The following is a 57,671-nucleotide window of genomic DNA, read 5'->3' on the forward strand; positions in this document are numbered from 1 at the left end:
CGCCACCAGGCCGTAGGCGATACCACGATGGTTTGCGCACTCGCCCACCGCGTACACGCGCGGATCGAAGCTCTGCAGGCTGTCGTTGACCACGATGCCGCGTGAGCAATGGATGCCGGCTTCTTCGGCAAGGCGCGTATTCGGGCGGATGCCGGCGGCCATCACCACCAGATCGGCGGGGATCTCGCTGCCATCGGCAAACTTCACCCCGATCACCTCGCCCTGCGCGTTGCCCAGCAGTGCGCTGGTGGCGGTGTTCAAACGGAACTGCAGCCCGCGTGCGCGCAAGGCCTGTTGCAACAGATTGCCGGCCACCGGGTCGAGCTGGCGCTCCAGCAACCAACCGGCCAGATGCACCACGGTCACGTCCATGCCGCGTACCTTCAGGCCGTTGGCTGCTTCCAGGCCAAGCAGGCCGCCACCGATCACCACCGCGTGCTGCCTGGTGCGCGCGGTGTCGATCATGGTGCGGGTATCCTGGATATCGCGGTACCCGATCACGCCTTTCAATTCATTGCCGGGAATTGGCAACACGAACGGTACCGAGCCGGTGGCGATCAACAGCCGGTCGTACTCGGCTTCGGTACCATCGGCGGCAATCACGCGGCGACGCACCCGGTCGATGCGCGTGACTTCCTTGTTCAAGTGCAGATGGATGCCGTTGTCGCGGTACCACTGCAACGGGTTGAGCACGATGTCGTCGAACTCCTGCTCGCCGGCCAGCACCGGCGACAGCAGGATGCGGTTGTAGTTGGGATGCGGCTCGGCGCCGAACACGGTGATGTGGTACATGCCCGGCATCAGCTTGAGCAGTTCCTCCACGGTGCGGATGCCGGCCATGCCATTGCCGATGACGACGAGTCTGGGTTGCTTCATTGCCTGGATTCCTGTCGACATGTCAGACGCGCGCCGCGCCGGCGGCGGACCATTCGCTGCGCCACTGGGTCTTGACGCCCGCCAGCAGGCCCCAGCCGCCAAGCGCGAATGCAGCGAACAACCACATGCCCAACGCATAGCTGCCGGTGTGCTGCTTGAGTACGCCCAACCCGGCCGCAAGCGCGAAGCCACCGATGCCGCCGGCCATGCCGATCAAGCCGGTCATCACCCCGATATCCTGGCCGAAGCGCTGCGGCACCAGCTGGAACACCGCACCATTGCCGGCGCCCAGGCACAACAACGTCAACACGAACAACGCCAGCGTGATGGTGGCGCCGCCGGCACCGAACCCGGCAATGCCTACCAGCGTGGCCACCAGCAGATACACTGCCAGCAAGGCACGCGTGCCGCCTACACGGTCGGCAATCACGCCACCCAACGGGCGCATCACCGAGCCAGCCAGCACGCAGGCCGCCGTGGCCCAGCCCGCGGTACGCGCGTCGAAATCGAACTGGTCGTGGAAGTAGCCCGGCAACGCGCTGGCAAAGCCAGAAAAGCCGCCGAAGGTAATCGCGTAAAAGAACATGAAGCGCCACGCGTCGCGGTTACCCACCAGCACGCGGCCGTAGTCGGACCACTGCTTGCGTGCGACCGGTGTCGGTGCCTCCTTGGCGATCGACGCAAACACGATCAGCGTCAGCACCAACGGAATGCACGCCAGCCCGAACACGTTTTGATAGCCGAAAGCGGCGGCCAGCATCGGAGCGAACAACGCCGCCAGCACCGTGCCGGAATTGCCTGCACCGGCGATGCCCATCGCGGTGCCCTGATGCTCGGGTGGATACCAGCGCGACGCCAGCGGCAATGCCACCGCAAATGAAGCGCCGGCGATACCGAGCAGCACGCCCAGCAGCAGCGCCTGCCCCATGCTGTGCACGCCCAGTTGCCAGGCACCGAACAGCGCAGCGATCACTGCGAGCTGCGCGACCACGCCGGCGCGCTTGGCGCCGATGCGATCGGCAAACATGCCCAGCACCAGACGCAACACCGCCCCGCACAGGATCGGCACGGCCACCATCAAGGCGCGCTGCTGCGTGTCCAATCCCAGCGCTTGCGCAATCGGTACCTGCAACGGCCCGAGCAGATACCACACCATGAAGCTCAGATCGAAATACAGGAAGGATGCGAACAAGGTGGGCGTGTGCCCGGATCGCCAGAACGAGCGCTGCATAGAGACCTCTTCGAGTGCGATGGTCAAAAAAAAACGGCGCCCCTCCGGTAAACCGGAAGGACGCCGTTGTCCTGGATGCGTGCGGATCGCCGTTGATCCGCTGCATCGTGTTCGTGTTGTTGCAGGTACGCCGTTGTGCCCGCACGGAATCACTACGCAATCAGCGTGCCAACTTACTCACCTGAGCATCACAACCATACAAGTCATTGAAAAATAGCGTTTTGGATGCAGTGCGTCCGATTTCACGACAGCCTATCGACACGCCGGTGCAACTCACCATTCCCGTCTTTCGTGCAGCCTTGCACCAACAGCGTGCACCCTGTATCGCAGGCTCTGTCACTTGGCATGACTAACAGCACCCAACAAAGCTACCGCACGGCTGTGCTCGGAAGCCTCATCTAGGACGCGTGCATACCGATCAAATATCTAGGTCAAAAGCCGTGTTAGTCGGGCGCGCGGTGCCCTCGCCGCTTGCGGGACACGCCGTGAATCCGTCCGTGGAGGCTCGGTGGCGGCATCCAAGCCGCCACACGGTCCCGCAAGCGGCGAGGACACCGCACCAGGAAGTTTGCAGGCTGTTTTATTGAAAACTCTGCACACCGAGCATTTCGACAGGTCCTTGCCCGCCCACCGTCGCGGGACCTTGCGCGGCATGGATGCCGCGTAAGCGCCTACAGGGACGTACTTGCGGCGTGTCCTGCGATGGTGGGCGGGCAAGGACCCTGCGGCCGAGCCGCAGACCACATGCCTCGCGCCGTTGCCGTTGCCTTGGCTTCTGTCCGCAAGATCCAATGCATCCAATCTCATCCAACGCACCCCAGCCTGACTTGCCGCCTGATGCGCTCGGCACCCGGGCTCAGGGCGTATCGAACAACCGATTGCTGCGGTGGTCGCCCTCGGGGGAAACCACGCCCACGCGCGCGGCAGCGCGCCGATAGTTGTCCAGTCGATGGATGTCGCGCAGCCGCGCGATGTCGTCTTCCTGGATGTCATGCCAACCCCAGCGCTGGAACTGGGTCAGGAACCACTCGCCGTCCGACAGCCACGGCATGTTGACCGCGCCATCGCCATGGAAGGCCAGCGCTGTCACATCCTTCGCATGTGCCTCGACTTCGACATCGGCATCCAGGCAAGCGGCCAGATACGCGGCCGATACCCCGATATGCTGTGGCTCGGCCAGCCACTGCGCACATTGCGCGCGATTTGCCGGGTCCGCATCCAACCAGCGGCAGGCATCCAGTACGCAGGCGGTCAGGCGTTCGGTCAACTCGGGTTGCAGCGCGGCGAATTCGCGCCGGCAGGCCAGCACCTTTTCCGGATGGCCAGCCCACAGCTCGCCACTGCGGATTACCCGGCGACCGCTGCCCTGCGCCTGCGCAACCGCAGCCCACGGCTCGCCGGAGCAATAGCCGTCGACCAGGCCGCTGGCCAGGGCGTCCGGCATCTGCGGCGGCGGGATGCTGAGCACCTCCACGTCGCGCATCGGATCCACGCCGCGCGCGGACAGCCAGTAATAGAGCCACAGCGCATGCGTGCCGGTGGGGAAGGTCTGCGCAAACACGGCGCGGCGGCCCAGGCTGGCCAGCGCCTGCGGCAAGCTCTGCCCCTCTTCCAGGGCCTGCGCAAGCGCAGGCGCCAGCGTGATCGCCTGGCCGTTGTGATTGAGCGTCATCAACAGCGCCATCGCGCATTGCGGCCCGGCAATGCCCAGATCGATGGCATACACCAGGCTGGCCAGCGCATGTGCCGCATCGACCTCGCCCGCCAGCAGACGGTCACGCACGCCGGCCCAGGAGGCCTGCCGTTGCAGGTCCAGTTGCAGGCCGTGCTTACGATCCAGGCCCAGCCGCTGTGCGGCAATCAGCGGCGCGCAATCGATCAGCGGCATGTAGGCCACGCGCAATACGGGAAGTTCGGCTTGGCTCATCTGTTCATCCCAACAACTCGGCCATGGCCACGATGCGTCGCGCCACTTCGGCCAGCTTGACACCCTGCTTCATCGCCTGCTGGCGTAGCGCGGCGTACGCCTCAGCCTCGCTGAGGCCACGTTTTTGCATCAGCAGACCCTTGGCGCGGTCGATCTGCTTGCGGTCCTGCAAGGCCTGCTGCACATCGTCCAGGCGCTTGCGCATGCTGCTCTCGTGCGCAAACCGGGCCAGCGCCACCTGCACGATCGGCGCCAGCCGCGCCGGTGCCAGGCCGTCCACCACGTACGCGGTAACGCCAGCCCCCACCGCAGCATGGATCAAGGCATCGTCGCCATCGCCGGAAAACATCACCACCGGGCGGGGCGCATGGGTATGCAGCATCGATAACTGCTCCAGCGTATCGCGCGAAGGCGAATCCACGTCGATCACCACCACGTCCGGCTGCTGGCTTTGCACCGCATGCAGCAACGCACTCACCGATGCCACATCGTCGAGCACCGTGTAACCGGCAAGCGTCAATGCCTGGCGCAGTTCGCCAATGGGCTTTTCGGTATCGTTGACCAGCAAAACACGCATTGGCGGCGGCGGGGCGTGTGGACGTGGGCCGATGGTGCCATGCAACATGCCGTCGGTGCGAGTCATCTTTCGGAGTGAGCCTGATGCCGTTGTTCCCGTTGTTCGCAAACCTGCAGGGGCGCGCCGTGTTGGTGATCGGCGGTGGCGAGGTTGCCACGCGCAAGGTGCTCGCGCTGCTCAAGGCGGGCGCGCAGATTCGCCTGTATGCGCACGCGCTCTCGCCCGAGCTTGCGGAACTGATGCACGCCGGGCGCTTCGAGCAGCTGGGCGGGGAGTTCGATCCGGCCTGGATCGACACGGTCTGGCTGGTGGTGGCAGCCACCGACGACACCGATTTGAACCAACGCGTTGCGGCAGCGGCGGGCGCGCGTCAGCGGCTGGTCAACGTGGTGGACGATGCCGAGCTGTCGACGTATCAGGTGCCGGCGATCGTGGATCGCGACCCGCTGGTCATCGCCATTTCGTCGGCCGGTGCGGCGCCGATGCTGGCGCGCCGCCTGCGCGAGCGGCTCGAGCGCGAGCTGGATGCGTCGGTCGGCCGCTTCGCCGGTCTGTTCGCGCGCCACCGCGAACGGATCCGCAGCCAGTTCCCCGATATGAACCGGCGCAGGCGCTGGTTCGATCGCGTGATCGATGGGCAGGTGCCATTGCTGCTGCAAGCCGGCGACGATGCCGCAGCCGAAGCGGCCTTCAATGCAGCACTGGACGATGCCGGCACCGTGCCGGCGCGCGGCAGCGTGCAACTGGTCGGTACCGGGCCCGGCGATCCGGGCCTGCTGACCCTGAAGGCGTTGCGTGCGATGAACCTGGCCGATGTGCTGCTCGTTGACGCCGAGGTCCCGGAGGCGATCCTGGAACTGGCACGCCGCGACGCCTCACGGCGCGCATTGCCGCCCGAGCCGCAGGCACAACAGGCGCTGCTGCTGGAACTGGCGCGCGAAGGCTTGCACGTGGTCGCGCTGCGCAGTGGTACCGGCTACTGCGCTGGGGCAATAGCCCCGATCGAAGCCGCACTGCAGGCACACGGATTGGCCTGCGAGCGCGTGCCAGGGATTTGCACCGAACGCTGCAACCAGGTCACGCCGTGACTAAAAACGGCTGACAGAAACGACCACGCAGCCACCAGGCGGTCACGGTGGGTGCTAGGAGTGCGCATGCATGACACATGCACTCGCTGCCTGAGGGTCACCTACCCTCGCCCGACGATTGCGCACTACGTCTCTTGACGCCCTGACGCGCAAACGCACTGCGACCGTATTGGCACTGCACAGATCGCATGATGGGCCTCATGCCTTCCATCGCTGTGCAGCCAGTCATGCGCATTCGGCGGGTGCGCGTCCAACAGCTCGGCTCACTCCTTCGGGAACCGCTTGCGCGCACTGTCGCGCACATCGATATCGAAGGTCACGTGCAACGCCATCTGTTCTGCATGCCCGGCGCCCGCATCGAAGCTGAAGCGCAACCCGTCGCGGCTCGGGAGCTGGCGGGCATGTTCTTCCAGCGCGTCGCGCGGCACCAGCAATTGCCAATGGTCGGTGGCGCAATTGCACGCAGCGTGACCGCCGGTCAGGCTTACGCTATGCCGCACCAGTCGCGCGCCCTGCCCGCTTGGCAGGCGGCTGAGATTGTCGACGCTGTGCCCGGCCAGCAAAGCGGCCAGTTCGGCCTCGTCGATACGGAACCGCACCTGCTGGCCTTCAATCTGGATTTTCATGGATGAGCTGACTCCACTGCTCGGGCGTATTGCAATTGACGAACGCGGCGCGTTCGCTATCGGTGACAGCGATGCGATGGCACTGCAGTGAACGCTGCAAGGCGCGCAGCGAGCGTGACGATGCCTGGCCTACCATCAACGTCGATAAGGCCTCACGCACGGTCGCGTCGATGCACAGACGCATCGGCAACATCTGTTCGTCGAAGGCGACACAGCGCTGCTGTGCGGGCGCCAGCAACCGCGCTATCAACTGGTTAGACAGCAGCGGCATATCCACCGGCACCACCACCAGCGTGGTCAGATCGGCAACCTGGCCGACCACGCTGACCAGCCCGCCGAGCGGGCCCAGATCCGGCTGCGTGTCGGCGATGCCGTCATAGCCCGGGCGCTGGCCACTGAGCAAGACGTCCTGCGCGCCCGCATCGCGCAGCACCGCCTGCATGTGCGCAATCAATGGCCGCCCGCGCCAAAGCAGCATGGCCTTGTCCTGCCCCATGCGCGACGAGCGCCCGCCGGCCAGCACCACGCCGGTCCACGGAGATGCCGCGCTCATGCAGCGCACACGCCGGTGTGGTGCGCGTACCGGCTCATGCGATCAACACCGGAGCTGCCGGTTGCAGGTGGCCCAACCCGAACACCTCTGCCGTCATGCATGGCGCAGCTGCGTCCTGCTGCGGCTCCAGCACCGCCCACACATTGGCCTGCAGTAACGGCGCTACCCGGAACGATTCCTGCTGCGGCAGGATCTGCACGCATAGCGCGCCCAGTGCGTTGCAATACAGGCGCGCACGCAGATGTTGGCGCCAGATCGGCCGTGCCTGCATCGGCGTCTCCAGGGCCACGCGCAGGCCGCGCTCGGCCGGCATCCCCAATAACCCGCGCAAGGCAGGTTCGACAAAAAACCGCAGCCCAGCCGCGCTTGCCATGGGATTGCCCGGCAGGCCCACATACAACACGCCGTCGGCAAACCGCGCCAGCAGCACCGGCTTGCCCGGTCGTACGGCGACCTTGTGAAACAGCAGGCGCGCTGCGTGCCGCGCCAGTGCATCGGGTACAAAGTCATAGCGCCCGCGCGACACCGCACCCGTACTCAAGATCACATCGGCGCCAGCCGCACGCGCCTGTGCGAGTGCGGCATCGAACCCTGCATCGTCGTCGCCCACCTGGCCTTGCCACACCAACACCGCGCCTGCCGCCTGCACCTGGCTGCGCAGATAGCTGCTGGTGCCATCACGGATCTGGCCGGGCTGCAGCGGCTGCGCAGGGTCGCTGATCAACTCGCGGCCCGTCGCGATCAGCGCAACCCGCGGCCGCCGCACCACCTGGACCTGCGCGCAGCCCAAGCCGGCCAGCACCATCAAATGCGCACCACGCAACACCGTCCCCACCTCGATCACCACATCCTGCAGGCGCACGTCTTCCCCGCGGCGGCGGATGTGCTGCCCCGCACGTACATCGGCACGCATGCGGATACGGCTAGGTCGTACGTTGTGATGCGCAAGCACATCCACCTGCTCGATCGGCACCACCGCATCGGCGCCCGCAGGTACCCCGGCGCCGGTCATGATCTCCCATGCCGCGCCCAGCTCGGCTGCTGCCGCATCCGTCCCTGCTGCGATGGTGCCAACCACCGCATGCTCGCTGCCTGCTGCCACACCCAAGCCATGTGTGGCGATGGCAAACCCATCCATGGCGCTGTTATCGAACGGCGGCAGCTCGGCCGGGCTCGACAACGCCTGCGCAAGCACACGGCCTTCGGCTTGAGCGCTATCAACCCATTCGCTGGCCAGCGTGGCGACCTGCTGGTGCACGATGGCAAGTGCTTCGGCGTAGCTGATCATGAGCAATGCACTGCCGACCGATGAATGACCTGGCTAGGATACCGGCCTGCAGCGCAGCCGGTACAGCGCCGCGCGTGGCGTCATCGCAACGCCGTGTGGCCTGGGCGCACAGCCACGGTCTCCCCGTCTACGCGACCTGGCTTGCCCCTGTTCGAAGGCGCTGCCCACAGCGCACGCCGCAACTGCAATGCAGTCCTCCACCATTGTGATGCGTGGGCTTCTTCGACCGTTTGAGCAGCTAGCCAACCCCATCCTGATCGCCCAGATCCACCAGATCCACAAGCAACGAAGGTGCGATGAAACCCACGGCGTGTCGCGCCGGCTGTTCATCCACAAAAGCAGCGCAGCGCTGCCGTGCTCTGGCTATCGGGTTGGCAATGCCATGTCTATCGTCAGCAATCACTGGCTGTGTGCTGCAGCAGATCACATCCAGTGGGCGGGACGCCATGGGCCAAGAAGCGCCTGGCGCCGCATTCAAACATCGAGCGCAAATGCGTATGTCGACTCAAGAATCACCATCCTCGTAGGTCGCAGTCTTGGAGTGCGGCCGTCGCTCTGCGAAACGGCACCATGCCCAGTGGTTGACATGCGGGACACGACACCTCGCCAACCATGTCTGCTGACGTGCTTGCGCGATGCTGTTATTTGCTTATCTCGCAGCTTTTTTCTTGATCGTGACTACATCGCATTATTCCCGAAGTTACTGCGCAAATCAGTTTCTCGCTGCTACGTTTTCCCACCCTTCCTTGGGCTTTGGGTGGCCACTTGCTTGCCAGCCTTCGCAGGCTTGGCGACTGGTGCAACTGCCGCATCTTTTTTCTTCCCAGCAGGCCTTGAAGTGGCTGTCGCCGCCTTCTTGGCGACTGTCTTGCGGGCAGGTGCCTTCTTCGTCGCCCCCCGTTTGCGCACCGGCGATGCAGCGCCATGATCTTCGATCGTCTCCACCTCGGTGTCCGGTACACGCACGTTGATCCAGGTGGGCGCGTGATCGCTGGCCTTTTCCAAAGCTCGCACCCACTTGTCCACGCCCGCGTCCTGCAAGCCGGGCGCCAGTGCGCGATTGAGTAGTAAATGGTCGATCCGCAGGCCGCGGTCGCGTGCGAAATGCTGGCGAAAATAATCCCAGAACGTATAGATCGGCGCATCGCCATGCAGGGCCAGCAGGCTATCGGTCCACCCCTGCTCCATCAGTGTCTGAAACGCCTGTCGGCTTTCCGGTTGTAGCAAGGCATCCTTGCGCCACCCCTTGGGATCGTAGATGTCCGCATCGGTCGGCACCACATTGAAATCGCCGATCAAGGCCACCGGATGCGGCAAGTCCACCAGTGTCTTGGCATGTCGGATCAGACGCTGAAACCAGGCGAGCTTGTAATCGAATTTCGGACCCGGCTGCGGATTGCCATTGGGTAGATACAGACACCCCACCACCACCCCGTGGATCGCTGCCTCAAGATAGCGGCTCTGTGTGTCGCTCGGGTCCCACGGCAGGCCACGACGAATCTCGACAGGGTCGGCGCCGCGTGCCAGCAAGGCCACGCCATTCCATGCGCGCTGCCCCTGCCAGATCACCCCATAGCCGGCATCACGAATCGCCTGCTCCGGAAACGCCTCTTGCGTGGCCTTCAGCTCCTGCAAACCCACAATATCCGGCTGCTCGCGCCCGAGCCACTCCAACAAATGCGGCAATCGGCTGCCGATTCCGTTGATGTTGAACGTGGCGATCTTGCGTGTGACGCTTGCCATGGGATAACAGCTCGCTACGCAATTGGTGAAGCCGCAGCATGGCGGCCGCTGCATGAAGCCGATGCTCAAGACATGTGAAGCCGCAGCATAGACAGGTGCGCACCTGTGCGTCGATGACGGCGTTCGCTCACGGCAGGTACGCTGGCGAATCGCGGGATTGCACTGCTCCGCCAGCTAACCCAGGTGGCAGGCCGCCTTTCGGCGCTGCAGGTGCACGCGCAACACGGCCAGCGCCCGACATCCCGCCATCATGCCGAACCGGAAGACGCACATCGCGCACAGAAAGCCGGATGAAGATGCAGCCATGGACGCTGCTGCTGTTGGTTGATCGACAACAGCACCTGCGACATCATGCCCCGGGATCTGCCGGCCCCAGCTGATTGGCGACCAGGATTTCATCGATCCGCTTGACGATTTGCGCCGCCTCTTCCGGCGACTGCGCAGCGGCAGTGATTTTTTCGGTACGGGCATGGAACACGTCCCAGAAATCATCCGGATGCTGGCTGCGGATCTCAGGTAATTGTTCTGCCAATTGTTTCAGTTGCGCATCGATGTCGTGGGTCATCAAGATTTCCTTCTTTGATCGAAAGCGGCTGTCACGCATCGCGAGGATGGTCAGACAAGCCCGGACGGCGTCAACGTCGATGCGATGACGCATCTCTCCAGCTAGCGGTTGCACCGCCTGACGCATCCCAACCGCAGTGCCACGCCTCCACGCTACCGCTGCCTCGGTGAGCCTGATGACAAATGCTCCTTGCCAGGTCGCACGCAAACGAAACCAAGGGTGCAAGGACGTTGCGGCAAGGCGATCTGCCGCCTGACATCGCTCCAGCCAGGACGGCGCTCAGTTGTTGATCGAAACTCACCGCTGTTTGGTCGCCCCGGAAAGATCGCCGCTTTCTTGTTGGGCTCGCCATTGAGTGCGGCATCCAGCCACTGCGTGAGTCTGGATGACCTGCTCGACACCAGCACCGGGCGTCGAAGCTCCCCTCCCCCTTGTCTGCGCATCAATTGCGAGCCACACGTGCCTAGGCCATGCGGCGGTCACACCCCGAGCTAGCGTCGCAGGATGCGCTTGGTCGCAGCACGTCAAGGGTCGGAGGATCGGCTTGCGCGCGTCCAATTCCGCAGCAGGCCATTACGCATCAAAACAGCGCTGTTTGCGCGACAATAGCGTCATGAGCAGCCATGACATCTCCCCCGCCGATGCGCGTGCACGCGCCGTGCAAGGCGCACTGCTGATCGATATCCGGCAACTGCACGAGCGCGCCGGTGGCCAGGCCGAGGGCGCGTTGGCGATTGCCCAATACGATCTGGAAACCGCGCCCACGCAGCATCTGCCCGACCACGCACGCGAAATCCTGTTGATCTGCCAGAGCGGCAGACGCTCCACGCATACAGCCGAAACATTGCGTGCGCAGGGATACAGCCAGGTTGCATCGGTGGTGGGCGGCACCACCGCATGGATGAGCGACGGCCTGCCGCTGGTGCGCCCCAGCCTGCCGGCGGACGAGCAGGATTTCTTGGAGCGCTATTCGCGGCATTTGCGCTTGCCCCAGGTCGGTGTGCAAGGCCAGCAGCGGCTGGCAGCTGCGCGCGTGCTGCTGGTCGGCGCCGGCGGGCTGGGCTCGCCAGCCGCATTCTATCTGGCTGCCGCAGGCGTCGGCCACCTGCGTCTGGCCGACGACGATGTCGTCGACCGCAGCAACCTGCAGCGTCAGATCCTGCATACCGAAGACAGCCTAGGCACCGCCAAGGTCGACTCAGCGGCGCAGCGCATCGGCGCGCTCAATCCGCGCGTGCACGTCGAGGCGGTACAGACACGCGTCAGCGCCGACAACGTGGAAGCGTTGCTGCAAGATGTGGATGTCGTGGTCGATGGCGCCGATAACTTTGCCGCGCGCTACCTGCTCAACGATGCCTGCGTCAAACTCGGCAAGCCGCTAGTGTACGGGGCGGTGCAACAGTTCGAAGGTCAGGTGAGCGTATTCGATGCCGGTCGCAACCGCGGGCATGCGCCCTGCTACCGCTGCCTGTTCCCCGAACCGCCGCCGCCGGAATTTGCACCCAGCTGCGCGGACGCCGGCGTGCTCGGCGTGCTGCCCGGGGTGATCGGGCTATTGCAGGCCACCGAAGCGCTCAAGTTGCTGCTTGGCATCGGCGACAGCCTGAGCGGCCGCCTGCTCAGCTTCGATGCGCTATCGATGCGATTCCGCGAGATCCGCCTGCCGCCCGATCCGCATTGCCCGTTGTGCGCGCCGGGTGTCGCATTCCCCGGATATGCGGACTACGCGTCCTTTTGCGGCAGCGCAATCGGTTGAGCGCATCTGCCGAGGTGGCGTTGCAGATGCGCAATGCGTGATCGGCGCACACATCGTGTCGGTGACGCATGTGCGAGCACGGCTCACCCTGCCCGAGCAAGCCGGAAAGCTGGCCGATGGAGCGGATCCGTCAGCCGCGCTGCCGCACCACACCAGGCTCGTTAGCGCCTGAAGCCGAGTCGCTAGGCCTTCGCAGCGCCGCTCGCAGCACCGCAATCCGCGGGGCTTGGCATCCCGGGCTAGACCCGTTTCGCCTCGCTGCAGGGCTACAACGCGTACGGAATCACTTGCACGATCTCGCCTGCCTCGAAGCGACGCGCCTGTTCCGGCAGGACGATCAGCGCATTGCTGTCGGCCGCCCCACGCAGCAGATGCGACGCGTCGCCTCGATGCGGCTGCGCGCTCAAGCGTCCGTCAACGCCGCACTCAAGCCGGCCGCGCAAAAATTCCAGGCGCTCGTGGCGCTTTTCCCAGGCACTTGCCAGCGCCGCGTGCCACACCGGACGCGGCTCGCTGCGCCCCTGTAGCCCGTCCAGCAACGGCACACCGTAGGCGATCAACGTCGCCAGGACAGACACCGGGTTGCCCGGCAGGCCCAATACCAGGCAGCGCCCGATCTGCCCCAACACCGCCGGCATGCCCGGGCGCATGCGCACACGCCAGAAATGGATCCGCCCCAGTTCCTGGATCAGGCGCGGCAGGTAATCCTTTTCACCAGCCGATACGCCGCCGCAGGTGATCACCACATCGAAGGCCGCCGCCGCATCTTCCAGCATGGTGCGGATACGCTGCGGATCGTCCGGCAAGGTCGGCCATGCGGTCGGCGCATAGCCCAGCGCCCGCAGCTGCGCCATCAGCATGTCGCGGTTGCTGTTGTAGATCTGGCCGGGGCCGAGCGGCATGCCAGGCTCCACCAATTCATCGCCGGTCGCCAGCACCGCGATGGTCGGCCGCGGCGCGACCGCCAGCCGCGAGACGCCCAGCGCCGCCGCCAGCCCGATGCGGGCCGGGGTCAGCACCTGCCCGGTCTGGATCACCAGATCGCCGGCACGCACGTCGCTACCGGCCAGCCGCACCGCAGTGCCCGATGCAGGCGTCGTGCGGAAGCGCACCACGCCATCGCGCTCGTCGGCATCTTCCTTCGGAATGACAGTATCGGCGCCATCCGGCAGCGGCGCGCCGGTGGTGATGCGCAGGCATTGCCCCGCGCTCAGCGTGCCGGCCCAACGCTCGCCGGCGAATTGTTCGCCGACCAGTTGCAACGACGCATCGCCGCCAGCGATATCGACATGCCGCAACGCAAAGCCGTCCATCGCGCTGTTGGCGAATGGCGGCAGGGCGAGCGGCGCGATCAGGTCGGCAGCGCAAATCCGCCCATCGGCACGCGCGGTGGCGATGTTCTCATCGGGCGGGCGGCTGTTGGCTGCAACGGCCTGCAGAATCTGCAGCGCCTGCGCATACGCAATACGGGAGGGATAGTCGGTCATGTCGCGCAGGATACCAGTGCGACACGACGACTTAGAGCGGCTGGCAAAACGACCATGCAGTCGTCCGAAGCACGTGACTTTCGCGTGCGCAGCTGTTGAAACATTCGATCAGGGCGGGCCCAACGCGCACCAACACTGTATCCACCTGGCGAAAGCTGGCCAGGCGTGATCAGACCCCGCCTACTTGCCCTTGACGTGCTTCATCAACCGCCGTTTGCGCGCCACCTGCCGTTCGGTGAGCGTGTTCTTCTTGCCCTCGTACGGATTGGCGCCTTCGCGGAAGATGAAGCGTACCGGCGTGCCGACCAGCTTGAAGCGCTTGCGGAAGAAATTCTCCAGATAGCGCTTGTACGACTCCGGCAGCACCTTCAGGCGCGTGCCATGCACGATGAAGGTCGGCGGATTTGCGCCACCCGGATGCACGTAACGCAGCTTGGAAACGTGGCCACGGATGCTCGGCGGCGGATTGGTCTCGTAGGCGATTTCCAGCGCCTGGTTGACTTCGCTGGTGCTGAACTCGTGCGTGGCCGACGCGTGGGCGCGATGGATCGCCTGGAACAACTCGCGCATGCCCGAGCCGTGCAACGCAGAAATCCGCACCGCCTCGGCCCAGCTGACAAAGCCCAGCTTGCGCGACAGCAGGTCTTCGGCCTGCGCACGCTGGTAGTCGCTCTGCCCATCCCACTTGTTGATCGCCACCACCAGGGCGCGGCCGGCATCCAGAATCGCGCCGAGAATCGTCGCGTCCTGATCGGTCACACCTTCGGTCGCGTCCAGCATCAGCACCGCGACTTGGCATTGCTCGATCGCCTGCAGCGTCTTGAACGCACTGAATTTCTCGACGGCCTCTTCCACCTTGCCGCGGCGGCGCAGGCCGGCGGTGTCGATCAGGCGGTACTGACGATTATCGCGCTCCAGGTCCACCGCGATCGAATCGCGGGTGGTGCCCGGCACTTCGGAAGCGATCATGCGCTCCTCGCCGAGCAGGCGATTGACCAGCGTCGACTTGCCCACGTTCGGGCGGCCCACGAAGGCGATCCGCACACGCGCCGGGTCGTTGTCCAGCAACTCGCCGGACCCTTCCTCCGGGAGCCGTGCACCGACTTCCTCAAGCAGTTCGTCGATACCCTGCCGATGCGCAGCAGACAGCGCCACCACATCGGAGAAGCCGTAGCGCGCAAATTCCGAGCGCACGGTCTCTTCGTCGGTGCCGTCGATCTTGTTGATGACCAGCACGGTCGGCCGCGCCAGCTTGCGCAACCAGGCCAGGATCTCGTCATCCAGCGAAGACGCGCCTTCGCGGCCATCGACCACGAACAACACCAGATCCGCTTCGCCAGCGGCTGCACGCGCCTGACGCGCGGTGGCGCCGGCCAGGCCTTCCTCGTCGCCGGCGATACCACCGGTATCGACAACGATGAAGGGTTGCTGCTCGTCCAGACGGCAGACGCCGTAGTTACGGTCGCGGGTGACGCCGGGCTGGTCGTGGACCAGCGCGTCACGGGTGCGCGTCAGCGCATTGAAGATGGTGGACTTGCCGACATTGGGCCGTCCAACCAGGGCGACCAGGGGCAGCATCGCAAGGTCCTTATTGTGCCAACCGGAAGGCGGTGAGATCGCCGTCGGTGTTTTGTACCAGCAGAATGCCATCGACGACCACCGGCTGCGCCAGCAGCGTGTCGCGTCCAGCGCGAGCGCGCGCGGCCAGTGCACCGTCGCTGAGTTTCAGCCAGTGCAGGTAGCCTTTGTAATCGCCAACCACGGCGTAATCGCCCTGGATGGCCACACCGGTCAGCGAGCGACGCGCCAAGGCAGCCTGCGACCACATCGCCGCGCCGCTGCTCTTGTCCAGGCCCCACACCGAACCGGCGTTGTCGGACACCACCACCACGGCCGACGACACACCAACGCCGCCGGCGCCGCCATGATCGCGCGTCCACAGCGGACGGCCGCTCGGGCCTTCCAGCGCGAGGGTTTCGTTCTTGAAGCTGGTGGCGTACAGGGTGGTGCCATCCAGTACGGGCGCGCCGTCCACGTCGGACATGCGCTCCAGCTCGGTGCGACCTTCCGGCACGCCGATCGCCTGTTCCCACAACGGGCGGCCATCCTGCAGCGCCAGCGCACTCAAGGTGCCGCTGTCGTTACCGACAAACACCACGCCCGGGCCGGTCACGATCGGCGCATTGCCGCGCACCGACAGGGTCGGGCCTTCTTCGGCATGGAACCAGCGACGCTCGCCGGTCGCCGCATCGAAGGCACTGACGCGGCCGTCGTTGCTACGCACCAGCACCAGGTTCTGTGCAATGGCGGGCGCGGCGATCACTTCGTTGGGCACCTTGGCGCGCCACTTCTCGGTGCCGTCGGCCTGGTTCAACGCAATCACGTCGCCAGACAAGGTCCCGATCACCACCAGGCCTTCGCCGACGCCGGGACCACCGGACAGGCGCTGCTTGAACTTGCGGTCGTTACGCTCTTCTTTCTTGGGCTTGTATTCCCACACGCGCTTGCCGGTCTGCAGATCCAGCGCCTGCACGCCGCCGGTGATCGCTGCGGCATAAACCTTGCCATCGGCGACGGCCGGCCGCTGACGCACGCCGATGTGTCCTTCACCCTTGCCGATGCCGGTGGACCAGATCTTGTCGACCTTGACCGATGGCTCGAACTTGACCAGCTCGGCAGGTTCCTGCGCCTTCTTGGCAGCAGCATCCTTACCGGCAAACCAGCCCTTGACCGTGCTGCAACCGGCCAACGACATGCCCATCAGGGCGATCAACGCAATGCGCTTGTACATGGTGTCCTGCTTCATCAAATCTGCTCCGCCGGATCGGGCACTTTGCCGCCCACATCCATCAGCTTGGTTTCCAGCAACCGGCGCTGCGGCGAGGCCACATCGACCGTGGTCAATGCCTTGGCGTACAACGCACGCGCTTCATCGGTCTTGCCCTGAACAACCAGCGCATCGGCGCGGATCTCCAGGCTGGCGTGATCCTGCGCGTCGGCCAGCAGCTTGATCGCCTCATCCGGCTTGCCGCTCTCGGTCAGCACGCGCGCCAGACGCTGTTGCACGATGTGCTTGAGCTCGCCTTCTGCAGGCACGTCGCGCAGCGTCTTGATCGCTTCGGCGTGCTTGCCGGCATCGACCTGCGACTTGGCAAGACGTAACGCAGCCAGCTCGGCATAGATGCCGCCTTTGCCGTCGTCGAGCGCCACGATGTCCTTGGCCGCCTTGTCCAGGTCCTTGGCCTGGATCGACTTCACCACCGCTTCGTACCGCGCGTTGGCTTGGACCAATTCGGTATTGGTGCGCTTCTGCCACCACTGCCAGCCCAGGATCAGGGCCAGTCCGAGCAGGACGCCGCCCACCAGTCCCGCGCCATTCTTTCTCAACCAGGAACGAACGCGTTCGCCTTGTTCGTGTTCGTCCAGCAGATCGTCGATCGCCATGCGTACTCTCGCTCCGTCATCCCGGAGGCGCGGAACATCAAAAGGGGAAAATGAAAAACCGCAGTCCGCTTCACTCGGAAGCAGGTACCACGGAGCCGTCGGAGGATACCGCAAAACGGGCCACGTTAGCGCGCTGGAACGGTTTCACATCGACGATACTGCCGCCTTGCTGAACCTCTACCGCCGACGCATTGCCCAGTACGATGCGGCCCACCTGCCCCGGCGAATAGCTGCGATGCTCGCCGGCGCGGATCAGTGCTTTTTCCACTGCACTGCCATCCGGTGCCAGGATCTGCACCCAGCTGTCGCCGCTGAAACTCAGCGACAGGTGTTTGCCGGCGTCCGCCACTGCCGGTGCCGCCTCGGCCTCAGGCGTCGCACGCGGCACAGGCGTCATCGATGCGATGTACGGTGCCGGCTGCTCGCGCGGCGCGGCCGGCGGCGCTGCAGGGTTGGCGGGAGCACTGGTCTTCGCTGCGACCGGCATGCTGTCCAGCGACACCGTACTCGGCCCCTTGCCATCCAGATGCGAGCGTGTCGCATACCAGACCGGCACAGCGAACACGCCGGTGATGACGACATACATCGCCTTGCGTGCGGTGCTTTCGAGAATGCGGCGCGCACGCGGGGTATGGGTGTGGCTGACCAGCTTCACCGGTTCGATCGGCGCGATGCTGGCCTGTTGCAGCGACGGCTCCAGATCCACCTGCAACAGCCGCGCATAACTGCGCAACTGACCGCGAACGAAGACCGGCGCGCCCAGGCGCTGCCAGTCTTCCTGCTCAAGCGATCGCACCACGTGCGCCGGCATGCGTAGCTTGCCAGCGACATCGTCCACACTCAGACCTGCTGCTTCGCGCGCCTCGCGCAACTGCGGCCCGCAGCCCTTTTCCTGCTCGAAAGGGTTCGGATTGGAATCACTGATCACAATGCATTGGCCCCGGGGTTAGCGGTCGCTGCGTCAGGAAATTCCTTGACCAACCGCTGTTGGTAACGGCTGGCAGCTACCTTGTCGCCTAGCCCTTGCTCAATCTGAATGGCGAGTTGTAACACGGAAGCCGTTACCGGTGCAGCCGCAAGCCGGCGTTCGATAAAGGCACGTGCTTCGAAATAATTGCGACGCCCGGCCTCCAGCCGCGCCATCGACTCCAACGCATAAGGATTGCCCGGATCCATGTCGAGCGCCTTGCGCAAATCGCTTGCCGCTCGCTCGGGCTGCCCCGCCTTGAGTGCGCAACCGCCTGCATTGCCGAGCGCGGACGCAGGCGATGCGTAGGTTCGGTCGGCCAGTGCGCGATCGAACCAGATCAGCGACTCGGCAGGCGACCCATTGGCGCACACCCACGCGCCATAATTGTTCAACACGTCGCCGCGCTGCGGCGCCAGTTCGGCGGCACGGCGATAGGATGCGCCGGAGCCGGCAACATCGCCGCGCCCACCCTGGATCAGGGCCAACATGCCGATCGCATCCACCGACTGCGGATCTTTCTTCAACGCGGCGCGGATCTGCTCTTCGGCGCCGACATAGTCGCCGGTCTGCATCCGGTTGCTGGCCAGGCCGAGCTTTTCCCGCACCGCCAAGCGATCCTTGGTGGCCTTGTTGTCGCGGAACGAATAGACCGGCGCCACTTCTTCCACGCGCTTGGCCGAGCCGGCCTTGGCATTGCGACCACCGCAGCCGGCCGCGCACAGCGCGATCGCCACGGCGGCCATTAACGCGAGTTCACGCTGCCGCATCTCGATCGGCCTGCCCTTCCAATGTGCGGCGGAATTCCGCCTGGCGACGGGTACGGTCCATGACCTGCCCCTTGAGCTGCCCGCATGCCGCATCGATGTCGTCGCCACGCGTACGGCGAACCATCGTCAGCACCTGCGCGTCGAGCAGAATCTTCTGGAATGCGCGGATCTCCGTCTCTCCGGAACGCTCGTAACGCGTGCCGGGGAAGGGATTGAACGGAATCAGGTTGACCTTGCCGGCATCCTTGGACTGCACCGCATTGTCGAACTGACGCATCAATCTGGCCAGCTGGCGTGCGTGCTCCGGCTGGTCGTTGATGCCCTTCATCAAGGTGTATTCGAAGGTCACCGAGTCGCGCTTTTTGCTGCCACGCAGATAGCGCGCGCAGGATTCCATCAACTCGGCGATCGGGTACTTCTTGTTCAGCGGCACCAGGCTCTCGCGCAGCGCGTCGTTGGCGGCGTGCAACGAGACCGCCAGCGAGACATCGCTTTCGGTGGAAAGCCGGTCGATCATCGGGACCAGACCGGAGGTCGACAGCGTCACCCGCTTGCTGGCGAGGCCATAGCCCAGATCGTCGCGCATCACACTCATCGCGCGCACGACGTTGTCGAAATTCATCAACGGCTCGCCCATGCCCATCATCACCACATTGGTGAGGCGGCGTTGCTGGTGCGGCACGTTGCCCAGATGGCGCGCAGCAACCCATACCTGCCCGATGATTTCGGCGGTGGTGAGGTTGCGATTGAAGCCCTGGGTGGCGGTCGAACAGAACGTGCAGTTCAACCCGCAGCCGACCTGGGACGACACGCACAGCGTGCCGCGGCCCTTGTCGGGGATGTAGACCGTTTCGATGGCGTTCTTGCCGTCGGTCCCCATAGCCAGCAGCCATTTGTGGGTCCCGTCGGTGGACGGCTTGTCGAACACCACATTGGGAACCAGCACCTCGGCATGCTGGTGCAACTTCGCACGCAATGCCTTACCGAGGTCGGTCATCTGGTCGAAATCGGTGACGTAGCGGTGGTGAATCCACTTCATCACCTGATGGGCACGGTAGCGCGCTTCGCCGAGCGTGTCGGCGAAGAAGCGCTCCAGTCCCTCGCGGTCGAGGTCGAGCAGGTTCTGCTTGCGCAGTTCCGGGGTACGGACTGGGACGTCCTGCAACACGGAGGGGATCACGACCTCATTCACGATTCGACTCTCTCGGCCTCAGCGCGAGACCACTTCTGTTGCGGCGAAGAAATAGGCGACTTCATTGGCAGCGTTCTCGACCGAATCCGAGCCGTGGGCGGCATTGGCATCGATCGAGTCGGCGAAATCGGCGCGGATGGTGCCCGGCGCAGCGTCCTTGGGATTGGTCGCGCCCAGCAGGTCGCGATGCGCGGCAACGGCATTCTCGCCTTCCAGCGCCTGGATCATCACTGGGCCGGAAATCATGAATTCGACCAGCGCATTGAAGAACGGACGCTCGCGGTGAACGGCATAGAAGCCTTCGGCTTCCCGGCGCGACAACTGCTTGTATTTGGCGGCCACCACTTTCAGGCCAGCCTTCTCGAAGCGGCTGTAGATTTCGCCAATGACGTTCTTGGCGACGGCATCAGGCTTGATGATGGACAGGGTGCGCTCCAGCGCCATTGGGAATTCTCCGTTGGGCGGGCCACTGAAGGCCCGAGGTTATCATGAAAAAAACCCGCGTCAAAACGCGGGCTTAGGCTTCTTTGCGATGGTCAATTCTATCTCGTCGCCCGCATGTTTGCACACCGCCCCCTGAATCGTGCTGCATTGCCGCATGACCTGCCCGCAACCAAGCCCGTAGACTCAAACAATCGTTTGATTGAGTCCGGCCCCAGCGCATGCCCAAGCCCGCCCACTTCTCCACCAAGGACCGCATTCTCGGTGCCGCCGAGGAGCTGTTCGCCCAGCATGGGTTTGCCGGCACCTCGCTGCGGCAGCTGACCACCCAGGCCGACGTCAACATCGCCGCGGTCAACTACCACTTCGGCTCCAAGGAAAACCTGGTCAACGAGGTGTTCCGCCGTCGCATGGACGAAATGACAGCCGCGCGACTGCAACAGCTGGAGGCGGCGAAAAAATCCCAGCCCGGCGAGCTCACCGCGGTGCTGGCCGCATTCGTCGAGCCGGCCCTGGCGATGGCGCAGGACCGCCAGAACGGCGGCGCCTTCGTACGTGTGATCGCCCGGGCCTATGCGGAAAAGAACGACAACCTGCGCAAGTTCCTGTCCGACCATTACGGTCATGTCCTGCGCGAATTCGGCAAGGCCATTGCCGGTTGCGTGCCGGGCCTGAGCAAGGAGGAGCTGTACTGGCGGCTGGACTTTCTGGCCGGGGCGCTTACCTACGCGATGGCCGATTTCGGGCTGATCAAGCGCCCGGCAGGGGTCAGCGAGGCCGACCACCGTGCGCGGGCCGCGCGCGAACTCATTCGTTTCGCGGAACCCGGTTTCCGCGCTCATTCCACACCGTAAACGTTCCACCAAGAGGCTAATTGCTATGTCCAATCCGTTGCTAGTTCGTCGCGCCGCCGTGCTCGGTGCCGGCGTCATGGGCGCGCAGATCGCCGCGCACCTCACCAATGCCGGCGTCGACACCGTGCTGTTCGACCTGCCCGCCAAGGAAGGTCCCGCCGACGGCATCGTGCTCAAGGCCATCGCCAATCTCGGCAAACTCAGCCCCGCCCCGCTCGCCAGCAAGGCGCTGGCCGAGGCGATCACACCGGCCAACTACGAGAGCGGCCTGGAACAGCTGCGCGACTGCGACCTGATCATCGAGGCGATCGCCGAGCGCATGGACTGGAAGCAGGACCTGTACAAGAAGATCGCCCCGTTCGTGTCCGAGCATGCGGTGCTGGCGTCCAACACCTCGGGCCTGGGCATCAACAAGCTCTCCGACGTGCTGCCGGAGCAGTTGCGCCATCGCTTCTGCGGCGTGCATTTCTTCAACCCGCCGCGCTACATGCACCTGGCCGAGCTGATCCCGGCCAGGGGCACCGACAAGGCCGTGCTCGAAGGACTGGAGAGTTTCCTGGTCACCACGCTGGGCAAGGGCGTGGTGTATGCGAAGGACACCCCGAACTTCATCGGCAACCGCATCGGCGTGTTCTCGATCCTGTCCACCATCCATCACACCCAGCAATTCGGCCTGGGTTTCGATGAAGTGGATGGCCTGACCGGCCCGCTGGTCGGCCGCCCGAAGTCGGCGACCTACCGCACCTCCGACGTGGTCGGCCTGGACACCATGGCGCACGTGATCAAGACCATGGGCGACACTCTGCCCGACGATCCGTGGCACGAGTATTTCAAGTCGCCGAAGTGGCTGGATGCGCTGATCGCCAAGGGTGCGCTGGGACAGAAGGTCGGCGCCGGCATCTTCCGCAAGGTGGGCAAGGACATCGTGGTGCTGGACCTGGAAAAGCAGGATTACCGCGCCGCCGATCGCACTGCCGCACCCGAGGTGGTGGAGATCCTCAAGATCAAGAACCCGGCCGAAAAGTTCGCCAAGCTGCGCGAAAGCCAGCACCCGCAGGCGCAGTTCCTGTGGGCCACGTTCCGCGACCTGTTCCACTACAGCGCTTATCACCTGGCCGATATCGCCGAGACCGCGCGCGATGTGGACCTGGCGATCCGCTGGGGCTACGGCTGGTCGCTGGGCCCGTTCGAGACCTGGCAGGCCGCCGGCTGGAAGCAGGTGGCGCAGTGGATTGCCGAAGACATCTCCAACGGCAAGAGCATGAGCAGCGCACCGTTGCCGAACTGGGTCTTCGACGGTCGCGACGGCGTGCATGGTGCCGAAGGCTCCTACAGCCCTGCGCGCGACGCCAAGCTGCCGCGCTCGGCGCTGCCGGTGTACAAGCGCCAGCGCTTCCCCGATCCGCTGCTGGGCGAGCAGTTTTCGCCGGGCGAGACCGTTTTCGAAAACGACGGCGTGCGCATGTGGCATGACGGCGACGACATCGCCGTGGTCAGCTTCAAGACCAAGATGAACACCGTGTCCGACCATGTTCTCAATGGTCTGCAGGACGTGGTGGGTCGTGCGGAGAAGGACTTCGCCGGCCTGGTGATCTGGCAGCAGAAGGAGCCCTTCTCCGCCGGTGCCGATCTGGCCGGTGCGCTGGGTCTGCTGCAGGCCGGCAAGGTGGACGCGTTCGAAGCGCTGGTCGCCAACTTCCAGGCCACCAGCCAGCGCATCAAGTATGCGCAGGTGCCGGTGATTTCGGCGGTGCGCGGGCTGGCGCTGGGTGGCGGTTGCGAGTTCCAGATGCATAGCGCCAAGACCGTGGCCTCGCTGGAAAGCTATATCGGCCTGGTCGAAGCCGGCGTCGGCCTGCTGCCGGCCGGTGGTGGCCTGAAGGAGATCGCGGCGCGTGCCTCGGTGGCGGCAGGTCCGGGCGGCGATGTGTTCGCCGAGCTGAAGAAGACCTTCGAAACCGTCGCGATGGCCAAGGTCTCCAACTCGGCGGTCAACGCCCAGGAGCTGGGCCTGCTGCGCACCACCGACAAGATCGTCTTCAACAGCTACGAGGCACTGCACATCGCCAAGGCCGAAGCGCGCGCACTGGCCGAAGGCGGCTACCGCGCGCCGTTGCCGGCACGCCGCATCCAGGTCGCCGGCGACGTGGGCATCGCCACCTTCAAGATGCTGCTGGTCAACATGCTGGAAGGCCGCTTCATCAGCGAATACGACTACGAGATCGCCACCCGCATCGCCACGGTCGTGTGCGGCGGCGAGGTCGATCGCGGCGCGCTGGTGGACGAAGAATGGCTGCTCAAGCTAGAGCGCAAGCACTTCGTCGAACTGGCCCAGCAGGAAAAGACCCAGGCGCGGATTGGGCACATGCTCAAGACGGGTAAGCCTCTCAGGAACTGAGATTCGGGAGTCGGGATTGGGGATTCGTAACAGCGGGTCCCCTGCCCTCCACCATTCTCGCTTCCACCAAATTCATCCGCCGGGCAGGAACATTCAGGAATCAGGATCCGCAGTTGCGAATCCCCAATCCCGAATCCCCAATCCCGGCTATCGGAGATAGCCATGAGCAAGCAGATTCAAGAAGCCTACATCGTTGCCGCCACCCGTACCCCGGTCGGCAAGGCGCCGAAGGGCGTGTTCCGCAACACCCGTCCCGACGACATGCTGGCGCACGTGCTGCGCGCGGTGGTCGCGCAGGCGCCGGGCATCGATCTGTCGCGCATCGACGACGCCATCATCGGCTGCGCGATGCCGGAGGGCGAGCAAGGCATGAACGTGGCGCGCATCGGCGTGCTGCTCGCCGGCCTGCCCAACACCGTCGCCGGCCAGACCATCAATCGCTTCTGCTCGTCCGGTATCCAGGCGGTGGCGATGGCGGCCGACCAGATCCGTCTGGGCAATGCCGACCTGATGCTGGCAGGCGGTACCGAGTCGATGTCGATGGTGCCGATGATGGGCAACAAGGTCGCCATGTCGCCGAACGTCTTTGCCGACGACCACGTCGCCATCGCCTATGGCATGGGCATTACCGCCGAGAAAGTCGCCGAGGAATGGAAGGTCTCGCGCGAGGACCAGGATGCGTTTGCGCTGGCATCGCATCAGAAGGCCATCGCCGCCATTGCCGCAGGCGAATTCCGCGACGAGATCACTCCGTACGAAATCCTGTCGCACCAGCCCGACCTGGCCGGCAATGTCATCGCGCTGCGCAAGCGCCTGGTCGACACCGACGAAGGCCCGCGCCCGGACAGCTCGCTCGAAGGCCTGGCCAAGCTGCGCCCGGTGTTCCGCAACGGCCAGTTCGGCGGCAGCGTCACCGCCGGCAATTCCTCGCAGATGAGCGACGGCGCCGGTGCGGTGCTGCTGGCCTCCGAGCAGGCGATCAAGGATTACGGCCTGACCCCGCTGGCGCGTTTCGTCAGCTTCTCGGTGGCCGGCGTGCGCCCGGAAGTCATGGGCATCGGCCCGATCGCAGCCATTCCCAAGGCACTCAAGCAGGCCGGCCTGACCAAGGACCAACTCGACTGGATCGAGCTCAACGAAGCCTTCGCCGCGCAGGCCTTGGCGGTGATCCGCGACAGCGAGCTGGATCCGTCCAAGGTCAATCCGCTGGGCGGCGCGATCGCCCTCGGCCATCCGCTGGGCGCGACCGGCGCGATCCGTGCCGCCACCCTGGTGCACGGCCTGCGTCGCCGTCAGCAGAAGTACGGCATGGTCACCATGTGCATCGGCACCGGCATGGGCGCGGCAGGCATCATCGAAGCGTTGTAAGCACGGGTTCGACGAGATCGGCCAAGGTGCCGATCTCGCGAACGCGATCAGCAGTGACCGAAGGCGTGCGCAAGCACGCCTTCTTTATGGCCAACCGCAACCCGTCGTCGGCCGGAGCTGCGCTGCGAGCGGAATCACTTGCACCAGTCGACATCTCCGGTGGGTGCGCCGATCGCACCTTGTTGCGCTCTGTTTTAGCGACCGCAGCGCTCGGCTGCATCGTGGGAACCGCCGCGCCCGCAGTGCCGCACACCCCGAGATAACCGCCGCATGCAATGCCGCCGGGAAGCCTTCGCCAGCAAACTTCAGCACCTACAACAAGGCCGATGCCTAGCGCGTCACCAGCCACTGGCCTGTCCGCGCACCCGCAAACACCAGCAACAGCCCGGCCACCAGCGTCATTGCCAGATACACGCCGATCATCGTGGACCGATCGGTACGCGCAAACACCAGGCATTCCATCATCAGCGATGAAAACGTGGTCAGCCCGCCGATCACGCCGACGATCAACAGGGCCCGCAGCGGCCAGCTCGATGGTCCGCGCGCATCCAGCCAGACCAGCAGTACGCCGGCGACGAACGAGCCGAGCAGATTCACCGCCAGCGTTCCCCACGGAAAACCGGTACCGAAGCGCTGCAACAACGACGCGCCAATGGCAAAACGCAAACCGGAACCCAGTGCACCGCCGGTCATCGCCAGCAACAGCTGTTGCCACCACACCGGTGCATTCATGCGTGCACCCCGCTATCGGGGAGAGTATTCGGAGAAATAGCGTGCGACATCGGCGTCATCCATCCTGAGTCAAGAAGCGATGCCGGGGCACAGGCCTGCCGCCCCGGCGGGGGTGGCAGGCATCATCAGCACGCAGAGTGCGCGCGGTTCAAGGAGGAATGCCATCTCCTGTACGGGCGATTATGCCGTGGGTTTGCCGGCCTTGTCAGCCCGCGCCTGCGCACGTGCCTCGCGCAGCCGATCCAGCTTTTCTTTCAGCTTGATCTCCAGCCCGCGCGGCACCGGGTTGTAGTACACCCGCTCGCCCATCGCATCCGGAAACCCGGTCTGGTCCAGCGCGATGCCGCCTTCGGCATCGTGGTCGTATTGATAATCCTGCCCATAGCCGAGCGTCTTCATCAGTTTGGTCGGTGCATTGCGCAGATGCAGCGGCACCTCTTGCGTGCCGGTCGCGCGCACCTCGGCCTTGGCCTGATTGAAGGCCGCGTAGCCGGCATTGGATTTTGCGGTGCTGGCCAGGTACAGCACCAGTTGTGCGAACGCCAGCTCGCCTTCCGGACTGCCGAGGCGCTCGTAAATATCCCAGGCCTCCAGCGCCATGCTCTGCGCGCGCGGGTCGGCCAGACCGATGTCCTCGATCGCCATGCGGGTCAGACGCCGCGCCAGATACGCCGGGTCGCAACCGCCGTCGAGCATGCGGGTGAGCCAGTACAGCGCCGCATCCGGATTGGAGCTGCGTACCGATTTATGCAGCGCCGAGATCTGGTCGTAGAACTGCTCGCCGTTCTTGTCGAAACGGCGGGTGCGGTCGGCCAGCACCTGCAGCAGCGTCTGCGGCGTGATTTCCCCGCCCTCGCCGCCCGCCAGTTCGGCGGCGATCTCCAGCAGGGTCAATGCGCGCCGTACATCACCGTCGGCCGCACTGGCGATTTCCAGCAACGACGCGTCGCTGACCTGGATCGTCTCCTGCCCCAACCCGCGCTCGGGGTCGTGCAAGGCCCGCTGCAGCGCTTCGACGATGTCCTGCGGCGACACCGATTCCAGCACGTGCACGCGGCAGCGCGACAGCAAGGCCGAGTTCAATTCGAACGACGGGTTTTCCGTGGTCGCACCGACGAACAGGATGGTGCCGCGTTCGATATGCGGCAAAAACGCATCCTGCTGCGCCTTGTTGAAGCGATGCACCTCGTCGACGAACAATACGGTGCGACGGCCGCTGGCGAACCGCTGCGCGGCCTCGGCCAGCACCTGGCGCACATCGGGCAGCCCCGACAACACTGCGGAAATCGCCTTGAATTCGGCATCCGCGTAGTGCGCCAGCAGCAACGCGAGCGTGGTCTTGCCGCATCCCGGCGGACCCCACAGGATCATCGAATGCACGCGACCGGATTCCACCGCGCGACGCAGCGCACTGTCGGGCGTCAACAGGCGTTTCTGGCCGACCATTTCGTCCAGCGTCCGCGGACGCATGCGCTCTGCGAGCGGGCGCAGATGGTCCGCGTCCACGCTAAGCAGATCGGCGGTGCTGTCGATGGTGGATCTGGTTCGTGCCACAGCTCATTCTATCGCGGCGGGGCGTTATCGCATTGCAGCCATGTGGTGTTGCGCGGACGCGACAGGACTCGCACGGTCGCACAGGCGTTCGCGGCACTGATGCACGTTGGCGACCGCATCCGGAGCACGACAGGCGCCGTGCAGACGCCTTCGCGCAGAAAGGCGCGATATCCGCGGGCAAAGCGCAAGGGGCTCGGAGCGCAGCCTGACGATGCAGAGTCAGTGCCCCGCAACTACAGGGTTACTGCGCGTCGCCCACCACATCCACGCCCTTGGCCGGGGCGTAACGGAAAGTGTCGGCCGCGAACGCGGGGTTGCGCTTCCAGCCACTGAAACTGATCGCAGTGCGTTGACCTACCGCATCGACCACTTCCATTTTGGCCAAGCCATCCTTGCCGAAGCCCAGCGACGCCATCTGGAAGCTGGCCTCGGTGTCGACCTTCGGCGTCAGCGACAGCCACTGCAGGCCATCACGCGGGGCCGCTTCTTCGCTAACATCGTATTGCTTGTCCAGCCGCGCGGGGTCGATCAATGCCACCAGCGGGCTGTTCTGCTCTTCGTTGCCCTGTGCACGCACCGTGACCTGCTCCAGGTCGGGATCGAAGACCCACACTTTCTTGCCGTCGGCCACGATCAGTTGCTTGTAAGGCTTGGCGTATTCCCAGCGGAACTGGCGCGGCTGCGACAGTGCCACCCGCCCGCTCGAACGCTCCTTGACCCGTCCGTTGGCATCGGTGACCTGCTGGTTGAACTGCCCATCCAGGCCCTTCAGGCCACGGGTGAACGTGTCCAGCTCCTGGCGCGCACCGGCAAACGCGGTGCCGGCGAACAGGGCGGTGGCGAGGACGGCATAACGGAGCTGACGATGCATCGCGGTCTTCCAGGAAGGAGTACGCCAATTCTGAAGCTTCATAGATGAATGGGCGAGCGCTATCGGACGGCGGCGTTCATGCAGCGGCAGCGGCCTGGCTCAGTGCGCAGTCTGCACCTTGGACAGATCGCCGTAGACGATCTGCCCGCGGAAGCCGCGTCGCACCTGCTGATACAACTCGCGAAACGCACGGTAATCCTGTGGCTGGCACAAGGCCTGCGGCCCGTGCACCGCCGCACGTTGCAGACGATGGACCGCAGTGACCGTCTGTCCCTGGCGCGACCAGTCCACCGCGTACTCGCCGGCGGCATTGCGAAAGGTGCTGCTGCGCGGGATGGCGATGATCGGCACCGTGTCGGGGAAGGTCACCACGTAGGTTTCCTCGCGCACGCTGTCGTTGCAGTAGAACGGGGTCAGGTTGTCTTCGGCCGAGGTGGTGGTGTAAATCCCGCGCGTCGACTCGGCACCCGGCATGTCCGGCAAGGTCATACCGCCGACCACCGAAAAATCCACCGCATCGTTGGCCAGGAAGCTGTAGCGATAGTTGAACGGCGCCTCCAGATCCAGCGGATCGCCCTGAATCAGCAGATCCCCGGTGCCAACGAAACCGGACTGGGCAATGATCGATTCCTCGATGCGGTTGCGGTTCTGCGCATTGAGTTGCACGAACATCGCGCGCAACCCCACTTCGCCGGTCTGGCCGCTGTCCAGCGTCGTCATGCCCTGCAAGCCGCCCTGCGGCGTGAAGCGGTATTCGGTACGGGCAACGTAGCGGTTGACCTTGCGATCGTTGGGCGGGGTCTGGGTGACCTTACCGTCGCGTGTATGCACGACCGGCGCGCCGAGATCGCTGGCCGGCAGCTGGCCGAAGCGCGCGTACGGGTTGGTCGAATCGACGTAGAGATCGAAGGCCGGGATATAGGTGATGGCGTGATTGAAGCGCCCCAGCACCGGGATTGCCGGCAGCGTCGGACCGCCTTCCGCGCCGATCAGCACCGGTGTGCTGGCGATGCCCTTGGCCGCCAGCAAGGCTTCCAGGATCACGGTGTGGTCCTTGCAGTCGCCGTAGTGGTTGGCCAGGATGCTGTCGGCACTGTTGGGCTCCAGACCGCCGTTGCCCAGGTACACCGCCACGTAGCGGATATTGCGCGCCACCCACGCATACAACGCAGCGGCCTGCGCGCGCGGCTCATCGATACCGCGGGTCACCTCGTCGGCCAACGACCGGATCGCCGGCGTCACCGCGGCGGCGCGTCCGCCCTTGACGTGATAGGCCAGGCCCATCTGCGACCAGCTGTCGAAGGTGCTGGCCATCAGCGTGGGGCTGAACTCCCAGGTCGCCGCACTCCAGTTCTGGTTCTTCATCGGCGTGGAGCGCTGGTAGCGCCATTCCCAGCGCGCCTGATCGCCACGCACCACCGGCTTGGTGCTGCCCTGCAGACCACGCGCGGACAGATGCATCGGCAGCGACTTGGGCGCGACCAATGTCACCACCGCATCGTCGTACTGCGCGAATACGCTGAAGGTTTCCCACAGGCTGAAGTAACCGGGGAAGTACGGCGTGTTCTGCGCACGTCGCACCCGATAGACGATGCGCGCACCCGGCGCCAGGTTCGGGAACACCACGACCTTGACCTTGCGGTCGGCATACATCGCTGCCGAGGCGCTGGAATAGCTTTCCTGGGTGTAGATCTTGTCGGCCGCCACGTCCTGACGCAGCCCCTCGGCGGTGACGGTATACGCCTCCAGCACCTCCAGCGTCTCCATCTTTTCGCTATAGCTCAGCCGCACCTGGCTGAACTGCTCCACTGCCGACTTGGTCTTGAGCAGTATCTCGTATTCGTCGGTTTCCACGCTGCTGGCATCGGCGCGCACTTCGTAGTCGGCGCGATAGCGCACGAAGCTGTAGTTGGTATCGGCCTGGGTGCGCGCCGCCGCGGCAGGCGCGGGGCGCTGCTGCGCCTGGGCAAGCAGCGGAGCGCAGATCAACAGCACGAGCAGCAACAAGGGACGACGCAGCATGGGTCTCGATCACGACGGGCCGGAGCGGCACTTGTCCGCTAGGGTAGCCGGTGTGCCCGGCAATGACAGGTATCGGCTTCCAACAATGCGGCATCGGTGCGTACGGCAGCGCTGGTTGCGGCGATTTGAACAATGCAGATGCGGCATGCGGCGTCCCGCACCGGCAGGCCTGGCGGGTCAAGCACGATCAAGCGGGCGCCCTGCGCAAGTGGAGCCCCTGCCCGCCGAGTTCCCAATGCGCCGCGTTCCAACGCAGCGCGCCGCACCGCGCAGCGACGTCGCCACTACGCTTACTTCGGCGGTGGCGGCGCCAACACGGTGCGATCGCCGTTGTGCTCGGGCTGGCTGACCACCCCGGCCGCTTCCATTGCCTCGATCAGGCGCGCGGCGCGGTTGTAGCCGATCTTCAGGCGACGCTGCACACCGGAGATCGATGCGCGCCGGGTTTCGGTGACGATGCGCAGCGCCTCGTCGTACAGCGGGTCGGACTCGTCCCCGCCGCCACCACTGCTCTCGGGCAAGCCGGTTGCGCCCACCACGGTGCCATCGCCCATGGTCTGCACTTCGTCCAGCACGCCTTCCACGTACGACACCGGCCCGCTGGCCTTCAGATGCTCGACCACCCGGTGCACTTCCTCGTCGCTGACGAAGGCGCCGTGCACACGGTCCGGCAGCGCGGTGCCCGGCGGCAGGTACAGCATGTCGCCATTGCCCAGCAGGGCCTCGGCGCCGGACTGGTCCAGGATGGTGCGCGAGTCGATCTTGGAGCTGACCTGGAAGGCCACGCGGGTCGGGATATTGGCCTTGATCAGGCCGGTGATCACGTCCACCGACGGGCGCTGCGTGGCCAGGATCAAGTGGATGCCGGCCGCACGCGCCTTCTGCGCCAGACGCGCAATCAGCTCTTCGACCTTCTTGCCGACGATCATCATCATGTCGGCGAATTCGTCGATGAAGATCACGATGAACGGCAGCGTCTCCAGCGGCCGCGGCGCCTCGCCCAGTTCGGGATTGGGCTTGAACAGCGGGTCCATCATCGGCTGGCCGGCGTCGATGGCGTCCTTGACCTTCTTGTTGAAGCCGGCCAGGTTGCGCACCCCCACCGCGCTCATCAGCTTGTAGCGGCGTTCCATTTCGGCCACGCACCAGCGCAGGCCGTTGGCGGCCTCCTTCATGTCGGTGACCACCGGCGCCAGCAGATGCGGGATGCCCTGGTAGACGCTCAGTTCGAGCATCTTCGGGTCGATCATCAGCATCCGCAGCTCCTTGTGCGAAGCCTTGAACAGCAGGCTCAGCACCATCGCATTGACCGCCACCGACTTGCCCGAGCCGGTGGTACCGGCCACCAGCAGATGCGGCATGCGCGCCAGATCGGCCACGGTCGGACGTCCGGCGATATCCTTGCCCAATGCCAGCGTCAGCGGGCTGGCCGACTTGTCGTATTCCTTGGAACGCAGCAGCTCGGACAGGAAGATCATCTCGCGGGTGACGTTGGGGATTTCCAAGCCGACCACCGACTTGCCCGGAATCACGTCGACCACGCGCACTGACTTGACCGACAGCCCGCGCGCAATGTCCTTGTCCAGCGAGCTGATCTGGCTGACCTTGATGCCCGGCGCCGGCTCGATCTCGAAGCGGGTGATCACCGGGCCCGGATAGGCCCCGACCACCTGCGCCTCGATGCGGAAATCCTTGAGCTTGAACTCGATCTGCCGCGACAGCGTCTCCAGCGTCTCTTCCGAATACCCCTTGGCCTGCGGCTTGGGGTCGTCCAGCAGGGCCAGCGGCGGCAGGTCCGAACCATCGGTGCTCACGCCCTGGAACATCGGAATCTGCGTATCGCGCTTGGCGCGCTCGCTCTTTTCCACCACCGGTGCCGGCGGCGGTTCGATCTTGACCGGCTCACGCTTGGCCTGCTTGACCGCATCGACCTTGCGCACTTCCTCGCGCTCTTCGCGCATCACGCGGGTCTGCTGCCACTCGGTCGCCTGGTGGGTCTTGCGCTGCATCAACGGGCCCAGCGCCAGCACCCACTTGCCGATGCGCTCCATCACCGCAAACCACGACAACCCGGTCGCCAGCGTGATCGAAACCAGCAACAGCACCACCACGAACAGATTGGCGCCCAACGCCCCAAAGCCCGAGCTGAGCGAGCCGCTGACCAGCTTGCCGAGAATGCCGCCAGCCTCCGCCACCTCGCCCTGGAACAGGCGCAGGTGCAAAAAGCCGGTCGAAGAGATCAAGAAGCCCACCATGCCGACCAGCCGCAATGCCGGCCCGAGATCGCTCTGGCTCTGCTCCTCGCGCTCGCCGATCAGTGCGATCCAGGCCACTGCGCCCAGGATCACCGGCAGCAGGAAGGCCACGTAACCGAACAGCTGCAGCAACACATCCGCTGCCATCGCGCCGAATCTGCCGCCCATGTTGTGGATCGGCGCGACCAGATTGCCGGTGCGCGACCAGCCAGGATCGGTCGCCGAGTAGGTGAACAGGCTGGCCAGCAGATACAGCAGCAACGGCGCCACCGCGATCAATGCCAGGTCGCGCCAGAGCTTTTGCCGACGCGGATTGTCCGCCACCGCCGTCTTGCGCGACGACGATTTGCCCTCTGCGGGCTTGCTGCGTTCGGGAACCTGCTTTGCCACCTGTAGCCAGACCTTAGAAAAATGCTGTTAGTGGTTGATAATAAACGACTGAGGCCACGGTTTCAGCAGTTGAATGAGCGCCGGTTGCCAGCATGCCCGGCGGCCAACGAAAAACGCCGCACAAGGCGGCGTCGAACATGCGTTGCGGGCGGACCATGCCATCTGCGGTTCAAGCAGTTCCATCGCGCCGCCTTGATTCACCGGGTGGGGACCGCCACTCTATGCCGCCACGGGGGCGCTGTTATCAGTGCCGTCCCTACCAATTCCTAGATCGCGAGTATACATGAGCGCCTCATCTGCCAGTCCCGCCAAGCATTCCCGCCTGCTGATCCTGGGCTCCGGCCCGGCCGGCTGGACCGCCGCGGTCTACGCCGCCCGCGCCAACCTCAAGCCGGTGGTGATCACCGGCCTGCAGCAAGGCGGCCAGCTGATGACCACCACCGAGGTGGACAATTGGCCGGGCGATCCCCATGGCCTGATGGGCCCGGACCTGATGAATCGCATGCAGGCGCACGCCGAGCGCTTCGAGACCGAGGTCATCTTCGACCACATCCATACCGCCGATCTGTCGCAGCGCCCGTTCCGGCTGACCGGCGATAGCGCCGAGTACACCTGCGACGCGCTGATCATCGCCACTGGCGCCACCGCCAAGTACCTGGGCATTCCCAGCGAGGAAGCCTTCAAGGGCCGCGGTGTGTCTGCCTGCGCCACCTGCGACGGGTTCTTCTACAAGGATCAGGACGTGGTGGTGGTCGGTGGCGGCAACACCGCGGTCGAAGAGGCGCTGTACCTGTCCAACATCGCCCGCAAGGTCTACCTGGTGCACCGCCGCGACACCCTGCGCGCCGAAAAGATCATGCAGGACAAGCTGTTCGCCAAGGTCGCCGCTGGCAAGATCGAGACCGTCTGGCACCACGCCATCGACGAAGTGCTGGGCAACGATGCCGGCGTGACCGGCGTGCGGGTCAAGTCCACCATCGACGGCAGCACCCGCGACATCGACGCGCACGGCTTCTTCGTCGCCATCGGCCACCACCCCAATACGCAGCTGTTCGACGGCCAGCTGGCCATGAACAACGGCTACCTGGAAATCCGCTCCGGCCTGAACGGCGCAGCGACCGAGACCTCGGTGGCCGGCGTATTCGCGGCCGGCGACGTCGCCGACCAGCACTACCGCCAGGCCATCACCTCGGCCGGCTTCGGCTGCATGGCCGCGCTGGATGCCGAGCGTTACCTCGACAAGAGCGCCTGAGGTGGCTGCTGACCGCCGGCCGCGCCGCGCGGACAGCGCCGATACCAGCGGGCCGTACGCATGAGCGTCACCGCCCGCTGGTGCCGCCGGCTGGACGAGCTTCCGACCGGTGCCTGGGACGCGCTGCACGACGGCGCGCACCCATTCATTTCTTACGCGTTCCTGGAAGGCCTGGAGCAGGAGGGCTGCCTGCGCCCGGACTGGGGCTGGAACCCGCTGCACCTGACGCTATGGGATGGCGACACGCTGGTCGCCGCCGCGCCGGGATACCTGAAGAACAACTCGCACGGCGAGTTCGTGTTCGACCATGCATGGGCACACGCGTACGCGCGTTACGGGCAGGAGTATTTCCCCAAGTGGCTGTGCGGGGTGCCCTACTCGCCGGTGACCGGCCCGCGCCTGCTCGGCGCGCCCAGATGGCGCGGACACCTGTTGGCCGCGATGCGCGAGCTGGTGGACCGCAGCAGCCTGTCCTCGGCGCATGTGAATTTTCATCTGGCCGATGAAGATGCCGCATTCGATGCCGATTGGCTGGAACGCAACGACCTGCAATACCACTGGCACAACACCAGCGGCTGGAGCGATTTCGAGAGTTTTCTGGCGGCGATGGACCACAAGCGCCGCAAGAACATCCGCCAGGAACGCGGCAAGGTGCAGCGCGCCGGCGTGCAGCTGCGCGTGGTGCATGGCGATGAGGCCAGCGAGGCGGACCTGGACGCCATGTACGGCTTCTATCTCAAGACCTTCAACGAGTACGGCAATTCGCCAGCCCTGACTCCGCAATTCCTGCGCCACCTGGCGCAGCATCTGCCCCGTCAGCTGGTGATGTTCCTGGCCGACCTTGATGGGCAGGCGATTGCCGGCGCACTGTGCCTGCGTGGCCGCGACACGCTCTACGGCCGTTACTGGGGCGGCGCAGCCCTGCCCGGGCTGCACTTCGAAACCTGCTATTACCAGGGCATCGAATACTGCCTGCGCGAGGGCCTGACCCGCTTCGAGCCCGGCGCGCAGGGCGAGCACAAGATCGCGCGCGGCTTTCTGCCGGCACTTGTCCGCAGCCGCCACTGGATCGCCGACCCGGGTTTCCGTGAACCGCTGGCGCAGTGGTGCGCCGACGAGCGCGAGGCCGTGGCCAGGCATGCGATCGAACTGGCAGACCACAGCCCGTTTCGCGACTGACCCGATGCGCGCCACGCGCGCGCGGCACCGCTAGACTCAGCCCATGTCGCGCGCCCTGCCCCACCTGCTGTCACCTGACCCTGCCAGTCCGTTTCCTCCGGTCGAACGGGCCTTGCGCGAGCCCGATGGCCTGCTAGCCATCGGCGGTGACCTGCAGCCGCAACGCCTGCTCACCGCGTATGCGCACGGCATCTTCCCCTGGTTTTCGGACGGACAACCTATCCTGTGGTGGAGCCCGGACCCGCGCATGGTCTTTCGCACTGATGGCGTGCGCCTGTCGTCGCGCTTCAGGCGACAGTTGCGCAATTGCCGCTGGACACTGCGTGCCGATACTGCATTTGCACAGGTCATTGCCGCCTGTGCGTCCAGTCCGCGTCCCGGACAGGACGGCACCTGGATTACCGAGCAGATGCAGGCTGCATATGTCGATCTGCACCATCGCGGCCACGCGCATTCACTGGAAGTGTTCGATGGCACGCGCCTGGTCGGCGGCATCTACGGCGTGGCGGTCGGCCGAATGTTCTTCGGGGAAAGCATGTTCAGCGCAGAAAGCGGCGGCTCGAAAGTCGCACTCGCCGCCCTGGCCGGCGACCTGCATGCGCGCGGATGGCCGCTGATCGATGCGCAGGTGGAAAACCCGCACCTGCTCAGCCTGGGTGCGCACCACATGCCACGCCCGGAGTTTCTGCAGCACGTGCGGCGCCAGGTTGGCCTGGCGGAACCGGCCGGCAGCTGGTCCGAACGCTACGGCGAACGGCCCGTCACGGCGCTGGGTGAAGCCCGCTTAACATAAAATTTGCACCACGGGGAGATGGGGCGTAAAATGCCGTCCCTTACGGCCCTTCCGGGCCAGCTTTGATTGCACAGGATTACATGTCGAAAGACGACTCCATTGAATTCGAAGGCAGCGTCAGCGAGACGCTTCCCAACACCACGTTCCGGGTCAAGCTGGAAAACGGGCATGAAATCATCGCCCATATCTCCGGCCGTATGCGCAAGAACTACATCCGCATCCTGACTGGCGACCGGGTCAAAGTTGAGATGACTCCCTACGACCTGACCAAGGGTCGTATTACCTACCGCATGAAGTAAGCGGTTCTGGTGTGAGACGCAAGGCGGCCATTGGCCGCTTTTTGTCGTGCCCGCGATTTGGTGAGGGGCGTGTGTCTTAGCCAAGCGTGGGCAGGTGCGCTGCATACTCGTTGGTCGAATGCGATCGGTGAGTGCTGACGGATGTCCGATCGCGGGCCGACCTCAAACCGCGCACTCGGGCACCGCCCTTCAAACGCATCGCTTGAGCAGATGGCAGTGCCTGCTTGTCCCGCGCCCCGGCTATCCTGCGTCGCCAGATCTGGTTGCAGAACCCGGGTGTTGCACTGAGCGAGTTCGGGCAATCAGGCGGTCACTCGCCGTTGGCACGACATCGCACCGTCCGGGCATAAAAAAGCCGCTCATCCGAGCGGCTTTTCTGGAACTCATCGACCTGCTACGGCGATCAGTCGACAGTTGCCGGCAACAAGCGCTCCGGTTCCGGATGCGCTTCCACCACCAGCTCGCCGTCCTTGACGTCGATGTTGACCCGGCCGCCTTCCACCAGCTTGCCGAACAGCAGCTCGTCGGCCAGCGGACGCTTGATCTTCTCCTGGATCACCCGCGACATCGGGCGCGCGCCCATCAGCGGGTCGAAGCCGTGCTGGGCCAGCCAATCGCGCGCGGTCGGGGTCGCCGACAGCGAGACGTGCTTTTCCTGCAGCAGCATTTCCAGCTCGATGATGAACTTGTCCACCACGCGCAGGATGTGGTCGAAGCCCAACGGCTGGAACTGCACGATCGCGTCCAGACGGTTGCGGAACTCCGGCGTGAACCCGCGGCGGATCGACTCCATCGCGTCGGTGGAATGATCCTGCTTGGTAAAGCCGATCGACCGCCGCGACGCCTGCGTGGCACCGGCGTTGGTGGTCATCACCAGGATCACGTTCTTGAAGTTGGCTTCGCGCCCGTTGGTGTCGGTGAGGATGCCGCGGTCCATGACCTGCAACAGGATGTTGAAGATGTCCGGGTGCGCCTTTTCAACCTCGTCCAGCAACAGCACGCAGTGTGGCGTCTTGACGATCTTCTCGGTCAGCAAGCCGCCCTGGTCGAAGCCGACGTAGCCCGGAGGCGCGCCGATCAGGCGACTGATCGAATGCGCTTCCATGTACTCGGACATGTCGAAACGCACCAGCTCGATGCCCAGCTGCAGCGCGAGCTGCTTGGTCACCTCGGTCTTGCCGACACCGGTGGGACCGGCAAACAGGAAGTTGCCGATCGGCTTTTCCGGATTGGCCAGGCCAGAACGCGCCAGCTTGATCGAACCGGCCAGGGTTTCGATGGCCGGGTTCTGGCCGAAGATCACCATCTTGAGGTTGCGCTCCAGATGCTGCAGCACGTCCTTGTCGGTCGCACTGACCTGCTTGGCCGGAATGCGCGCCATCTTGGCCACGATGGTTTCGATCTCCTCGATGTCGATCAGCTCCTTGCGCACGCCATCGGGCAGCAGACGCTGACGCGCGCCGGCCTCGTCCATCACATCGATGGCCTTGTCCGGCAACAGGCGGTCGCCGATATGCTTGACCGACAGGTCCACCGCCGCCTGCAACGCGTCGTCGGCATAGGTCACGCCATGGTGCGCTTCGTACTTGGGCTTGAGGCCCTGCAGAATCTCGAAGGTTTCGCCGACGGTCGGCTCGACGATGTCGATCTTCTGGAAGCGACGCGCCAATGCACGGTCTTTTTCGAAAATGCCGCGGTATTCCTGGAACGTGGTCGAGCCGATGCAGCGCAGCTCGCCGGATGCCAGTGCCGGCTTGATCAGGTTGGAAGCGTCCATGGTGCCGCCCGAGGCCGAGCCGGCGCCGATGATGGTGTGGATCTCATCGATGAACAGCACCGCGTTGGGCACCTTCTTCAACGCAGTCAGCACGCCCTTGAGGCGCTTTTCGAAGTCGCCGCGGTACTTGGTGCCGGCGACCAGCGCGCCCAGGTCCAGCGAGAAGATCACCGCATCGGCGAGCACTTCCGGCACGTCGTTGTCGACGATGCGCTTGGCCAGGCCCTCGGCGATCGCGGTCTTGCCCACGCCGGCCTCGCCCACGTACAGCGGGTTGTTCTTGCGGCGACGGCACAGGACCTGGATGGTCCGCTCGATCTCATCGGCGCGGCCGACCAGCGGGTCGATCTTGCCGTTGCGCGCCTGCTCGTTGAGGTTGGTGGCGTACTCGGCCAGCGCGTCGCCCTTGGCCTCGCCCTCCCCGCCCTCGCTCTTGGGCTCGCCGTCGGACGCGGACGGCTGCTCACCGTCTTCGCCCAGCTTGGCGATGCCGTGCGACAGGTAATTGACGATGTCCAGGCGGGTGATGTCCTGCTGATTCAGGAAATACACCGCGTGCGAGTCTTTTTCGCCAAAGATCGCGACCAGCACGTTGGCACCGGTGACTTCCTTCTTGCCCGAGGACTGCACGTGGTAGACCGCACGCTGCAGCACACGCTGGAACCCCAGGGTGGGCTGGGTGTCGCGGCCATCGTCCTCGGCCAGGCGTGAGACCGAGGCCTCGATCGCCTGTTCCAGGTCGTTGTGCAGCCGTAACTGGTCCGCCCCGCAGGCCTTGAGCACGGCTTGCGCAGAAGGGTTGTCCAGCAGCGAGAGCAGCAGGTGCTCGACGGTCATGAACTCATGACGCGCCTCGCGTGCTCGCTTGTAGCACTGGCCGATTGTTTGCTCTAGGTCTTTGCTGAACATTGGTAACTCCGAACGGCTGTTGCCAACAATATGCGGCTTTTGTCGGGATTTTCCACAACCCTATCGGATAGGCATGTTCAGACGGCGTTAGCACGTGATCGCAGCCACACTGTTGCGCTGCTGGAACGACCTCCGGCTCGCTCAGGCCTGTTCCATCGTGCACAGCAGCGGGTGCTGGTTCATGCGCGAAAATTCGTTGACCTGCGCCACCTTGGACTCGGCCACTTCGCGGCTGTAGACCCCGCAGACCCCGCGCCCGCGGGTATGGACATGCAGCATGACCTGGGTGGCCCGCTCCAGATCGAGGTTGAAAAACTGCTGCAGCACGGTCACCACGAAGTCCATCGGGGTGTAGTCGTCGTTCAGCAGCAGCACCTGGTAACGCGGCGGTGGCGCCACTTCAGGCTTGCTGGCTTCGACCGTGAGGCCATGATCGTGTTCGTGAGAGGTCTTCCGAGGCATCCGGCCATTATACGGTTCATCGCCGCACGCATTGGACGATTTGCGCCGCGGCCCGCACAATTTGTCTCCGATATCCCCGGCTGGCCCTTGATGACCGATACCCCGACCGCGCTGCGACTGGCGCCGTCTTCCGCAGCATCCCGGCATGCCTGCGCGCCCCTGCCCGCACCACGCGGCCGTGCGGGTCGCCTCGGCACCGATGCGGTGACCGGCGCAATGGCCGGCCCCGCGCCCGCCCAGGAGCACGACCGATGAGCACTTCCGAACAGCGCTGGCACCCGGATGTCACCGTGGCCACCGTGGTGGTGCGCGACGGCCGCTTGCTGCAGGTTGAAGAGACCATCGCAGGCAGGCTGTTGCTGAACCAGCCTGCCGGCCACCTGGAGCCGAACGAAAGCCTGCTGGACGCGGCGGTGCGCGAGACCCTGGAAGAGACCGGCTGGGACGTGCGGCTGACCCACTTCATCGGCACCTACCAATGGGTGGCGCCAAGCGGCCAGTGCTTCCTGCGCTTCGCGTTCGTTGGCGAGGCGGTGACCCATCACCCGGAGCGCAGCCTGGATACCGGCGTGGTGCGTGCGCTGTGGATGACCCCGGATGAGTTGCGCGAGGCGACCGATCGGCTGCGCAGTCCATTGGTGTGGGAAGTGGTGGCCGACTTCCTGGCCGGGCAGCGTTACCCGCTGGCCTTGGTGCGGCACGTCGCATGAGTACGCCGCGCATCGTGGTGGGCGTCTCGGGCGGCGTGGATTCGTCGGTGGCGGCGTGGAAACTGGCGCAGCAAGGCGAGCCGATCGCCGGGTTGTTCATGCAGAACTGGGCCGACGATGGCAGTGGCGATTGCCGCGCCGAAGACGACCGGCGCGATGCGGTGGCGGTCTGCGGGGTGCTGGGTATCCCGTTCCACTTTCGCGATTTTTCCGGAGAATACTGGAGCGGCGTGTTCGAGCACTTCCTGGCCGAATATGCGGCCGGGCGCACGCCCAACCCAGACGTGCTGTGCAACCGCGAGGTCAAGTTCAAGCATTTTCTGGATGCGGCCCAGGCGCTGGGCGCAGAGCGCATCGCCACCGGCCACTACGCGCGGGTGGCGCACAGCGGCGGGCGCTGGCGCCTGCTGCGCGGCGCCGACCGCGGTAAAGACCAGAGCTATTTCCTGCATCAACTGGGGCAGACCCAGCTGGCTGCCACCTTGTTCCCGATCGGTGATCTGGAAAAGAGCACGTTGCGCCGCATCGCCCAGGACGCTGGCCTGCCAACCCACGCCAAGAAGGATTCCACCGGGATCTGCTTTATCGGCGAGCGCGACTTCCGCGAATTTCTGGGGCGCTACCTGCCCGCCCGCAGCGGCGAGATCCGCGACCCGCAGGGGCAACGCATCGCCGACCATCCGGGGGTGTTCTATTTCACCCTGGGTCAGCGCGAAGGCCTGAACATCGGCGGCGTGCGTGGCCGGGCGGCAGCGCCCTGGTACGTGGTCGGCAAGGATGTGGCCAGCAACGTGCTGTACGTGGACCAGGACCGCGACAGCCCTTTGCTGCAATCGCGCTGGCTGCAATCCGAGCAGGCTCACTGGGTGACCGGTGCCCCGCCTGCGCGCCGCTTCAGCTGCACTGCGCAGACCCGCTATCGGCAGCCGGACGAGCCGTGCACGGTGGATGTGCAGGACGACGGCAGCGTGCAGGTACGCTTCGAGCGGCCGCAGCGGGCGGTGACGCCCGGGCAGTCGCTGGTGTTGTACGACGGCGAGGAATGCCTGGGCGGTGCGGTCATTGCCGCCACCGATGCGCCGCTGGAGCGCCAGCTGGCGGGATCTTCTTTTCCTCTTGAGGGTGTGGCTTGATGAGTTCTTCCATGGATCACCGTGTGCTGGCGCTTGCCGGCGTCGCACAGGCCTTGCAGCAGGTGCGGCGGATTGCCGAGACCGGCCATTCGGAAGCGGCGACGGTGCGCACCGCCATGGACAGCGTGTTCCGGGTGGATGCGGCATCGCCGGAGGCCGTGTACGGCTCGGCAGCGGCGGTAGCGCCCGGTCTGCGCCTGTTGCACAACTACTTCCGCAACCAGGCGCAGGACGATGTGCTGCCGCGCCTGGCGCTGGCAGTGCTGCAACTGGAGCGCCGTTTCGTACGCGACACCACGACCGTCTCCACGGTGTCCGGCGGCATCGCGTCCGCCGCCCGCCAGGCGCAGAACCTGAACGATAGCGCTCATCCGGATGTGCTCAGTGCGCTGGGCGGGCTGTACGCCCAGACCATCAGCCACCTGCGCCCCAAGGTCATGGTGCAGGGCAACCCGCATTACCTCGGCCAGGCGGGGGTGGTCGCTGAAATCCGTGCATTGTTGCTGGCAGCGGTACGCTCGGCGGTGCTGTGGCGGCAGATGGGCGGCAGCCTGTGGGATTTCCTGTTTGCCAAACGCGCGATGAGCGAAGCGGTGGACCGCGCGCTGCGCTGAGCGGCAAACCAGGCGGTTTCAGGCGCCCCCAACAGGCGGTAGCGCTCGCCGATCGCAAGCGCATGGGCAGGACGATATGGCGATCGTCGCTAAAGACCACGGGGGTAGTGCCGATACAGCAACCGTGACTCTGCCGAGAACGCCCATGTATTCACGTCCACTCATCCGTCTAGCCGCTCCTTTGGCTCTGACCTTGCTGTTTCCCTTCGCTGTCGGATTCGACTGGCCCGCCTCGGTGCGCTGGGCAATCCTGGCGACCATGACCCTTAGTTGGTTGGTTTTCGCTGCCTGGGTGACGTATTCCCAGTTCCGGCGCAACCCGGACCAGACCCGCATCCTGCGCGAGCAGGACCAGCTGCTCAACGAACTGCGTACGTTCGTCAGCAACGAAGTCGACGGTTCGCGCTCGGAAGTCGAGCGTGCCCGCGAACTGATCCGCCAGGCCGTGTCCGGTCTTGGTGGCAGCTTCGAAGCGATGAACCGCAAGTCGCGCCAGCAGAGCCAGGCACTGGCCCGCATCGTCGACCGCGCAGGCGACGATGGCAGTGCCGGCGTCGACGTCGCCCGCTTCGCCCAGCACGCCAGCTCCCGCATGGAGCAATTGGTGGAAGCGCTGGAACAGGTGAGCGGCCAGAGCACCAACACCGTCCATCACATCGATGAGATGGCCCAGCACCTGGATGGCATCTTCGCGTTGCTGGAAGACGTCAAGTCGATCGCCGACCAGACCAACCTGCTGGCGTTGAACGCCGCCATCGAAGCAGCACGTGCCGGCGAAGCCGGTCGCGGCTTCGCGGTGGTGGCCGACGAGGTGCGCAACCTGTCCGAACGTTCCACCACCTTCAACGAACAGATCCGCAAGCTGGCCCACAGCTCCAAGGAATCGATCGCCAAGGTGCGTGAAACGGTCTCGCAGCTGGCATCGCGTCACATGGACCGCTCCCGCGAGGCGCGCCATGAATCGGCCGCCATGCTGGAGAACGTCGCCCAGATCAACGCCTCGTTGGGCGATGGCATGCGCGAAATCTCCGAGTGCGCTCGGTCCATCGACGGCAGCGTGGCCGAAGCGGTCCGCGCCCTGCAGTTCGAAGACATTGCCACGCAGACCTTGAGCGGGATCCACACCCACCTCGATCGCCTCACCGCCATCAACCGTGAAGCGGTGGCACTGCAGGAACTGCTGCATCGCAATGGCGGCGTCTACGACAGCGACCTGGTTGCGTCGCTGGCCAAGGTGTCCAGCCGTCTGCGCGACATGCGTGTGGAGTGGGAACGCCCGCCACACAAGCCGGTCGCACAGCAGGGCATGGGTGCCGGCACGGTCGAGTTGTTCTAAGACCGATGTCTCCCTGCAGCTTCTGATCCCGACATTCCCCGGCCTTCCGGGGATTTGTCGTTCCGTAACAACCCGGTGTTCCGCTTATGACGCTTCTTGCCCCCACCACCGATGCCGACCCCACTGCCGCACTGCAGGCAGCAGCCTTGGCCACCGCCCATGCCCAGCGCATCGCACAGAGCGAAGCGGCCAGACCGGTGCTGCGGCGGGTACGGTTGCCGGCCGCACTGGAACGGCTGGAACTAGCCGCACGCGAGGAAGTCAAGGCGCTGATCAACCCGCGCCGCGATTGCAGCGAAGACGAGCTGCTGTTTGCGACCGTGGCCTGGGACCTCGGCCTGGACGGCGCCGCCGTCGGTGCGTCGGCCCGCTGACCCCGTCAACGGCGGGGCGTGCCTCGGCAGGCGCCCCGCCGTGTTGTTGGACTGCCCGATCTCAGCTGCCTGAGCCGTCCGCTTCCTTCGCTCCTCCCGGCATCGCTGATGCCGTGCGTGGCGCTCCTTGTCCCCTGCCCGGCCGAGACTCGCTCACACCGGCTGTGGTTTGTCAGGCCTGGCCAAGGCCTCTACCATCCATCTCACTTCCCGAGCCCGTCACCAAGTCGGGCGATCAGCATGCTGTCTTCTTCGGATTGAGCACTGGATGCCATGAAAGCCGGTCGCCTGGCGTTGTTCGCGGCAGCACTTTCTCACTCGGCCAATGCGGCAGATGACAAGGTGTATCTTGAATTTCTCTGGGATGCGCGGCCACCTCATTCGATTGCCCGCCAGCAAACCATCCAGTTTTTGACCGATGGTCAGCACACTCACCAGGTGTGTGTCGCGACCAATCTCGCCGACACCGATGTAGGTGGGTTGGTAGTGAAGGCGTTCGATGCCTCCGGGCAGGAAGTGTCGAGCCACCATTACCCCGACTACCGGGGCGTCAAGCGCTGCTACGGTGCCGATCTGGGCCAGGGAGGCAAGCCTGGCCTGTGGACGTTTCGCGCAAGCACGGGAGATGGGCGCACCGGGGAAGAGACGTTGCAGGTCCATGCCAGGCTGGCAGACTCGCCACTGTCGAACGATCCGGGAACACCGTATGTCGTTGGCCGCCCGAACTATGACACAGCGATCCCGCCTGCCGAGTGGCATGGCCGCCTTGTCTGGGAAATGCAGGTCAATCCACAAGGCACGGTGACCGCGGTGACCGTGGTGACAGCAGAAGGCGTTGGCTTGAAACTTCACAGCCGTGCGATCGCAGCCGGCTATCTGTCCCTTTTCTTCCCTGATGAACGGCGAGAGCGCACACCGCTGCTCTGGAGGCGCGAGCTGTCGTTCGAACCGGAGTAAGGCCGGCACGACGCCGGTCGATCACGCTACATCGGTCGATGCGTATCGCGTGACACGGGTACGCTGGCAGTCATGCATGCACTGAACAACAGCCCTCGTTGTTCGTGGCGCTATCGAGCCATGCTGGATCCGTTCGGAGGATGTTCCAACCGCTTCCGGGGAGATCCATAACATCTTGCAGTGACCCATCAGGCGACGCGTCTGGACCGGGTTGTGTCCCTGTCCAGCAACGACAACATCGAGGTGTCCTACACGATGCCAGTGTCGCCTGTGACGAGCAAGCGCGATCCGCGCCGCTTGCGCTGCACGTGCTGCACATCAGGTCGGGTTCTGCGCCAGATCGCCGGCAACAGGCAGGCAGCAAACCGGTCACCTGTCGTCGCACCGCAGCGCAGCGGCACGGAGCCAATCGGATAACTAGGTGATAGTGCGCGGCGCCACGTATGCGGTGCCAGCATCGCCAGCGGCTTAGCTGGCAACTACCAAGCGTGCGCCCAGCCGCATGCCGGCTTCGGCCTCGCGCAGCCACTGCGCCATGTCGCGTGGCGACAACGGGCGCGAGTAGAAGTAGCCCTGGATCTCGTCGCAGCCCTGCTGGCGTAGCAAGGCATCTTCCTGCACGGTCTCCACGCCTTCGGCGACGACCTGCATGCCCAACGCATGGCCCAGATGCACGATGGCCTGGGTGACCTCGGCGGTGTTGGCATCGTCGAGCATGCCTTGCACGAAGCTGCGGTCGATCTTCAGGCGCTGCACCGGGAAGCGGTTGAGGTAATGCAGGTTCGAAAAGCCGGTACCGAAGTCGTCCACCGCCAGCAGCACACCATTCTGCTCGAACAATTCGAAGCAACGGCGCAGCGAATCCGAATCGCGAATCAGCGCGGATTCGGTCAATTCCAGCTCCAGCCGCGATGGCGGCCAGCTGTTGTCGCGGCAGATTTCCAGCACGCGCTCGGCAAAGCCGCGTTCGCGCAACTGCACGGCCGAGACGTTGACGGCGATGCGGCTGAAATTGAGGCCGGCGCGGTCCCAGACCACCGCCTGGCGGCAGGCTTCGCCGATCACCCACTCGCCCAGACGCACGATCTCGCCGCACTCTTCGGCGATCGGGATGAATTCGACCGGGCTGCAGGGACCATGGCCAGGACGATTCCAGCGCATCAGCGCTTCGATCGCCGGCGACGCATCGCCCACGGTATTGACCAGCGGCTGGTAGACCAGCGTGAACTCTTCACGCTCGAGCGCGCCCTGCAGCGCATGCTCGAGCTCAAGCCGGCGCTGCGCACGCAGCAGCACGTCCTGACTGTAGTAATGGAAGGTGTTGCGACCGGATTCCTTGGCCGCATACATCGCCGCATCGGCGGCGCGCAACAGGCTGTCGAAATCCGACAGGCCCTCTCCCTGCAGCGCAATGCCGATGCTGGCGCCGAGCTTGAGGGTGACGTGGTCCTTGCGGAGCGGCTCGCCCAGCGCGCTGATCAACTTGCGCGCGACGTGGCCGGCGTCCTCCGGCTCGGAGAGATCGCGCAGCAGTACGATGAATTCGTCGTCGCTGAAGCGGCCGAACAGATCGCTGTTGCGCAGATGCTGATGCAGGCGCGCCGACGCGAGCTTGAGCAGATTGTCGCCGGTGGCATGGCCGAACGAGTCGTTGATGCTCTTGAAACCGTCCAGATCGATCAGCAGCATGGCCAGCACCTGGCCGCGCTCGTGCGCCTCGCGAATGGCGTTCTCTGCCTGCTCGCGCAGCAGGAAGCGGTTCGGCAGTCCGGTCAGGCGGTCGTAGTGCGCCAGCAGCTCGATGCGTTCGTTGGCTTCGCGCTCGCGGGTGACATCGCGGAACAAGGCGACGAATCGTGGCGGCAAGCCTTCACGACGGTCCAGTTCGATCAGCACCTGCACCCAGATGCGTTGACCGGAGTTGCGGTAGAAGCACAGCTCCAGTTGCTCGGGCAGGCCGCCATCGGAGATGCGCAGCAGCGCCGCTTCGAAAGCATCGCGCGAATCCTGGGTGTACAGCGCAAGCGCCTGCTCCAGGGTGATGTTTTCCTTGCGCAGGCCGTGGATGCGGTAGCACTCCTCGGTCCACTGCATGCGGCGGGTGTCGACCTCGATTTCGCAGCCGCCGATCTTGCCCAACGCGGAAACGCGATTGAGCAACTCGGTGCGCCAGCGGATCAGCGCATCGGTCTGCCGCTGCTCGGTGACGTTCTGCAACTGGCCCAGCACACGCACCATGCTGCCATCGCCATCGAACACCGGCTGCGCCCAGACCCGCAGATGATGCGGATTGACGTCGAGCAGGCCATTGACCTCCAGCTCGAAATGCACCGGCAGGCCTTCGTGCTTGATCTTGCGCCAGGCACCGCGCAGTTGCGCGACCGAGGGCCGGGCGAGCAGGCGCAGCAGATCGCGAATCCCACTCAAACGCAGTTGGGTCATGCCGAGCTGCTGCAGGAAATCCTGAGAGATCCACAGGTTGTCCTTCAGCGAATCCCAGCTCCAGCTACCCATGCTGGCGATGCGCTGGGCCTCTTCGAGCTGGGCCTGCTGCTCGCGCAGCTGCTGCTCGAGTAATTTGTGGTGATGCACGTCGGTATGGGTGCCGACCATGCGCAGCGGGCGGCCATCGGCGGTGCGCGAGACCACGCGGCCGCGATCGAGGATCCAGCGCCATTGGCCGTCGTGCTGGCGCAGCCGGAACTCGGCAACGTAGGTATCGGTACGCCCGTCCAGATGCGCCTGGACCGCGGCGCTGACCTGCGCGTGGTCGTCGGGATGAATCAGCCCGGACAACGCGGTGAGATTGTTCGGCAGGGGCTGCTCGGAATAGCCGAGCATGCGGGTCCAACGTTCGGAGCGGTACACCACGTCGGCCGGGATATCCCAGTCCCACAACCCATGGTCGGCGCTGTCCAGGCCCATTTCCCAGCGGCTGGTGCCATCGGCGCCCACCGGCTCGGGAATGCTCAGGGTGAAGGCCATGATCTGGCCATGTTCGTCGCAGACCGCACGCAGCCAGCCTTCCAGCCGTCCGCCCCCGGCTCCAGGCAACACGCAGGCCGCCATGCCGCCGTTTTCGGCCACCTGGACGCGGCTGCTCTCCAGCACTTCGGCATACGCACCAAGGGTTGCCGGCAGCCCCAGGGACTGCGCAACGCGATTGGCCGCCAGGGGCTGGCCATGCGCATCCAACAACACCACCGCTGAGGTCAGCGGGTGCTGCAGCATGCTTGCAATGACGCCTGAGTCCACTCTGGAACACTCCGAAGGATCGCCCCCTGCCTCGGGGTCGCAATGGATAACGGCCGCCCGGCGGATTAGTTGAGGCGGGTGTTTGGGGCGCGACCGAACCGGGATCAGTTACGGCTAATATGTCCGCATCGCCAGCTCCAGAGGTCGTCCGCGGACCCATGCACCAACCTGTCGCAGCGCCCGCGTTCTCGTCGCCTCCGGTTTCCCGACTTCGCCTGGCCGAACGCCTGCAGCAAGGCCTGTGGACGCTGACCGGGCTGTACCTGTTGATCGGCGTGGTGTGGCTGCTGCTGGGCAACCGATTGCTGAACCTGGCTGGCGCGACGGTACCGGAGCGCTGGTCCGACGCCAGCTTCCTGCTGGTGTCGAGCATCGTGATCCACCTGGTGCTGCGGCGCTTCATGACCTTGATCGTGGAAGAGCATGCGCAATTGGCGCAGTCCGAGGCCCTGCTGCAGGCCAAGTTCCTGGCCCTGCCCAGCCCGGCCTTCATTTACGACCTGGCCACCTTGCGCATCCTCGACGCCAATCCGGCGGCGCTGGAATTCTTCGGCTGGGAGCGCGACGAATTCCTGCAGCAGACGCTGCAGGCGATCTGGCCCAACGCCGATGGTGCGCGGCTGGAAGACATCATTGCGCAGATCCGCGGCAAGGGCGATGCCACCTGCGTGTTGAACGAAGATCTGCTGACCCGCGGCGGGCTGCGGCATGTCGAGGTGCGCAGCAACCAGCTGCATCTGGCCAGCGGCCCTGCCCGCCTGGTGGTGACGGTGGACCGCAGCGAAGAGCGACAGGCGCAGCATCTGCGCGACGAAGCGCTGGAGCGGCTGGAAGAAGCGCAAGGCATCGCGCGGTTGGGCTCATGGCAGCTTGATCGCACCACCGGCCTCGGCCGTTATTCGTCGGCGGTCTACCGCATCCTGGGGCGCGGCGTGCCGATGCATCGCCGCGAACATCGGCTGGAAGAGCTGCTGACCGCGTCCGACACCGCCACCCAGACGCGCATCGAACGCATGATCGAAGACATGTGCACCGGCGGCGAAGTACAGATCGATGTGCTGCTGCCGCTCACCGGCGGCGATTCGCAACCGCGCACCGTGCATCTGCGCGCGGAGAGCGTGACCCTGCCCAGCGGCGCGCGACATGTGCACGGCACCTTGCAGGATGTCAGCGAACGCGAACAGTCGCGGCGTCTGCTGCGCGAACGCGAAGAACAATTCCGCGAGTTGGTGCGGGTGCTGCCGGACGGCGTGTTGATCCTCGCCGACGAGCACGTGATGTACGCCAATGCCGCCGGCTCGATCCAGTTCGGCTTCCAGGGCGAAACCATCCTGGGCGAGCCGCTGCAGACGCTGGTCGGCGATTCCGACCTGTCGGTGGTGCGCGAGTATCTGCGCGCCGGCAGCGATCGCAATGAGCCGGTGTCCAGTGCGCGGGCGATGCGCCGTCGCGATGGCAGCACGTTCTATGCAGGCTTGTCGGCCGGTGATATCCGCTATGGCGGGCGCAGCTGCAAGCTGCTGGTGGTGCGCGACCTGAGCGAGCCCGAGCGCATACGCGACGCGCTGGCCGAGAGCAATGCGGAGCTGCAGGCCATGGCCAAGCGCCTGTTCTCGCTGCAGGAAGACGAACGCCGCGCGATCTCGCGCGATCTGCACGACGATATCGGCCAGGCGATCACGGCAATGAAGCTGTCCGCGCACGCCGCGCTGGACGAACCGGATCCCGACGCGCGCCGCGAAGACCTGCTGGAAGTGGTGTCGCTGGCCGACAGCACCGTGACCAAGCTGCGCAACCTGTCGATGCTGCTGCGTCCGCCGCAACTGGACGCGCTGGGGCTGGAAGCGGCGTTGCGCTGGCAGGCGTCGATGCTGTTCCGCGCCTCGCACGTGCGCCTGGAACTGGACATCCAGGCGCTCGACGTCCGCCCGGGCAACGAGATCGAGCAGGCGTGTTTCCGGATTGCGCAGGAAAGCCTGACCAACGCCTTGCGGCATGCATGCGCGGGCGAGGTGCGCATGAGCCTGCAATCGATCGACAGCGAGAGTTTCCGCCTGGAAGTCAGCGACGACGGCGATGGCTTCGAGCCGGAAGGCCCGCGCGGGCTTGGACTGATCGTGATGCGTGAGCGCGCGCAAACCGTCGGCGGCGTGCTCGCGATAGACTCTGCACCCGGAGCAGGCACGCGCGTCACGTTGCGCCTGCCCTATCACCCGGCCGGCGAGTCCGTCCACGAAGATGGTGGACGTTGAGTCATGTGGAGCCCCGTAATCCCGCCCGGATTGGAAATCGTCAAACCGACACGCCTGGGCGCGGGCAATCCCGAATTGCTGCATCTGGTCGACGCGGCCGCGTCCGGCGGCCAGCCGTTGATGATCTTCCATGTCGATATCGACCACTTTGCCTCGATCAACGAGAACATGAGTGGCGAGGTCGGCGATCAGGCGCTGACGCTGGCCGCGCGCCGATTGCAGGAATTTCTTGGCACGCGCGGCAAGCTGTGGCGGCACGGCAGCGACGAGATGATCATCGTGGCGGTGCGCCGCGACGACACCCCGTTGCCGGAGGATTTTGCCGAAGAGATTCGCCAGCAGCTGGAATTGCCGCTGTCGGTGCTGCCGTACACCTTGTTCATGACCGGCAAGGTCGGCATCAGCCTGTGTCCGGAACACTCGACCTCGCTCTCGATCCTGCTCGACTACGCCGAGGAAGCCAGCTACCAGGCCGCGCGCGAAGGCGGCAACACGGTGCGCCTGTACACGCGCAATTCTGCGACCAACGCGCATAGCGAAAGCATCATTGCGCGGCAGATCGTCGATGCGATCCCGCATGGCGAGCTGCGCCTGCGCTATCAACCGCTTGTCAGCGCGCGCGACGGCCGCATCGTCGGCATGGAGGCGCTGCTGCGTTGGCAATCGCCCACCCTGGGCATGCTGGTGCCGGAGCGCTTCATGCGCACCGCCGAGCGCCTGGGCGTGATCGTGCAGATCGGCGAATGGGTGCTGCAGAACGCAGTGCGTCAGGCGCGTCTATGGCGCGACCAGGGCTTCGACGACTTCAGCATCGCGGTCAATGTCTCCACGCTGCAGCTGTTGCGGCCGGGCTTCTTCAACGAAGTGATGGCGATGCTGCAGACCGCCGGCGTGCCGGCGCAGTTCGTGACCCTGGAGATCAACGAAAGCGCGTTGACCAACAACGTCAACTTCGTCCACGAGACGATGGCCAACCTGCGCAATGAAGGCATCAGCCTGAGCCTGGACAACTTCGGCACCGGCGATTCCAGCCTGAGCGCCCTGGTGCGTTACCCGGTGGACCGGCTGAAGATCGACCGCAGCTTCATCAAGAGCGCGCCGGCCGGCAGCCGCGAGGCGGCGATCGCGCGCGCCATCATCGCGATGGGCCATCAGCTGGGCATGACGGTCATTGCCAATGGCGTGGAATCGCAGGCGCAGCTGGGGTTTTTGCGCCGCAACGATTGCGACATCTTCCAGGGCTACCTGTTCGGCGAACCGATGTCGGCCGAGTCCGCCGGCATGGCCTTGCGCCGGCGTTATCTGCGCCCGGAATCGTTTGCCGAAAGCCGCCCCGACCGCACCCTGCTGCTGCTGGACGACGAAGAGAACGTGCTGCGCTCGCTGGTGCGCTTGTTCCGCCGCGACGGCTACCGCATCCTGGCCGCCGGCAACGTGCGCGATGCCTTCGACCTGCTCGCCACCAACGACGTGCAGGTGATCCTGTCGGACCAGCGCATGAGCGACATGAGCGGCACCGAGTTCCTGGGCCGGGTCAAGATGCTTTATCCCGACACCGTGCGCCTGGTGCTGTCCGGCTATACGGATCTGGCCACGGTGACCGAGGCGATCAACCGCGGCGCGATCTACCGCTTCCTGACCAAGCCCTGGAACGACGACGAACTGCGCGAGCATATTCGCCAGGCGTTCCGTACCCATGACGAATTGCGGAATGGCCGGGAATAGGGATTGGGGAGTCGGGATTGGTTAGAAGCGGGCTCTGCGCTGTTGTGTCAGATGGCCCATTGACGATCAGCAACAGCAAGAGCCGCTTTTGCGAATCCCCAATCCCGATTCCCCAATCCCAGCGCGCCAGCGCTACTTCGGCTGCCGGATCGGCAGCACGATGCGGAAGCTGGCGCCCTGCCCTGGCACGCTTTCCACGTCGATGCGGCCGTGGTGCTTGTTGATGATGCCGTAGGAGATCGACAGGCCCAGGCCGGTGCCGCTGCCGACCGGCTTGGTGGTGAAGAATGGATCGAAGATACGCTGAAGCAGATCCGGAGCGATACCGGCGCCGCTGTCCTGGAACTGGATCCAGACGTTTTCGGCCTCGTCGCGCCCGGTGGTGACGGTGATCGTGCCGCGCTCGACGATCGCCTGGCCGGCGTTGAGCAGCATGTTCATGTAGACCTGGTTGAGCTCGGACGGCAGGCATTCCACCAGCGGCAGCTCGGCGTAATTGCGCTCCAGGGTCACCTTGTACTTGAGCTCGTTCCAGATGATGTTGATCGTGGATTCCAGGCCTGCGTGCAGGTCGACCATCTTCCAAGACTCGGAACGGTCCGAGTACGAGAAGTCCTTGAGGTCGCGCACGATACGGGTCACCCGCTCGATGCCTTCGCGCGATTCGGCCATCAACTGCGGCAGATCGCGGCTGATGAAGTCGATGTCGGCGCGGTTGCGGATTTCGTCGATTTCCGGAATCAAGGCCTTCGGGTCCGGCGCCTGCAGCGCGCGCTCGTAGGCTTCGATCAGCGTGAACAGGCTGCGCAGGTATTCCTGCAGGCTGCCCAGATTGGAGTGGACGTAACCGATCGGGTTGTTGATCTCGTGCGCCACGCCGGCGGCCAGCTGGCCGATGGAGGCCATCTTTTCCGACTGCAGCAGCTTGTCCTGCGCCCCGTTCAAGCGCATATAGGCCTGGCGCAGTTCGGCATGGCGCTGTTGCAGCTCGCGCTCGTAATCCTGCTGCCCTTCGATGTTGTGGAACAACGCGAGGAAGTGGCCGACGCCCTGCTCTTCGTTGTAATACAGGTGCGCGATGACCACGCGGTCGGCCACCGGCAGACTGCCGGTCCAACTGCCCTTGCTGCGTGCCTGATTCAGTGCATCCGATGGCAAGACCTGCGAGATCCGCTCGCCCAGGTTGCGATCGTCGGCGGGGTCTTCCTTGCACAGGCTTTGACGCGCGACGGCGTTGGCCAGGATCAGCTGCCCATCGGCGCGGAACAGCAACACGCCTTCAAGCATCTGGTCGCCGAATGCGCGCAGGATGGTCGAAGACGGCAACAACGATTGGTTGAGAAAAAACTTGGCGGTCACGGGACAGGGCGGCAGCAAGGACGCCTCAATATACGCCCAACCCTGGGGCGGCCGTATCGCCGCTTGGTCTTAGGGCCGTCGCTGAAACGACTTCATGCACGACCGGAGGGCGCGGCCGGTGATCTGCAGTGGCGCGCGTGCGTGATCTCACGGCGGTCACTCCACGCCGTTCTTCTCTGTCGGTACTGCAACGTCGGCCAGCCCGCCTTGTCGGCGGCAGCAACGCCGCATCGCCTTCTGCCACCGCATCGATCTGCGTGCAGCACCCACGGTGCGTACGCCCGACGCAGGATGGCTGGCTCAGGCCACTGCCAGCGAACGTCCGCCGCGCAGCACGTTGGATTGGCCCTTGGCATCGTACGAAGGCGCGCTTTCGGTACGCCCCAGGTGCCGCAATGCCCAGTTCACCTCGCGGCGGCGGCGTGCCAGCAGCGCGCCATTGGCACGGTTGGCTTCGGCCAGCTCACGCAGGCGGTCTTCTTCGCCTTCGGGCATTGCCGCTTCAAGCGCGCGCAGCGCCGACAGTTTGTCCTGCGTGTGCCGCATCAACCCATCGATGTCGTTCTCGAGTAATGCCTGGCGCTCGCCGGCCAGCGCATCGCTGAGACGTTGCAGGAACTCGTTCACGTTCATCCTTTAAGTCGGGAATCAACCCGCCAGTTGCTGATTCAGATCCATCATGCGGCTGGCGATGGCATCCGGATTGATGGAGTAGCTGCCGTTCTGCAACGCATCCTTCACCGCCTGGACGCGACCGGTGTCGATCGCCGAGGACTGCGAAAGCTCGCGCTGCAGGTTCTGCAGGTTGGTCGCCTCGCCGGTCAGCTTGACGCTGTCGGTGGGCGGGGTTGCGGCAACCGGGGACGCGCGATCTTCGCCGGCCGAAGCGATCTTGCTGCTCGTGGCCGCGGTACGAAGGGTGGCAGCGGTCGGTAGATTGCCTTCGATTTTCTGGGTCATGTCAGGAACTCCTCTACAGGTCGTAGGGGATAACGGCACCCAGAAAAAAAACTTTATAGAAAATTTTTACCTGGAGACCACAACGGTTCCGCTCGCTTCAACAATCCCCTGCACCACCCGGCGCGACGAGGAATTTTCGACGGAAACGCGCTCGTTTTCGCCGGCATCGGAGAGTGCGCGACCGCTCATGCGCACCTCCAGACCGCCATTTCGCGAGACCAGCGGGACGGTGTCGCCGCGCCGGACCAGCCGCTGCGTCACCAGATCGTTGGCCGAGAGCAGTGAGCCGGCCGGCAGGATGCGGCGAGCGGACTTGCCCACTGCGGCCACCGGATCGGCAAGTACCGCGCCGACGATGCGGGCGGCGTCACGCTTCTCGATACTGATATCGGCCAGCGAGATGGTTTCTCCAGCGCTGATGCCGCGGCGCAGCACCAGCACATCCTGATTGCGGCGCACCTTCAACGGCACGAACAGGCGCCAACCGGCCGGCTGCGGGCAGGCAACCTCCACCGTATTGGTACCGGTGGGCTGAGCCTGCAATGCGATCGGACAGGCCGGCATGCGCAGCCCCGGATCGAGCGTGGCCTCGGCTTCGGCGTCCGGGCCGACGGTGGCCAGCGCCGCAGCGCGGATGGAATCGACAGACTGATAGCTCTGGGCCCAGGCCGGAGCGGCAGCCAACAAGATGACAAGCAGGAGCAGGCGCATGGGACCAGATCCGGAGGAAGACGGAACAGACACTGCAAGCGGCGTGCCTGTTTTTGCCGGGATTGGGGAGTCGGGATTGGGGATTGGCAAGAGCGGCTTCGCGGGTGATTCATTTACCTGCTGCCAAGGCCATTTTACCTACCGGATCTATCCGACGACTTCTGGAGGTCTCAAGGATGCAGAAGCAGCAGCGGCCTGAGCAACCAGCTAATGCGCGCCCCTGTAGCGAATCCCTAATCCCTAATCCCAAATCACCTAATCCCGGCGCTCGAGCGAATCCCCACTCCCGAATGCCGAATCCCGACAGCGCCCCCGACCAGCCACAAAGCCCTCAAGTTTCCAGGCGGCGCTGTCGATATCTGCCCCATGACCCACGATCTGCTCAACCGCATCGACCAGCGCACCCGACTGGCTGGCCACAACCGACTGGCGCTGCTGCTGTTCCGGCTGGGCGGACGCCAGCTTTTTGGCGTCAACGTCTTCAAGGTCCAGGAAGTGCTGCGCCGGCCCGAGCTGTTCCAGGTGCCCGGCCTGCCCACCGAGTTCGCCGGCGTTGCCGACGTACGCGGGCGGTCGGTGCCGGTACTGGATCTGGGCCTGGCCATCGGCCACCCGGAGCGCGACTCGCACTCCGAGAACGGACCGGGCTACCTGGTGGTGGCCGAGTTCAACCGCTCGGTCCAGGGGTTCCTGGTCAGCGGCGTGGAGCGCATCGTCAATATTGCGGTGGAAGATATCCACCCGCCGCCGGAACTTGGCGCCGAAGCCACTTATTTGACGGCGGTGACGCGGTTCCAGGGCGAGCTGATCCAGGTGATCGACGTGGAAAGCGTGCTGGCCGACATCGCCAAGGTCAGCAAGGACGTGCAGCTGGACCCGTCGCTGCAGCTGGTGGCCTACGACCGCCAGTTCCAGGTATTGGTGGTGGACGACTCGCGGGTGGCGCGTCAGCAGATCCGCAGCGTGCTCGACCAGCTGGGCGTGTCGGCAACCTTGTTGTCCGATGGCCGCCAGGCGCTGGATCACCTGCTGCAGGTGGCCGCGTCGGGCGAGAACCCGGCCGACCGCTATGCGATGGTGATCTCCGATATCGAAATGCCGGCAATGGACGGCTACACGCTGACGACGGAAATCCGGCGCACGCCGGGCCTGCAAGGCCTGTACGTCCTGCTGCACACCTCCCTGTCGGGCGTGTTCAACAACGCCATGGTCGAACAGGTCGGCGCCAATGCCTTCGTGGCCAAGTACAGCGCCCACGAATTGGCCGATTACGTGCTGGCCCGCCTGAAAGTTGTCGCCGAAGCGGCCTGAGCAGGTTGCTCGGCCGCCGGATCAGCGCCGATCGCAGGACAGCGCGCTGCGCCTGGCTGCAAGCACACCGCGGCGGATAAACTGGGTCGGTGCGTCGACGCGCCCTCGAGGCGGTACCTGCGACGCCAGACCGCGCCTCCGGGAAGTCCGAACCTTCCGGCTTGCCGCGCTTGATTGAAGCAAACTTCGTGGACAGGGCTCCATCGCATCTTCCGGACGGCAAGTTGCCGTTCGTCGGCAGCGCCGATCGTTCTCCGCGTTCTGCGGCCCGCGCCACCTCGATTGGCACAAACATTGCTTCCTCCCTGGCAACACTTCGCGGGAGAGCACCGTGTCCAATCCCTTCTCGTCCTTCCTCGGCGTCCATGGCGACGCGTTGACGCTGCGCGAGCAGCGCATGAAGCTCATTGCCAGCAATCTGAGCAATGTGGACACCCCCGGGTACAAGGCCAAGGATCTCAACTTCGAAGCGGCGCTGAAATCGGCCCAGGGCGTGCAGGACGGCGGCCTGATGCAGGCCACCGACGCCAAGCACTACGAAGTGGGCGGCAGCGCCGGGCTCAACCCGTTCCAGATCACCCGCGAATCCGATCAGCCGAGCCTGGACGGCAATACCGTCGATCCGGATGCAGAACGCGCCGCCTACGGCCGCGCCGCGCTGGAATACCGCGCGTCGCTGAGCTTCCTCGAATCCAAGGTGCGCTCGATGCTCACCGCGATCACGGGCCAATAAGTCATGAGCAATCTTCCCATTTTCGATGTGGCCGGCTCGGCGCTGCATGCGCAGTCGGTCCGCCTGAGCACCATTGCCTCCAACCTGGCCAATGCCGACTCGGTGGCCGGTTCTGCAGAAGCGACCTACAAGCCGATCGAGCCGATTTTCCAGGCCCAGCAGAGCCGCCAGGACCCCAGCCTGACCTCGGTGAACGTCAAGGAAATCACCACCACCAACGCGCCGCCGATCCGTCGCTACGAGCCAGGCCATCCGCTGGCCGATGCCGACGGCTACGTGTTCTCGCCCGACGTGGACCCGGTCTCGCAGATGGTCAACATGATTTCTGCCTCGCGTAATTACCAGGCCGGCGTGGAAATGCTCAATACCGCCAAGGAACTGGCGCTCGCGACTCTCACGATGGGTCGCTGACCCTTCCTAGCTGACCTTTACCAACGGACCATTCCAGATGAGCACGATCGGCAGTGACCTCTACGCCAGCCTCGGGCTGAGCACCAGCAGCGCCGCCTCCACAAAAAAGAAGGAGGAGTCCCTGGGCCAGGCCGACTTCCTCAAGTTGATGACCGAGCAGTTGCAACACCAGGACCCGCTCAAA

Annotated in this window: 51 protein-coding genes and 1 riboswitch (2 of these 52 cut by a window edge); of the genes, 22 read left to right on the plus strand and 29 right to left on the minus strand. The window is 64.9% G+C overall.

What is annotated here, in order from left to right:
* The 4 genes from nirB to FHY18_RS01000 form a co-directional block, all read right to left on the minus strand.
* Positions 1-840 carry the 5' end (the start) of a nitrite reductase large subunit NirB gene (nirB, locus tag FHY18_RS00985; RefSeq protein WP_259152446.1) on the minus strand. 1,578 nt of this gene lie to the left of the window's left edge, so 840 of the gene's 2,418 nt are visible here — the first part of the coding sequence; the start codon lies at positions 838-840; its stop codon lies off the left edge, out of view.
* A gap of 58 nt (positions 841-898) precedes the next feature.
* Complete coding sequence (locus tag FHY18_RS00990) at positions 899-2,068, minus strand: nitrate/nitrite transporter (protein WP_259152447.1); 1,170 nt, start codon at positions 2,066-2,068, stop codon at positions 899-901.
* An 895-nt stretch (positions 2,069-2,963) separates the two neighbouring features.
* A complete protein-coding gene (locus FHY18_RS00995; protein WP_259149439.1) occupies positions 2,964-4,034 on the minus strand; it encodes a CmpA/NrtA family ABC transporter substrate-binding protein in 1,071 nt (356 codons plus the stop codon).
* Positions 4,035-4,038: 4 nt separating this feature from the next.
* Positions 4,039-4,611, minus strand: coding sequence for an ANTAR domain-containing protein (locus FHY18_RS01000; protein ID WP_259149440.1), 573 nt, complete (start codon positions 4,609-4,611; stop codon positions 4,039-4,041).
* A gap of 83 nt (positions 4,612-4,694) precedes the next feature.
* On the opposite strand from FHY18_RS01000, the gene FHY18_RS01005 reads away from it, so the two are divergent.
* The gene (locus FHY18_RS01005; protein WP_259149441.1) at positions 4,695-5,699 is read left to right on the plus strand and encodes an NAD(P)-dependent oxidoreductase; all 1,005 of its coding nucleotides are present in this window, start codon (positions 4,695-4,697) and stop codon (positions 5,697-5,699) included.
* A 263-nt stretch (positions 5,700-5,962) separates the two neighbouring features.
* On the opposite strand, the gene FHY18_RS01010 is transcribed toward FHY18_RS01005, so the two are convergent.
* The 5 genes from FHY18_RS01010 to FHY18_RS01030 all read right to left on the minus strand — a co-directional run bounded on the left by FHY18_RS01010 (position 5,963) and on the right by FHY18_RS01030 (position 10,474).
* On the minus strand, positions 5,963-6,325 hold the full coding sequence (locus FHY18_RS01010) for a hypothetical protein (RefSeq protein ID WP_259149442.1): 363 nt from the start codon (positions 6,323-6,325) through the stop codon (positions 5,963-5,965).
* Positions 6,309-6,878, minus strand: a complete 570-nt coding sequence (locus FHY18_RS01015; protein ID WP_259149443.1) for a molybdenum cofactor guanylyltransferase — start codon at positions 6,876-6,878, stop codon at positions 6,309-6,311. The genes FHY18_RS01010 and FHY18_RS01015 overlap by 17 nt, the downstream gene beginning before the upstream one ends.
* A 34-nt stretch (positions 6,879-6,912) precedes the next feature.
* Positions 6,913-8,166 (minus strand): molybdopterin molybdotransferase MoeA, encoded by a 1,254-nt coding sequence (locus tag FHY18_RS01020; protein ID WP_259149444.1) that lies wholly within the window; start codon positions 8,164-8,166, stop codon positions 6,913-6,915.
* Positions 8,167-8,892: 726 nt separating this feature from the next.
* Positions 8,893-9,909, minus strand: coding sequence for an exodeoxyribonuclease III (gene xth, locus FHY18_RS01025; RefSeq protein WP_259149445.1), 1,017 nt, complete (start codon positions 9,907-9,909; stop codon positions 8,893-8,895).
* 349 nt (positions 9,910-10,258) lie between these two features.
* Positions 10,259-10,474 carry a hypothetical protein gene (locus FHY18_RS01030; protein WP_259149446.1) on the minus strand — a complete coding sequence of 72 codons (216 nt, stop codon included), beginning with the start codon at positions 10,472-10,474 and terminating at the stop codon, positions 10,259-10,261.
* Between the two features lie 595 nt (positions 10,475-11,069).
* On the opposite strand from FHY18_RS01030, the gene moeB reads away from it, so the two are divergent.
* Positions 11,070-12,230 carry a molybdopterin-synthase adenylyltransferase MoeB gene (moeB, locus tag FHY18_RS01035; RefSeq protein WP_259149447.1) on the plus strand — a complete coding sequence of 387 codons (1,161 nt, stop codon included), beginning with the start codon at positions 11,070-11,072 and terminating at the stop codon, positions 12,228-12,230.
* A 266-nt stretch (positions 12,231-12,496) separates the two neighbouring features.
* Here the strand turns inward: moeB and glp are convergent, their stop codons facing one another.
* From glp to ndk, 8 genes are all read right to left on the minus strand, one after another.
* Positions 12,497-13,717 carry a gephyrin-like molybdotransferase Glp gene (gene glp, locus FHY18_RS01040; RefSeq protein ID WP_259149448.1) on the minus strand — a complete coding sequence of 407 codons (1,221 nt, stop codon included), beginning with the start codon at positions 13,715-13,717 and terminating at the stop codon, positions 12,497-12,499.
* A 180-nt stretch (positions 13,718-13,897) separates the two neighbouring features.
* Positions 13,898-15,295 carry a ribosome biogenesis GTPase Der gene (gene der / locus FHY18_RS01045; RefSeq protein WP_259149449.1) on the minus strand — a complete coding sequence of 466 codons (1,398 nt, stop codon included), beginning with the start codon at positions 15,293-15,295 and terminating at the stop codon, positions 13,898-13,900.
* Between the two features lie 10 nt (positions 15,296-15,305).
* Positions 15,306-16,523, minus strand: a complete 1,218-nt coding sequence (gene bamB, locus FHY18_RS01050) for an outer membrane protein assembly factor BamB (RefSeq protein ID WP_259149450.1) — start codon at positions 16,521-16,523, stop codon at positions 15,306-15,308.
* Positions 16,523-17,161, minus strand: coding sequence for a tetratricopeptide repeat protein (locus FHY18_RS01055; RefSeq protein ID WP_259149451.1), 639 nt, complete (start codon positions 17,159-17,161; stop codon positions 16,523-16,525). The genes bamB and FHY18_RS01055 overlap by 1 nt, the downstream gene beginning before the upstream one ends.
* 70 nt (positions 17,162-17,231) lie before the next feature.
* Positions 17,232-18,089 carry a helix-turn-helix domain-containing protein gene (locus tag FHY18_RS01060; protein ID WP_259149452.1) on the minus strand — a complete coding sequence of 286 codons (858 nt, stop codon included), beginning with the start codon at positions 18,087-18,089 and terminating at the stop codon, positions 17,232-17,234.
* A complete protein-coding gene (gene pilW / locus FHY18_RS01065) occupies positions 18,086-18,874 on the minus strand; it encodes a type IV pilus biogenesis/stability protein PilW (protein ID WP_259152448.1) in 789 nt (262 codons plus the stop codon). The genes FHY18_RS01060 and pilW overlap by 4 nt, the downstream gene beginning before the upstream one ends.
* Positions 18,875-18,884: 10 nt before the next feature.
* On the minus strand, positions 18,885-20,078 hold the full coding sequence (gene rlmN / locus FHY18_RS01070) for a 23S rRNA (adenine(2503)-C(2))-methyltransferase RlmN (RefSeq protein ID WP_259152449.1): 1,194 nt from the start codon (positions 20,076-20,078) through the stop codon (positions 18,885-18,887).
* Between the two features lie 30 nt (positions 20,079-20,108).
* Positions 20,109-20,534 carry a nucleoside-diphosphate kinase gene (gene ndk, locus FHY18_RS01075; RefSeq protein ID WP_002812972.1) on the minus strand — a complete coding sequence of 142 codons (426 nt, stop codon included), beginning with the start codon at positions 20,532-20,534 and terminating at the stop codon, positions 20,109-20,111.
* 218 nt (positions 20,535-20,752) lie between these two features.
* Here ndk and FHY18_RS01080 point away from each other — a divergent pair, with 218 nt between their 5' ends.
* The 3 genes from FHY18_RS01080 (at position 20,753) to FHY18_RS01090 (ending at position 25,151) form a co-directional block, all read left to right on the plus strand.
* Entirely contained in the window at positions 20,753-21,385 is a 633-nt protein-coding gene (locus FHY18_RS01080; protein WP_007963815.1) for a TetR/AcrR family transcriptional regulator, read from the plus strand.
* Positions 21,386-21,410: 25 nt separating this feature from the next.
* Complete coding sequence (locus FHY18_RS01085; RefSeq protein WP_259149864.1) at positions 21,411-23,783, plus strand: 3-hydroxyacyl-CoA dehydrogenase/enoyl-CoA hydratase family protein; 2,373 nt, start codon at positions 21,411-21,413, stop codon at positions 23,781-23,783.
* 162 nt (positions 23,784-23,945) lie between these two features.
* Positions 23,946-25,151 (plus strand): acetyl-CoA C-acyltransferase, encoded by a 1,206-nt coding sequence (locus FHY18_RS01090; RefSeq protein ID WP_016901771.1) that lies wholly within the window; start codon positions 23,946-23,948, stop codon positions 25,149-25,151.
* 330 nt (positions 25,152-25,481) lie between these two features.
* On the opposite strand, the gene crcB is transcribed toward FHY18_RS01090, so the two are convergent.
* The 5 genes from crcB to FHY18_RS01115 all read right to left on the minus strand — a co-directional run bounded on the left by crcB (position 25,482) and on the right by FHY18_RS01115 (position 32,975).
* Positions 25,482-25,883 (minus strand): fluoride efflux transporter CrcB, encoded by a 402-nt coding sequence (gene crcB, locus FHY18_RS01095; RefSeq protein ID WP_259149866.1) that lies wholly within the window; start codon positions 25,881-25,883, stop codon positions 25,482-25,484.
* 109 nt (positions 25,884-25,992) lie between these two features.
* Positions 25,993-26,061: riboswitch (Fluoride riboswitch) on the minus strand.
* Positions 26,062-26,063: 2 nt separating this feature from the next.
* Positions 26,064-27,353, minus strand: coding sequence for a replication-associated recombination protein A (locus tag FHY18_RS01100; protein WP_259152450.1), 1,290 nt, complete (start codon positions 27,351-27,353; stop codon positions 26,064-26,066).
* Positions 27,354-27,678: 325 nt separating this feature from the next.
* Complete coding sequence (gene lolA / locus FHY18_RS01105; RefSeq protein ID WP_259149867.1) at positions 27,679-28,350, minus strand: outer membrane lipoprotein chaperone LolA; 672 nt, start codon at positions 28,348-28,350, stop codon at positions 27,679-27,681.
* 57 nt (positions 28,351-28,407) lie between these two features.
* Positions 28,408-30,330, minus strand: a complete 1,923-nt coding sequence (locus tag FHY18_RS01110; RefSeq protein ID WP_259149869.1) for a DUF3857 and transglutaminase domain-containing protein — start codon at positions 30,328-30,330, stop codon at positions 28,408-28,410.
* Positions 30,331-30,620: 290 nt separating this feature from the next.
* Entirely contained in the window at positions 30,621-32,975 is a 2,355-nt protein-coding gene (locus tag FHY18_RS01115; protein ID WP_046964042.1) for a DNA translocase FtsK, read from the minus strand.
* Positions 32,976-33,258: 283 nt separating this feature from the next.
* On the opposite strand from FHY18_RS01115, the gene trxB reads away from it, so the two are divergent.
* The 4 genes from trxB to infA all read left to right on the plus strand — a co-directional run bounded on the left by trxB (position 33,259) and on the right by infA (position 36,498).
* Positions 33,259-34,227, plus strand: a complete 969-nt coding sequence (gene trxB / locus FHY18_RS01120) for a thioredoxin-disulfide reductase (RefSeq protein ID WP_259149871.1) — start codon at positions 33,259-33,261, stop codon at positions 34,225-34,227.
* Between the two features lie 60 nt (positions 34,228-34,287).
* Positions 34,288-35,406, plus strand: a complete 1,119-nt coding sequence (locus FHY18_RS01125; protein ID WP_259149872.1) for a GNAT family N-acetyltransferase — start codon at positions 34,288-34,290, stop codon at positions 35,404-35,406.
* A 43-nt stretch (positions 35,407-35,449) separates the two neighbouring features.
* On the plus strand, positions 35,450-36,199 hold the full coding sequence (aat, locus tag FHY18_RS01130; protein ID WP_259149873.1) for a leucyl/phenylalanyl-tRNA--protein transferase: 750 nt from the start codon (positions 35,450-35,452) through the stop codon (positions 36,197-36,199).
* An 80-nt stretch (positions 36,200-36,279) separates the two neighbouring features.
* On the plus strand, positions 36,280-36,498 hold the full coding sequence (gene infA, locus FHY18_RS01135; protein WP_002813418.1) for a translation initiation factor IF-1: 219 nt from the start codon (positions 36,280-36,282) through the stop codon (positions 36,496-36,498).
* A 403-nt stretch (positions 36,499-36,901) separates the two neighbouring features.
* Here infA and clpA read toward each other — a convergent pair whose 3' ends face one another.
* Both clpA and clpS read right to left on the minus strand, forming a co-directional pair.
* Entirely contained in the window at positions 36,902-39,184 is a 2,283-nt protein-coding gene (gene clpA / locus FHY18_RS01140; RefSeq protein WP_259149900.1) for an ATP-dependent Clp protease ATP-binding subunit ClpA, read from the minus strand.
* Positions 39,185-39,325: 141 nt separating this feature from the next.
* Positions 39,326-39,646, minus strand: coding sequence for an ATP-dependent Clp protease adapter ClpS (gene clpS / locus FHY18_RS01145; RefSeq protein WP_104582664.1), 321 nt, complete (start codon positions 39,644-39,646; stop codon positions 39,326-39,328).
* A 251-nt stretch (positions 39,647-39,897) separates the two neighbouring features.
* Between clpS and FHY18_RS01150 the strand changes: the two genes are divergently transcribed.
* From FHY18_RS01150 to FHY18_RS01175, 6 genes are all read left to right on the plus strand, one after another.
* Positions 39,898-40,356, plus strand: a complete 459-nt coding sequence (locus tag FHY18_RS01150; RefSeq protein ID WP_259149905.1) for an NUDIX hydrolase — start codon at positions 39,898-39,900, stop codon at positions 40,354-40,356.
* Positions 40,353-41,489, plus strand: coding sequence for a tRNA 2-thiouridine(34) synthase MnmA (gene mnmA / locus FHY18_RS01155; protein WP_259149906.1), 1,137 nt, complete (start codon positions 40,353-40,355; stop codon positions 41,487-41,489). The genes FHY18_RS01150 and mnmA overlap by 4 nt, the downstream gene beginning before the upstream one ends.
* Entirely contained in the window at positions 41,489-42,103 is a 615-nt protein-coding gene (gene hflD, locus FHY18_RS01160) for a high frequency lysogenization protein HflD (RefSeq protein WP_259149907.1), read from the plus strand. Before mnmA ends, hflD begins: the two co-directional genes overlap by 1 nt.
* Before the next feature lie 145 nt (positions 42,104-42,248).
* Positions 42,249-43,439, plus strand: a complete 1,191-nt coding sequence (locus FHY18_RS01165) for a methyl-accepting chemotaxis protein (RefSeq protein WP_046964050.1) — start codon at positions 42,249-42,251, stop codon at positions 43,437-43,439.
* Between the two features lie 86 nt (positions 43,440-43,525).
* Complete coding sequence (locus FHY18_RS01170; RefSeq protein ID WP_259149909.1) at positions 43,526-43,813, plus strand: hypothetical protein; 288 nt, start codon at positions 43,526-43,528, stop codon at positions 43,811-43,813.
* Positions 43,814-44,086: 273 nt separating this feature from the next.
* Positions 44,087-44,770, plus strand: coding sequence for a hypothetical protein (locus FHY18_RS01175; RefSeq protein WP_259149910.1), 684 nt, complete (start codon positions 44,087-44,089; stop codon positions 44,768-44,770).
* Positions 44,771-45,238: 468 nt separating this feature from the next.
* Here FHY18_RS01175 and FHY18_RS01180 read toward each other — a convergent pair whose 3' ends face one another.
* Entirely contained in the window at positions 45,239-48,025 is a 2,787-nt protein-coding gene (locus tag FHY18_RS01180; protein WP_259149911.1) for an EAL domain-containing protein, read from the minus strand.
* A 119-nt stretch (positions 48,026-48,144) separates the two neighbouring features.
* On the opposite strand from FHY18_RS01180, the gene FHY18_RS01185 reads away from it, so the two are divergent.
* Both FHY18_RS01185 and FHY18_RS01190 read left to right on the plus strand, forming a co-directional pair.
* Positions 48,145-50,277, plus strand: a complete 2,133-nt coding sequence (locus FHY18_RS01185) for a PAS domain S-box protein (protein WP_259149912.1) — start codon at positions 48,145-48,147, stop codon at positions 50,275-50,277.
* A gap of 3 nt (positions 50,278-50,280) precedes the next feature.
* Positions 50,281-52,002 carry an EAL domain-containing protein gene (locus FHY18_RS01190; RefSeq protein ID WP_046964054.1) on the plus strand — a complete coding sequence of 574 codons (1,722 nt, stop codon included), beginning with the start codon at positions 50,281-50,283 and terminating at the stop codon, positions 52,000-52,002.
* 132 nt (positions 52,003-52,134) lie between these two features.
* Here FHY18_RS01190 and FHY18_RS01195 read toward each other — a convergent pair whose 3' ends face one another.
* The 4 genes from FHY18_RS01195 to flgA form a co-directional block, all read right to left on the minus strand.
* Positions 52,135-53,361 (minus strand): ATP-binding protein, encoded by a 1,227-nt coding sequence (locus tag FHY18_RS01195; protein WP_046964055.1) that lies wholly within the window; start codon positions 53,359-53,361, stop codon positions 52,135-52,137.
* A gap of 300 nt (positions 53,362-53,661) precedes the next feature.
* Positions 53,662-53,994: a flagella protein gene (locus tag FHY18_RS01200; RefSeq protein ID WP_046964056.1), complete on the minus strand. Its 333-nt coding sequence runs from the start codon at positions 53,992-53,994 to the stop codon at positions 53,662-53,664.
* Between the two features lie 15 nt (positions 53,995-54,009).
* Positions 54,010-54,321 (minus strand): flagellar biosynthesis anti-sigma factor FlgM, encoded by a 312-nt coding sequence (flgM, locus tag FHY18_RS01205; RefSeq protein WP_014503328.1) that lies wholly within the window; start codon positions 54,319-54,321, stop codon positions 54,010-54,012.
* A 66-nt stretch (positions 54,322-54,387) separates the two neighbouring features.
* Positions 54,388-55,032 carry a flagellar basal body P-ring formation chaperone FlgA gene (flgA, locus tag FHY18_RS01210; protein WP_039403905.1) on the minus strand — a complete coding sequence of 215 codons (645 nt, stop codon included), beginning with the start codon at positions 55,030-55,032 and terminating at the stop codon, positions 54,388-54,390.
* Here flgA and FHY18_RS01215 point away from each other — a divergent pair.
* The 5 genes from FHY18_RS01215 to FHY18_RS01235 form a co-directional block, all read left to right on the plus strand.
* Positions 55,031-55,231 (plus strand): hypothetical protein, encoded by a 201-nt coding sequence (locus FHY18_RS01215; protein ID WP_259149914.1) that lies wholly within the window; start codon positions 55,031-55,033, stop codon positions 55,229-55,231. The two genes, flgA and FHY18_RS01215, sit on opposite strands and share 2 nt — an antisense overlap.
* A 167-nt stretch (positions 55,232-55,398) precedes the next feature.
* On the plus strand, positions 55,399-56,343 hold the full coding sequence (locus FHY18_RS01220; protein ID WP_003482947.1) for a chemotaxis protein CheV: 945 nt from the start codon (positions 55,399-55,401) through the stop codon (positions 56,341-56,343).
* Positions 56,344-56,674: 331 nt separating this feature from the next.
* On the plus strand, positions 56,675-57,076 hold the full coding sequence (gene flgB / locus FHY18_RS01225) for a flagellar basal body rod protein FlgB (RefSeq protein WP_259149919.1): 402 nt from the start codon (positions 56,675-56,677) through the stop codon (positions 57,074-57,076).
* Positions 57,077-57,079: 3 nt separating this feature from the next.
* Positions 57,080-57,487, plus strand: a complete 408-nt coding sequence (flgC, locus tag FHY18_RS01230) for a flagellar basal body rod protein FlgC (protein WP_005914451.1) — start codon at positions 57,080-57,082, stop codon at positions 57,485-57,487.
* Between the two features lie 37 nt (positions 57,488-57,524).
* Positions 57,525-57,671, plus strand: partial view of a flagellar hook capping FlgD N-terminal domain-containing protein gene (locus FHY18_RS01235; RefSeq protein ID WP_259149937.1) — the 5' end (the start) only. It continues 525 nt past the right edge of the window; 147 of the gene's 672 nt are visible here — the first part of the coding sequence; it begins with the start codon at positions 57,525-57,527; the stop codon falls past the right edge of the window.

The sequence above is a fragment of the Xanthomonas sp. 3793 genome (assembly GCF_024806835.1).
Classification (GTDB): domain Bacteria; phylum Pseudomonadota; class Gammaproteobacteria; order Xanthomonadales; family Xanthomonadaceae; genus Xanthomonas; species Xanthomonas arboricola_F.

Excerpts from the sequence above, each read along its gene's own strand:
- FHY18_RS00995 (WP_259149439.1), bottom strand. The coding sequence starts at position 4,034 with ATGAGCCAAGCCGAACTTCCCGTATTGCGCGTGGCCTACATGCCGCTG.
- FHY18_RS01000 (WP_259149440.1), bottom strand. The coding sequence starts at position 4,611 with ATGCGTGTTTTGCTGGTCAACGATACCGAAAAGCCCATTGGCGAACTG.
- FHY18_RS01005 (WP_259149441.1), top strand. The coding sequence starts at position 4,695 with ATGCCGTTGTTCCCGTTGTTCGCAAACCTGCAGGGGCGCGCCGTGTTG.
- FHY18_RS01010 (WP_259149442.1), bottom strand. The coding sequence starts at position 6,325 with ATGAAAATCCAGATTGAAGGCCAGCAGGTGCGGTTCCGTATCGACGAG.
- FHY18_RS01015 (WP_259149443.1), bottom strand. The coding sequence starts at position 6,878 with ATGAGCGCGGCATCTCCGTGGACCGGCGTGGTGCTGGCCGGCGGGCGC.
- FHY18_RS01020 (WP_259149444.1), bottom strand. The coding sequence starts at position 8,166 with ATGATCAGCTACGCCGAAGCACTTGCCATCGTGCACCAGCAGGTCGCC.
- xth (WP_259149445.1), bottom strand. The coding sequence starts at position 9,909 with ATGGCAAGCGTCACACGCAAGATCGCCACGTTCAACATCAACGGAATC.
- FHY18_RS01030 (WP_259149446.1), bottom strand. The coding sequence starts at position 10,474 with ATGACCCACGACATCGATGCGCAACTGAAACAATTGGCAGAACAATTA.
- glp (WP_259149448.1), bottom strand. The coding sequence starts at position 13,717 with ATGACCGACTATCCCTCCCGTATTGCGTATGCGCAGGCGCTGCAGATT.
- der (WP_259149449.1), bottom strand. The coding sequence starts at position 15,295 with ATGCTGCCCCTGGTCGCCCTGGTTGGACGGCCCAATGTCGGCAAGTCC.
- bamB (WP_259149450.1), bottom strand. The coding sequence starts at position 16,523 with ATGAAGCAGGACACCATGTACAAGCGCATTGCGTTGATCGCCCTGATG.
- FHY18_RS01055 (WP_259149451.1), bottom strand. The coding sequence starts at position 17,161 with ATGGCGATCGACGATCTGCTGGACGAACACGAACAAGGCGAACGCGTT.
- pilW (WP_259152448.1), bottom strand. The coding sequence starts at position 18,874 with ATGGCCGCCGTGGCGATCGCGCTGTGCGCGGCCGGCTGCGGTGGTCGC.
- ndk (WP_002812972.1), bottom strand. The coding sequence starts at position 20,534 with ATGGCGCTGGAGCGCACCCTGTCCATCATCAAGCCTGATGCCGTCGCC.
- FHY18_RS01080 (WP_007963815.1), top strand. The coding sequence starts at position 20,753 with ATGCCCAAGCCCGCCCACTTCTCCACCAAGGACCGCATTCTCGGTGCC.
- FHY18_RS01085 (WP_259149864.1), top strand. The coding sequence starts at position 21,411 with ATGTCCAATCCGTTGCTAGTTCGTCGCGCCGCCGTGCTCGGTGCCGGC.
- FHY18_RS01090 (WP_016901771.1), top strand. The coding sequence starts at position 23,946 with ATGAGCAAGCAGATTCAAGAAGCCTACATCGTTGCCGCCACCCGTACC.
- crcB (WP_259149866.1), bottom strand. The coding sequence starts at position 25,883 with ATGAATGCACCGGTGTGGTGGCAACAGCTGTTGCTGGCGATGACCGGC.
- FHY18_RS01100 (WP_259152450.1), bottom strand. The coding sequence starts at position 27,353 with ATGCGTCCGCGGACGCTGGACGAAATGGTCGGCCAGAAACGCCTGTTG.
- lolA (WP_259149867.1), bottom strand. The coding sequence starts at position 28,350 with ATGAAGCTTCAGAATTGGCGTACTCCTTCCTGGAAGACCGCGATGCAT.
- FHY18_RS01110 (WP_259149869.1), bottom strand. The coding sequence starts at position 30,330 with ATGCTGCGTCGTCCCTTGTTGCTGCTCGTGCTGTTGATCTGCGCTCCG.
- trxB (WP_259149871.1), top strand. The coding sequence starts at position 33,259 with ATGAGCGCCTCATCTGCCAGTCCCGCCAAGCATTCCCGCCTGCTGATC.
- FHY18_RS01125 (WP_259149872.1), top strand. The coding sequence starts at position 34,288 with ATGAGCGTCACCGCCCGCTGGTGCCGCCGGCTGGACGAGCTTCCGACC.
- aat (WP_259149873.1), top strand. The coding sequence starts at position 35,450 with ATGTCGCGCGCCCTGCCCCACCTGCTGTCACCTGACCCTGCCAGTCCG.
- infA (WP_002813418.1), top strand. The coding sequence starts at position 36,280 with ATGTCGAAAGACGACTCCATTGAATTCGAAGGCAGCGTCAGCGAGACG.
- clpA (WP_259149900.1), bottom strand. The coding sequence starts at position 39,184 with ATGTTCAGCAAAGACCTAGAGCAAACAATCGGCCAGTGCTACAAGCGA.
- clpS (WP_104582664.1), bottom strand. The coding sequence starts at position 39,646 with ATGCCTCGGAAGACCTCTCACGAACACGATCATGGCCTCACGGTCGAA.
- FHY18_RS01150 (WP_259149905.1), top strand. The coding sequence starts at position 39,898 with ATGAGCACTTCCGAACAGCGCTGGCACCCGGATGTCACCGTGGCCACC.
- mnmA (WP_259149906.1), top strand. The coding sequence starts at position 40,353 with ATGAGTACGCCGCGCATCGTGGTGGGCGTCTCGGGCGGCGTGGATTCG.
- hflD (WP_259149907.1), top strand. The coding sequence starts at position 41,489 with ATGAGTTCTTCCATGGATCACCGTGTGCTGGCGCTTGCCGGCGTCGCA.
- FHY18_RS01165 (WP_046964050.1), top strand. The coding sequence starts at position 42,249 with ATGTATTCACGTCCACTCATCCGTCTAGCCGCTCCTTTGGCTCTGACC.
- FHY18_RS01170 (WP_259149909.1), top strand. The coding sequence starts at position 43,526 with ATGACGCTTCTTGCCCCCACCACCGATGCCGACCCCACTGCCGCACTG.
- FHY18_RS01175 (WP_259149910.1), top strand. The coding sequence starts at position 44,087 with ATGAAAGCCGGTCGCCTGGCGTTGTTCGCGGCAGCACTTTCTCACTCG.
- FHY18_RS01185 (WP_259149912.1), top strand. The coding sequence starts at position 48,145 with ATGTCCGCATCGCCAGCTCCAGAGGTCGTCCGCGGACCCATGCACCAA.
- FHY18_RS01190 (WP_046964054.1), top strand. The coding sequence starts at position 50,281 with ATGTGGAGCCCCGTAATCCCGCCCGGATTGGAAATCGTCAAACCGACA.
- FHY18_RS01200 (WP_046964056.1), bottom strand. The coding sequence starts at position 53,994 with ATGAACGTGAACGAGTTCCTGCAACGTCTCAGCGATGCGCTGGCCGGC.
- flgM (WP_014503328.1), bottom strand. The coding sequence starts at position 54,321 with ATGACCCAGAAAATCGAAGGCAATCTACCGACCGCTGCCACCCTTCGT.
- FHY18_RS01215 (WP_259149914.1), top strand. The coding sequence starts at position 55,031 with ATGGGACCAGATCCGGAGGAAGACGGAACAGACACTGCAAGCGGCGTG.
- flgA (WP_039403905.1), bottom strand. The coding sequence starts at position 55,032 with ATGCGCCTGCTCCTGCTTGTCATCTTGTTGGCTGCCGCTCCGGCCTGG.
- FHY18_RS01220 (WP_003482947.1), top strand. The coding sequence starts at position 55,399 with ATGACCCACGATCTGCTCAACCGCATCGACCAGCGCACCCGACTGGCT.
- flgC (WP_005914451.1), top strand. The coding sequence starts at position 57,080 with ATGAGCAATCTTCCCATTTTCGATGTGGCCGGCTCGGCGCTGCATGCG.